The sequence below is a fragment of the Streptomyces odontomachicola genome (assembly GCF_039605595.1).
Taxonomy (GTDB): Bacteria; Actinomycetota; Actinomycetes; order Streptomycetales; family Streptomycetaceae; genus Streptomyces.
The window spans coordinates 338659-393158 of record NZ_JBCFOK010000006.1 but is presented as its reverse complement, the minus strand read 5'-3'; the positions used below and the strand labels follow the sequence as shown (position 1 = coordinate 393158).

Below are 54500 nucleotides of genomic sequence, written 5' to 3'. Positions count from 1 at the left end.
GCATGCCGCGCGCCCGGCTGCGGGTGCACTCGCCGAAGGCCCAGAAGGCGCAGGGCTCGGGCGACGTGGCCGACCGCCTGGTGCTCTTCGCCAAGATCTACGACGTGGCCCCCGACGGTTCGCAGAAGCTCACCCAGCGGCTGGTGGCGCCGGTGCGGGTGCCTGACGTGACCAAGCCGTTCACGGTGCGGATGCCCGGCATGGTGCACCGGTACGGGAAGGGGCACAGGCTGCGCTTCGTCATCGCGGCGAGCGACGGCGCGTACGGGGGCAACCGCGGGATCAAGCCGGTCACCGTCACCAGCTCGCCTGGCCACACCGGCTTCCTCGAAATGCCGGTGACGGGCGGGCGGTTGGGCTGAGCCGGGCCTGAATCCCCTGGGCGCACACACGGAGGCGCCCCGGCGGCCGCGTGGCCGCCTGGGCGCCTCACCCATGGAAGGTCTCGGGGCGCCTGCGTACCGTCACAGCTTCGGCAGGCCCGGGAGGTTCGCCTTGGGCAGACCGCCGCCCGCCATGACCGCGGCGTTGTAGTTGACCGTCGCGGCGAGGGTCTTCTTGACCTGGTCGGCGACCCGGGCCGCGCGCGGCGAGGCGGGCACCTTGGCGGACTTGACCGCCTTGCTCTCCTTCACCAGGCCCTTCACCGACTGGCGCAGCTTGGCGGCGGCCGTGCCCTGCACATCGGCGCGGTCCGCGGCCTTCGGCGCGGGCAGCGCGGAGTCGACGGCCTTCGCCAGCTTGTCCGCCTGCGCGGGCTTGAGCTGGCCCTTCGGCGCCTTGAGCACCGCGTCGACGAGCTTGCCGACCGGCTGGAGCACCTTGCCCGCCTGGACGACCTGCTTGCTCTGCGGCGTCAGCTTCTCGGCGCCCGGGAGCCGCTGGTCCGAGGGCTGGGCCGGGCGGTGCGCGGGACGGTGCTCGGGGCCGGGGTCGGCGCCGATCGCCGCTGCGGTGCCGACGGCGCCCAGCGCGAGCGCGGTGCCGACGGCGGTTGCGGTCAGGGTGCGGGGGGTTACGAGACGCATTGGACGTTCCCTTTCACGACTCTGTGCGACAACGGGGTGTCACCTTGCACTTACCTTGCGTAGCCCCCTCGCGCCCGGCAACTCGATCTTCCCCGCGGCCTCCCCGCACCCCCGCGCGGCCGTTCACCGACCGTGCCGCAGGGGCGCGAAGCCGCACGTGGCGGGCCCGTTACCCGTACGGAGCACAGCGCGCGGGCACGGAGCACAGCGCGCGGGACCCGGCGTACCGCGCCGCCTCCGGGCACGGGGGACCAGGCCGGGCGGCCCGCGCAGCCGTGGCCTACCGTCGAGGCCGTGAGGACGAGATGGCCGAACGGGGTGCTCGCCGGCGCGCGGACCGGTGGCGCGCTGCGCACCTTCTGGGCTCCGCTGGCGCCCTCGGCCGCCGTCCTGGTGGGCCTCACCGCCGTGGACCTGAGCACGGGCCGCAACTCCTTCGCGATCTCCGCGCTGCTGGTGCTCGTGGCGCCGCTGGCCTCGCTGCGCGGCACGCCGCTCGGGGTGGCGCTGATGGGCCTGCTCTCGATCCTCGCGCGGCTGTGGGTGGCCACCTACCAGGGCAGGGCCCTCGACGACCACGCCTTCCTCTACTCCAGCTTCACCTCCAGCTACATCGCGGTGACGCTGTTCGGCATGTACACCGCGCGGCTGCGCATGGCACGGGAGGCCGACATGCGCGCGGTCGCCTCGGTCGCGTTGACCGCTCAGCGGGCCGTGCTCCAGCCGCCGGGGCCGCGGGTGGGGGCGCTGCGGGTGGCGGTGCGGTACGCGAGCGCCGCGCGCGAGGCGCAGATCGGCGGCGACCTCTACGAGGTGCTCGACACCCCGTACGGGACCCGGGTCATCGTCGGCGACGTGCAGGGCAAGGGCCTTCCCGCGGTGCACACCACCGCCCGTGTGCTGGGCGCCTTCCGGGAGGCGGCGCAGTACGAGGACTCGCTGCGCGGCGTCGCGGCCAAGGTCGAGGCGTGCGTGCGCCGCGACGTGGAGCCGGGCGGCTTCACCACGGCCGTCTTCGCCGAGTTCCCCGCGGACGCCGGCACGGCCACGCTGCTGATGTGCGGGCACGAACCGCCGCTGGCCGCCGCGGCCGACGGCACCGTGCGCACCCTGGAGGCCCCCGACACCGGCGCTCCGCTGGGCCTCGCCGACCTGGCGGGCGGCATCCCCGGACCGTGGACCGAGACCTTCGCCGAGGGCGACCTGATGGTCCTGTGCACCGACGGCGTCACCGAGGCGCGGGCGTCCCGCGGCCGCGCCTTCTATCCGCTGGCCGAGCGGGTGCGGGAACTGGTGGACGGGGGCGGTCACTTCGGGGGCTGGGGCGGCTCCGGCGGCTCCGGCGGCTCGGGCAGCTCTGGCAGCTCTGGCAGCTCGAGCGGCTCGGGCAGCTCTGGCCGTCCCGGCGGTCGTGGCGGCCCTGGCCGTCCCGGCGGCCCTGGCCGTCCCGGCGGCCCTGGCGGCTCAGACGGTCCTGGCGGCTCAGACGGTCCTGGCGGTCCTGGCGGCTTCGACGGTGATCTGGAGGGGTTCGCCGAGCGGCTGTACGCGGATCTCCAGCGGTACGTGGGCGGGGCGCTCCAGGACGACGCGGTGCTGCTGCTCCTCGCGAGGGCGACGGCGCCGGTACCCGATGACTCGGAGACGCCGGGCACGGGGGCCACGCGGCAGGCCGCCGAACCTGGGGCGTAGAGCTGTCGAGCTAGGGGCGTGGGGCCGTCGCGCCTGGGGCGCAGGACTGTCGAGCCTGGAGCGCGGGGGCGCCGAGCTGGGGCGCAGGCCCCTGGGCATGGAGCCGCCGCGGCCCGCCTCACCGGCACGGATGCGTACCCGGCCGGTAGCGGTGACGCTGGAAGGGGGCGCGAAAGGAGACCAGCCCATGTCAGTGATGGACAAGCTCAAGAACATGCTCAAGGGCCACGAGGACCAGGCAAGCAAGGGCGTCGACAAGGCCGGGGACATGGTCGACGACAAGACCTCGGGCAAGTACAGCGACAAGATCGACAAGGCCCAGGACAAGATGAAGGGCCAGATGGGCGGCGACCGCGGTCAGGACGGCGGCGGCCAGGGCTGACCCCTCCCGCGTACGGCGCCCCGCACCCGAAGGTGGTGTGCGGGGCGCCGTGGCGGTCGTGTGGGGCGGTCATGCGTGCCTGTGGGACGGTCATGCGTGAGGCCGGCGCCGCGTACGGGCCGGTCCCGCGCTCAGACCCCCGCGGCGGCGAGCTGTTCGCGGGCCACCGCGAGTGCCGAACGCACCTCGCGCGTACCGGTGGAGACGCACAGCGTGTACGCGGCGTCCTCCAGCCTCCGGTGCGCGTGCGAACCGCCCTCCGCTTCGTGCAGCGCCCTCAACTCCTCGTACCGGTCGACGAGTTCGCGCAGGACCTCGGGACGGGCCTTGAGCATCGGGCGTCTCCTTCCACGGCCCCCATGTGCATGTGGTCTACACCTGCCATGCCTGGAGTACCCGGCCTGCCACCTGATCACTCCGTACGACGCGTCACGCGGGGCCGCGCAGGGGCTCCGCGGGGGTCGGTTCACGGCCTGGTTCACGGCTCCCTGGCGGGCCGGTTCAGGACTCCGTCGCAGGTCAACGGAGAGTGTCAGACCCTCGACCTACAGTGAGAAAAGTGGAGCCGGAGGGGCTCCGTCACGGGGACGCACCAGGAGTGCGCGAGGGATATCGGGGGGAAGCGGCATGGCACAACAACGAAGCGGGCGGAGTCGGCAGGATCGGCGTAGTCGGCAGGATCGACAGGCCCAACGGAGCTTCAGCGCACGGCAGTTGGCCACCTGGCTCGGGCTCGCTCCGCGACACGTGCGGCGCGCGGAGACGCGGGGACTGATCCCGCCACCGGACGTGGACGACGAGCGCTGGTCGGAGGCGGCAGCCAGGGAGCTGCCCGACCGCGTGCCGGAGATCCGCGCGGCGGTGTCCGACGCGGCGTACGAGGCGGCGTACGAGGCCGAGCACGGGGCGGCGCGGCAGCGGGACGCACGCGCTTCGGCGGGCGGTGACGATGCGCCGGGCGGCGGAGACGGGGCGGACGGCGAGCACGGACCGGACAGCGACGGCGATCCCACGAGCGTCCGTGCGCGGCGCGCGGCGAAGAAGCAGAGCTTCGGCCCCCATCAGCTCGCGCGCGAGCTGGGGTTGAAGACGTGGCAGGTGCGCAGGGCGGTGCTGCGCGGGCTCCTGCCACCGCCCGACACCGACACGGGCCGCTGGTCGCACGAGCGGGCAGAGGCCCTGCGCGCCGAGGCGGACGGGGTGCGCGAAGTGCTCGGCGACCACCCGGGGTTCGGTGCGGTGCGGGCCGCCGAGGCGCTCGCGCGGAGCACCGGTCTCGCGGTGGAGCGCGCCGACGTGGGCGCGCTGGTGGACGGCGGCCTGCTGGAGCCCGCCGACACGTACCGGGGCCATCCCCTCTATTCCGTGGACGCCCTGGAGGGAGTGCCCCGCGAGCGGATCGCCGAGGTCGTGGGCGAGCGGGAGCGCTGGTTCGCCGGGAGCGTCACGGCGAAGGAGGGCGCCGCGCTGCTGGGCTGGTCGCAGGGCAGTTTCGAAGTGACCGCCGAGCGGCGGGGCCTGGCCCCGGACCACCACGGCCGCTACGCCCGCGAGGCCGTCGCCGCGCTCGCGGAAGGGGGTACGGGGGTGCCGACGGAGGCTTCCTGAGCGCGGGGCCCGTTCGCGGAGAGAGGTGCAGGGGGCGACGGCGGTGGCTTCCTGAGCGCGGGGCCGCCAGGCCCACCACAGGGGTCGTGCGGGGCGGCGCGGGGATGGTCCCGCGCGGCCCGGGGCTGGTCCCGGGCGCCGGCGCTCCAGACAGCGGTGATAGGACGGGCTGACGGCATCCATTCGCCGGAGCTGTTACGAGGAAGGACCACCGCGCATGCCCTCAACCCACCTGGACATCCCCACACCCGACGGCACGGCCGACGCGTTCGCCGCGTGGCCCGAGGGCGGGGGCAGCCACCCGGGGGTGCTGTTCTACATGGACGTCATCGGCCTCCGCCCGGTGCTCCACGAGATGGTCACCACCCTCGCCTCGCACGGCTACTACGTCCTCGCGCCCAACGTCTTCTACCGCGAGGGCCGCGCACCCATCGTCGAGGTACCCGACATGAGCAGCGCCGAGGCCCGCGAGGCGTTCATGGGCCAGGTGCTGCCCATGCTCGGCCGCCACACGGTGGAGCACGTGGAGCGCGACGCGGGCGCCTACCTCGACTTCCTCACCGCCCAGCCCCAAGTCGCCCCCGGCCCCGTCGGCCTGACCGGCTACTGCATGGGCGGCGTCCTCGCCCTGCGCGCCGCCGCCCTGCGCCCCGAACAGGTCGCCGCGGCCGCCAGCTTCCACGCGGGCCGGGTGGTCACCGACGCGGCCGACAGCCCCCACCTGCTCGCCGACACAATCCGCGCCGAGCTCCACTTCGGCCACGCCGAACACGACGACTCCATGACACCCCAGGACGTGAAGACCCTGGAACAGACCCTCGACGCCGCGGGCGTGCCCTACACCAGCGAGGTCTACCCCGACACCATCCACGGCTTCACCATGGCCGACACCGCCGCCTACAACCCCGCGGCCCTGGACCGCCACTGGGACCGCCTGCTGTCTCTGTACGGCCGAACCCTCGGCGACAAGAGCTGACGCACGCACCGGCCGCACGGCCTGAGCCCGCACGCCGGTAAGGCTCCGGACGGGAGGGGGTGGGTTACATGAGACGCATATCCGCCCCCTTCCTCTGCGCAGGAACGCGCAGGCAGGAGCGGTGCCGCGCAGCAACCTTCCGAGATCATCTCCCAGTTGTCTCCCACTTGATCTTGACAGAGGGGACGTGAACGCCCCCTGGCACACGATCTTCTCCGCCCATGCGGGCACGGGATGAGCGAGCCGTTGGGGGTGAATCATGCCGGACGAGTTAAGGGAGATCACTCAGCCGCTGCTGCCGCCGCGCTTCCGTCCACAGGCGGCAGAACGGCGAACATCGACGATGAGGCGGGTTCGCCGCGGTCGCCTGGGTACTGATGTCGAACATGCACACCCCGGCTGGTCGCCGGCCCGACGCCCGCCGACATCTCGTCGGCTGTCGACGAGGTCGTCCAGGCCCGCGCGCGGGCAGACCGAAGCCGCATCGAGACCGCCCCGCCGAGCCGAGGGGCCCCTCACGTGGCCCTACTGTTCCCATCGCCGTTGTTCTGGCTGTTGTCCGTGACCATTGCCTCGACCACTACGGTCAGCACTTCGGCGCGACGCTCCTCGCTCAGGCCAGCGTCGGAGATCAGCCGTTCGGCCGCCAGGTACCGGGAGAGTTCCACCGGCTGTTCGAAGTAGGACTGCAGGTGTCCGGAGGTCACCTCGTGGGAGCGCACGAAGGTGCGGCTGATGAAGGCGGCCATCGCCGCGCCAACCGCTCCCAGGCCTCCGGCGACCACGCTCCCGGCCGTCGTGCTGGCCTGCAACGCAATAACCACGAAGGCGAGGAGGAAAACGAACCCCACGCCCATGGCGATCTGCGCATTGCGGAAGGCACGGGTGGCCTGACCCGTGGCGATGTCGTGGTAGTAGTCCAGCTTCCGGTGCGTCACGTTCCACAGTTCGGGGAACGTGGGCGGCGAAGCACCGTCAGGAACGCAGACACCTGTTGTGGTTCCGGCTTCACCGTCTCGCTGAACTGCATCCTCCGGCGGCGGCAGGGCGCCTATGTGGAGGTCACCGGACACGTGGTAGACGACGTCTCCGCGATGCTCGCGCAACGCACGTTCGTACTCTTGCTCCGCTTCGCGGGCGCGCTCCCGGCTCTCGTCAATCCGGCGTGCGTCATTGCGTGCGTTTCCCGCAAGCAGCAGCGCAGAGATCATGCACGCAACGGCAGCGGTGATCGATACCGGGATGGCAACGGCATAGGAGATATTCCCGTCCCGCGCCGCAACGAAAAGATTGACCGCGACGACGCTAGCTAGTCCGATGCCCAGCACAACGTCCCTGTGCTTCTTCAAAGAGAAGCGACTCATAGACCCGGGGTTGTGACTGGATGAGGCGCGCTCACCACGGTGCGGGGTATCGTCCATGACCGATGATCATGCCGAGCGGCGAGCGCCCCGTCCACCGGAACTTTCAACTCCCCTGCTTGGGCAGCCACGGGTCCAGCCTCGCCGCAGCGCGCCGCACGGAGATCAGATCGAAGAGCTGCACCCGCATCGCCCACCGGAGATCTTGCCTCCGATTTCCGAACTGCGCCTCGCGCCTGCGCCAAGAGGCCGTGCGCGAGCGACACCGCCCGACACGACGGGGCCCCCACCGCGTAAGGTGCGATGGCGGCCCCGGGTGCACGCGGCTACTCCTCGCCTGACGAGCGGGCAGCCGCCGCGAGCTCGATCCCGCGCACCCGGCGCAGCCACCTCGTCAGCACGAATAGCCCGCCACCGACGATCGCGCACGGCTCCGTACCGTCCGCCAACACACCGTGGAAGCCGCCATCCCGCGCGAAATAGATCACCAGGCCGCCCACCACGAATGTGATCAGCGTGTTCGTACGGGTCGTCGACGCCAACAGCCAATCCACCGGACGCCACAACGGCGCAGCAAGGTCACTTGCTCGCATCCTGAGCGCCGCGCACAGGAACCCCAGCACCAGCCGGAACCTTCGCAAGCGGGGGAGCCCCCGTCCGTCAGCGCCCGCGAGCAGCGACAACCACTCACGTTGCAGGTGCGGCCGACGTTGCCCTGCCAGACGTGCCAGCAGTACGGTGCTGCGTCTCCACCAGGGCAGATGACGAACCAGCATTTCGCACAGCTCATCTTGAGCCGGTATTGAGGTGCCGCGCCACACTTCCTCACCCTCGAGATTCAGGACGCAGCCTTCCTCCAAGGAAATGTTGATGCTGCATGCGGCTCCGTAGACTTCCTCAAGCTCTCTAAGCCTTTGTGACAGCGGAATAAGGCGAGTAGCGACACTTTGAACCGCATTAATGATCTCGTCTCCAGCAGGGGAGTCGGTCCGACTCACGCCGCACCCCCCGCAAAACCGAAGCGCCGCGCCCGCCTTGCCTGACGGATCTCGATGGTGGCCTTCGCGTCGGCGCGACCGGCGCCAGTCAACTCGTAGTAGCGGCGGGCGGGACGCCCGGGATGAGGCCCGACCTCGTCCCGGGCGGTGATCCAGCCGTGCTCCGTCAGCCGGTCCAGGATCGGGTACACGGTGCCGGAGCCGAGATCCGCGTCCTCGCAGATCTTCAACCCCCAGGCAGGGTCATCCTCGGTCGACGCCAACAGCACCTTGAGGACCTCAAGGGTGGGGCGTGTGAGGCGAATTGATGCCATGTCATGAGTGTGCACGACACCGACGCGTATGTCGAGAACGAGCATCGGTGGGCATGGCGAGGCCTCGTCGACTCCGGGTGGCGAGGCTCGGCCCCGAGCTGCTTCACGGTGAGATACACCGCCCGGTATGCGCCAGGTAGTTGGCAGTCAGCGTCGAGAGAACGCGGCACCGTGACTTCTGGCGCACGAACTCAGACCACCTTGGAGGCGCCTTATGGACGACCAGTCGAGTGCTGTCGCCGATGCACAGCAGTGGCTCAGTCAGCGGGCCGGGGACGCGTTCACTGAGGTACAGAGGGCCGACACGAAAGCGGCAGCGCTGTGTGGCGTCACCGGGGGACTGCTGGCGTTGGCGGTGACGGTGTTGGGGCACGCCAACGAGCGCGAGCGCCCTCTGGCGTTGGGGTTGGGGGTGGCGTGCACGCTGCTGATAGGCGCTGTGATTACCGCTTTAGGTGCGCTTCGTCCAGTGCTGCCACGCGCCGGTCTGCCAGCAGTGTTGGCCGCAGAAGCAGAGGGTGGGTCGCCTGAGCCGCGAGGCGCTCAGGCGTCATCGGTCGGCCTTCCGCCTGCCGGAGGTACCGCCCAGGCGCGGCGTTTGGAGGTGCTGGCCGCACTGGCAGCCCGGAAACTTCGGGCGGTGCGTCTCGCCGTGGACTTGATCCGTATTGCGCTAGTGGTGGCTGGATTCGCCTTGTTGAGCGTCTACCTGGGTCTTTAGGACCGTTTCCGAAGACATCCGTGCCACGTTGCCGGGAGGGGTCGTGTATCAGCCGCATGTGCAGGTGCTGGGCGACAGGCTGTGGTCACGCTTGAAGGAGCTGGCACCGTTACGGATTCGACCGGCGCGGAGCATGTTGTTGCGCGAGGGCGATCCAGGCACGCACGTCTTGCTGCTCGCTCAAGGCTCTGCCGTGGTCACGCTGACCTCAGGTGAAGGTGAGCGAATGCTGTTGGCCGTGCGCGGGGCGGGAGAGCTGCTGGGTGAGTTGGCAGTGCTGGATGCCAAGCCGCGTACTGCATCGGTCTTCGCCGCCGAGAGCTGTGGTCTCCATATCATTCCCGCTGCGGACTTCCTGGACTTCGTGGAGCAACACCAGTTGCTGGCACCGCTTTTGCGGCATGCGATCGCCCGTGTGCGGGAGGCGGACGCGGTCCGCCTGGAGCTGGCCACGGCTCCGGTGCCGGTCCGCTTGGCGTCGGCCCTCAGCCGCCTGTGTGCGGCCACCGCGCCCCCCTCCCGCACGGTGACGGTGCGTCTGACACAGGCAGAGCTGTCTCAGTTGATCGGCGCGTCCCGCAATGCGGTCGGATCCGCCCTCAAACCGTGGCGGGAGCGCGGCTGGCTGGAGACCACATCGGGCGGCGGACTGCGCATCCGCAACATCAGCGCCATCCAGTCACACGCCAGCAGCGCAGGGTGATGCAGGGCACGCCGCCGGTGCCCAGTACTGGGCACCGGCGGCGGCGAGATCCGCCCAGCATGGTGCACCTTCCTGACCCCATGCCGTTTGAGAGGCCGGTAGCCCATGGTGCTGGACGATTCTCCCCGCGGTTTCGATGTGCCGCCGGAGCAGGCTCTGTTGGTCCTCGACATGCAGGACTACAGCAAGATTCCCGAAGCGAAGATGGCGCCCGCACGTTCGGATGTGGACGACATCCTGGAGTGTGTGCTCTCCCATGCCGGGCTGGGGCTTCCGGAGGAGAGCGAGGGCGCCTACAAGGACACCGGAGACGGGGCGATCCTCGTGTTCGCGCCGCACGTTCTGCCCCGGCTGGTGGATCCGGTCCTGGCCGAGCTGAATGCGGCGCTGCGACGGTACGAGCGCCAGCGTCTGGTGGGCGCGCCGACGATCCGATTGCGGGCGAGCGTGCACGTGGGGCCGTTGACGCTGCCAGATCGGCGGGGCGATGCCATCAACGACGCCTGCAGGCTGATCAGCAGTCGGACCGTTTACCAAGGGCTGTGGGCAGCCGGTGTCAACGGCGCGTTCCTGGCGGCCGTGCTCTCAGAAACCGCCTATCGCCGCACCGTGGCCGCCGGACGCACACCGGAACTCGGCACCCACCATTTCCTGGCCACGCGCGCCCGCGTGGAGGGCAAACCGGACTTCGCCGAGCCGTGCTGGCTCCATGTGCCCGGCCTGCTGGCAGCAGGGCTGCGCTCCTTCCTGCCCGAAGAGAGCGAGGCGGATGAGCCGTCGCCCGCGCAGAAGGAGCCGCCGGGCGCGGGCGGTGGTGGGTCAGGCGGCGGTGTGCAGCAGAAGGCCAAGGCCAGCGGCAAAGGTCAGGTCTTGCAGGTCGGCGGCAACTACACCACCGGGGAGGGGAAGCGATGACGGACATACTCAACCCAGCGGCTGTGACGGGGCAGAAGGCCAGTGCCTCGGGGAACGCCAGCATCACGCAGGTGAGTGGCGACTATGAGAGGCACGAACACCGGTACGTGCGCGGCTGGGAGTACCTAGGCGGGGTCGGCGTCGACGAGCGCGAATGGGACTTGGCGGCCCACGCGTTCGTAGACGTCACCGATAGCTCGGGAAGCAGGGTGGTGGAGCGTGCCGTACGGCAGATGAGGGCACGGCCCGGCCACGGCGGCGTTTTGGTTCTGATCGGCGAGGCAAGCACGGGCCGCCGGGCCGCCGCTCTGCGCCTCCTGCACGAACTGGACGTCCCTCGGGAACGGGTTCGCTGGCTGGTGCCGGACTGGGAGCAGCCGCTGACCGAACGAGTGCCCCACACCGACGGGCACGGCTTCATTCTGGACCTCAACGACAGCACCACACTGCCCGAGACCTTCTACACGGGACTGTCCGACTACCGGCGGGTGGCCGAGTCCAGTGGTACCTACCTGGTCATGCTGGTCTCCCCCGGCAGGTGGAAGCCCGAAGGGCTGGTCACCGTCCCCGAAGTGACCCTGCGTCGCCCCCAAGCGCCGGAGATCGCCACCACCCACCTCCGGCACCTGGCACCCGCCCGGGAGGAATGGCTCACACAGCCCCCTCTCAATGGCCTGCTCCAGCCCACATCTCCACCTGCGGATGCCGCCAGACTGGCCCGGCTGGTCATCCGGGCCGGAGAGACAGACGACCGAGAAAAGATCAAGGCAGAGTTCACCGGCTGGCACGACTACCTGCAGGGCTGGTTCGAAAAGCATGCAGAAACAGCAGATCTACGCGAGCGCGCGCTGCTGATCGCCGCCGCCTTGCTGGAAGGAGTACCGGTCCACACCGTGCTGGAGGCCGCAGACAAGCTCTTCCAGCAAGTCGGCGGCAGCCTGCCGGTCGGCGGGCCACTCGCCGGCCGCGACCTGACCAAACGGCTGGAGGCCATTAAAGCCTCCTCAGCCGCGGCCGAAGCCATCTCCCTGGACAAGGACCGGCATGGCCTGTCCGAGGCAACCTTGAAGTATGTGTGGCTGCAACGGCCACAGTTGCGCAAAACGCTCTTGCAATGGGCCTCCGATCTCAGTGGCCCCGGCGGGATCGCGGTGAAACACCTGCACAGGATCGCCGCTTCGTTGGTACAGCTCTCCCTGCTGCCCGGGGGAAACATGGTGCAGACGGTCGCCATCGACTGGATCGGCACCGGTCGCACGACCCACCGGGACCTGGCGGTAGAGGTCCTTGAGGCCATGGCACTCCATCCGGTAACGGGCCCCGGCCTGCGCAAGAACCTGTATGACTGGGCGCATCAAAGCGGCACCAGCGAACAACTGGCCGCTGCCATCGCGCAGATCTCCGCCGGCCACCTGGGGCAGAAATTCCCGCGCATCGCTCTGACCCGGCTGCGGCTGCTGGCCTCCCGCCCGGACGGGCTGGCCCGAGACGCCATCGCGGAGGCGGTACGCGACCTGGCCGCCAACCATCTCGTGCGTCCCCTGGTGTTGGCGGAAGTCACGCAGTGGCTGGGTGCGAAGGAGGAGAGCACACGCCGGGCCGGAGCAGAAGCCTTCCTCGCCCTGACTGATCTCACCATGGGACCGCCGCCGCTCCTGACCGCGGCGCAAGACGCTGAGGACGAGGAGGCTGCGGAGGAGATTTGGCAGATGCTCGTACGCGGCTGGCGGGCGGCCCTGGCACAGCCGGATACCTGCAAAGCCGCCTGCGACCGGCTGGCTGCCTGGCTGGATTCCGCCGAACTACCCGACCAGCACGTCCTGCGCGTGGCCACTGAAGTACTACACCAGCGGCTCGCCGCATCGGGCCCCGCGGCAGTCCTGGTAGGCCACGACGTCGACAGTGAACTGGGGCGCACCCGGCGCGCGGAACTGGTCAGGCAACTCTTCACCCCCCACTCCTCCACTCCCGCAACGCCCCCGGACCCCTCTCCCGGACCGGCATCACAGCCCGCCCACGAGGAGGGGCCCACGCCGCAGTGAAGAAGCTGCGCCGACGCCGCACGGCACCCGGCTCGATGGATGCTGCTGCTCATCCGCTCACCCTTGAGGGTGAGCGGATGAGCAGCAGCCTGGGCAGCGCCTGCTTCGTGGTGTCCATCAGCGGCCAGTGGCGCTCCGTGGCCGAAGCGGCGTCCAGCCCTCCCGACCCCGCGGCCGTGGCGCGCGCCGACCTGCGCAGCCGCGCCGCTGCCCTCCTCAACCGCCATACCGTGCTGCGCCGTGCTGCTGCCCAAGACGCGCTCAACGCTGACCTGGGGCAATGGCTGCGTCCCGCCCCGGGCGTGGAGGCTGCCGGCCGTGCCACGCTCACCGTTTCGCGCCGCGACCGCCGCCTGGCGGAAGAACACGCGCGGCGGCTCCGCCAGCTCGACCTGGACCACGCGGCACAGCTGCACGAACTGCGACACCTGCAGCACATCCTCGCCGACGCAGACCTGCGTCAGGTGTGGTGGCTGTCTCAATTCCCCCACAGCCACGGCGAGCTGCAAGCCCTCACCAACGCCCTGAGCCACCTAGCCCGGCCAGGACAGGAGGGCGAAGACCACGTGGCCCTGCGGCAGTTCGCCGACCGACTCATCAGCGTCCTCGACGCCCCGGAACAACGCCAGCTCTTTCTCCGGGCCATCACCCAAACCTTCCAGGCCCTGGGCCACACCGAGCTCGCGCAGGCCACGTCCGACTGGCAAGAACGCCCCGAACGCGAGGACGCTCCATGAACCTCATCCCTGCCCATTTACGACGGCCGCGTGGCCGACGGCTCCTCTCTGGAGCCGTACAACTCGCCCTGTGGAGAGCGTTGCTTGCCCCGTTCACCAGCCTGCGGGCCGTGACCCTGCTGCTGCGCAACCGCCACGCCATGTCCTACGACACCGCCTGGCGCCAGACGCGGATGCTCATGCGGCCGGACGAGCTGGTCTACCGCCTGCACGGACACCGCCCTACCCGCGGCACGGCGCAACACGACGACGGTCCCAGCTAGAACAGGGGCTGAGCTGGCCATTGGCACGTCTCCGACGGTCGGGGTCTCTTCCTAAAATGGGCTCGTGCCCCCGGAGCGGTCCAGGAGCACGTTGAAGGTCAATTTCTGTCACTGCTGCTGTTTATGCGAGACGATCTGCGCCATATCGATAAACCACTGCCGCATGGAAACCCCCTTGGGGGGATACACTCCGAGTCCGAGCGAGAACGCCGCCGCCTCAAGCTCCTGTTCCGTACCGACGAGTTCCATGAGTTCGTGCACCTCATGCACGAACTCATGCCGAACCTGCGCCGACACTCCCGAGATGTAGTCATCCAGCGCCTCGCGACGGGACGAGTACTCGACGCTGAAGTCCTGGTGGAAATAGGCGGAAAGAAGGTGACTCAGCTCCGGGAATCGCCGACGCCACTCCCACACCGTCTCCGGGGGCGTTTCATCAGGGGCGCCACCAGATTCGGCGAAGTTCTCCAGGTGCGTCCGCACAAGCCCCAGGCATGCTTCTACGCTGACGCCTTCCGGCGGGTTGATGTGCGGCAGCGTGGCCACGTCGTCAGCGATCGACTCATCGAAGAGTCCGGCGCTGAGAAGGTCATCGATCTGGTTGATCGCCTCCTGTGCCCTGCTGGGCTCGTGCGCCACCTGGCGCATATACGCACGCAGTCCGAGCCCGGGAATGTCTCGGGTGTCATCGAACGCGTAGCCGGCGGATGCGTAGGACCGCAGGATGTCGCGGAGTTCGCTGAAGCGGTCGTTCACGGATTCCATGGGACCTTCTGGTGTTTCAGGGTGTCGGGTAGGAGGTGAGGATGCGGTAGCCCGCGTCGGCAGTTGGGTCTCGCTTAAGAATAACGAGACTGCTTTTCACCCACTCCGGCGGGTGTCCTCGCATGTACGCTTCGCGCGAGATGCTCAATCCGGTGTGTTCGTCGAAAGTCTTGTAGAGTTCAAGCTTAGACTTGCTCCCCTTCAACCATTGCGTAATTTCCTGGTTGTTTTCCGCCATGGTTTCGCTGATGTAGCGGTTGGCTGACGCTTCATCAAGGTAACGGGAGGACGAAGGGATGTCTGAATCGGCTCGCAGTCGATCCCGCAGTTCCCTGGAGGTCACCTCAACATGCTTTTCAAGGGTGTGGCCCGCGCTCTTGGGGTTTCCGTTGATCGGCTTGCCCTCATCACCACGCAGATCCGGACGGTGCTGTGGCAGAGGCCCCCTGCGCTTGTCCTTCGGCCAGGCCCGTGGCGAGTGCTTGAGTGGGTGGTCACTGTTGGCCTTGTTGACCTTCAGCAGCCAGCCGGGAGGCTCACCGCCGGGCGTGGCCAACCGCGGTCCCCCGGGCAGAGCCAGGCGGGGCCCGGTGAACTGGGGCATGCGCACGTCGTTGAGGACCGTGCGGATGCCACCGGCATCCTTGACGCTCTTATAGGCGCCGCCCCCGGCCCCGAAGACACCGCCGGTGATCGCCCCGTATTTCCCGGCTTCCTGGGCGTGGGCGAGGCTGAGGCCGTCCTGCTTGCCCGCGGCGATCTGCAGAGGCTGGGCGACGGCGAGGTCGACGGTGACGGATTCGATGCCGCCGAAGGCGATGCCGGTCAGGGTGGTGGCGGCGATGCGGGCCACGGTGGTGGAGACGGAGACGCCCAGGCTGCTGGCCATCTCGACCATGGCGGTGGTGGCGGACGCGGAGGCCGCGGCGCCGGCGCCGAAGGTGACGACGCTCAGCCCGATTCCGGCGGCGATGACCGCCGCGTCGATCGCCAGCTGGGTGTCGATGTCGTCCTTGACTTCTTCGATCTTGTTCGCGAACTCATCGAGCCCGTGGGCCATGTCGCGCGCGGCCTTCTCCAGGTCGTGCAGCCAGCCCTTGCCGCCGCCCTCGCCGTAGTAGCGGTTCCAGAAGATCTCGAAGGCGTCGATGGCCTGCCCGGTGTTGTGGTGGATGACCTCCCTCGCCTTGGGGTTGGCCGCCTGGGTGACGTCCCCGACCGCGTCGGCGAAGGTGCGCCAGGCGGTGGCGGCCTCGCGCAGCTTGTCCTCGTCGGCGTCGGGCCACCACATGCCCATCGTCTCGACGAGCCACTCCTTGGCCTCCTCGAAGGCCCCCATCAGCTCTTGCCCTGCCCCGGGTGGGAGCCCTTGCCCTCCACTCCCTGGCGGGTGAAGAGGGACTTGACGGCTTCGTCGTTGTCGATGTGCCCGTCGGCCATGTCCTTCATCGCCTCGTGCACGCTGGCCAGGCCCTCGACCAGGATTCCGGCGGCCTTCTCGATCTGCTGCTTGTGCGGGTTGTACTGGTGGGCGAACTTCTGTCCCTGCTCATCCCCGCCCCAGGGTGAGCCCAGCTCCGCCAGCTTCGTCTGCAGTTGGTGCAGCGCGGTCTGCAGGTGCTCCGACTGCTTGTGGAAGGTGGGCGCCGCCGCCTTCAGGTCCTCGGTCTTGATATCCAGTACTTCTTTGGGATTTCCCACCGTTCTCTCCCCCCTCGTACACATAGCTGCTGAGCACGCGCACGATACCCGGGGGACCACACCTCCATACCGTCGGCTCAGGCCGGGCAGAGGCTTTGAGCGTGGGAGGGGCTTTCATAAAGAGACGCACGCTTCGTCTGAACTGTGGGCGGCTGTTCTTGGGGTGGGCGAGGAGCTGTGTCCAGTCCCCTTCAGGGAGGGACGTCGCCTCGTCGAATACAGGCCGTGGCCTGCCTGGCCGACCGGAGTTGCTTGGCTGAGAGGGGCAGGGCGTCGAGGTCGAGCATCGGCTCACCCCGTCGTCCTGGTCGTCGTCGGCAGCGCGGGGGCAGTGCCTCGCCGAGCGCACCGAGCATCGACCGCACCTGCTCGGCACCCTCGCCGCCCTCGATGGGGGCGAGGCGTAGGGACTGCTGCACGGCGGTGCCGGTGGCGGCGATGATCTGCCGTTGATCGGTGAAGCGGGGGCGGGCGAGGTGGGTCTCGTGCCATTCGCCGTCGTGTTCAGCGAACTCGCCGTACGTGCACGCCTCTCAGAGCTGCACGCGCAGGCGCTCGGCGTCTTCGTGCAGGGTCTCGGCGAACTGGGCGCGGCGGGCGGCGAGGTCGATACGGCGCGTCTCGGTGGCAGCCACAACCTCGGGCCCGCGGTCGAACGTGAGCCCCTGCTCGGTAGCGAGATTGGAAAGGGGTGAGGGTGAGCGATTGATCTCGCGAGCGATCTCGTTACGGGCCTTGCCCTGCGCGTGCAGGCGGCGCACCGCGGCGCGGTCTTTGTCAGCGATGGGGCGCGCAATGGGGTGCCACCTCCTGCACGCGGGCATGCGAAACGCCCCGCCGCTCAGGGGTGGGCGACGGGGCGTTCAGTGACTGTTTCCGGGCACGCCGGAGGCGCGGGCGGATTAGATCACGAAACGATAACGGTGCGCAATCAGTAGCGCGGTGCGCCCGGCGGCGGGCCCTGCTGCACCCCGTAGGGGCCGCGCTGCTGCGGCAGGGTGTACGTGGGCGCGCCCTGCTCGGCCGGGACGGGCCCGGCGTAGCCGTCGTCGGGTACGCGGGTGATTGTGACGCGGCGGCGGCGCGCAGCGAGGTAGACCGGCGTCCACAGACCCACGGTGCAGATGATTAGCGTCCAGTGGAAGCCGATCAGCAACCACCCCATTTTGCGACGGGTCTTGATCTTGGGCATCGCCCAACTCCAGCGTTCATACGGGCATATGTCGCTTAGACTGTGGATCATGGCGCAGGGTTGTACGGGCTCTACGGAAGGGAGCAGGCGCCCTTCCGCGGCTGCACGACCCTCGTACAGCCGCGGTCGAGCTGGTACGCGTTCACCGGCCGGTAAGCAGGGGATGGCCAGGGGCGTTATGGTTGTGCGCAGTTCTTGGTGTATGAATCCCATACGCCGCTGTGCACGAGCCTCGTGCACAGCAAAGGGGCCGCAGCGCTGGAACGCTGCGACCCCTGTAAGTGCGTCAGCCAGGACGCGCAGGCCGCCTAGGCGGTCACTATGTGACGGAACTGGGCTCGGTTGGCGGCCTTCACAAGTGCCTCCACACGTCGAGCGCGAGACGCGCGACGGTGGCGACGAACGTGACGAACCCCCATGCCGGGCCCTTTTCCTTGCGATGCTTCCCGTGCTTGCCGCTCATGGGCGCCTCCGACTGCGATCGGTAACAGGTCGTCAAACGGCGGAGGTCACACACAACGTGACGCACGGCCACATCTGGAGCTGAGCTTACGGCGCGCTGTAGGGTCCGGCCCAATCGGACCGAACGTCCTGTGGGTAACTCTCTCTGTCACTCGCGTTCGCCTGCGCGGAAGGCCGGCGTCCGGTCGGCGGCGACTACATCCATACGTCGCGTCCGCCGCAGCGCCACTCGATCACATCGCCGTCGTCGAGGCGCATGTCGTCCTCGTCGAGTCCGGCCCGGCGCAGGAACTCGATCACGTCGCGCTCGCTGTGGGCGAGGCCAAGTATCTGGTCGTCGACGGTCACCCGCCGTCCGCCGGTCGAGCTCGGCAGGTGCACGATCACCCGTGGCGTCATGCCTCCACCGTGGGGCGAGGGCGCCGGAGTCGCATGCCGGGCACGGATGATGGAGGGGGTCCGTGGTTAACCACCTACTCATACGAGTAGGTACCGGGGAGGCACCTACGAAAGTTCGTAGGTGCCTCCCACCTGCTCGGATCGCATGCGGGGCTAATGGGGTACTCCACTAGCCCCGCTCCTGCGGGGATGGTCCGCTAACCTCGTGTCACGGAGCGGTGGGCTGCGCTGCGCTGATACTTGACAGTCGCGCCCGCGGTTCCGGTATCGCAAGAGGAAAGGGAGGGGCCGCAGTGCGGCAACACTGCGACCCCAGTCGTCCGCTTACGCGGTTGACATTCTCGGGGGGTCCTTAATGCTTGGGAAAGAAGATGTCGTGCAAAAATCGCGCGACAGCGACCAAGAACGTTAAGGGCCCCCACGGATTCGAACTCGAATGTTTGCTCGATGACATGTACTCACCTCCCCTCTGCTTGCAGAGGGTTGCGAATGTGGCTGGCTGCCACATTCAGGCGAGACGATACGAGCCTGTACTGATCGTCGTTATGGCCTTCTCGAAACCGCAGACAACTCCCCTGGGTGGCCGCGTGGGGTGTCCGCTTCGTAGCCCGGGGTGCAGTGGCGTCATACGACCTGGTCGGCCTGTCGGGCAGGCCGGTTCGGTGCGAGCGTCGCGGCCGTGATCTCGGGTGCGACGCCGGGCGGGTAGGCGCCGCTCAACCAGGCCGTGTCATACACGTTGCCGAGGAGGAGCAGCGCGTGCCGGATGACGGCAGAGGCATCGCTCCGGTGCGCATGATGAGGTCGGGGTCGTCGTGCACGCGCACGGATTCCGTCTTGCCGACGGTGGGCAGCGTTTCGAAGTGCTGGTCGGTAGCCTCGCGGTGCTCCTCGGGCACGTGGGCGAGGGCTGCAGCAGAGAAGGATGCATCCGAAAAGCACCATCTCCAGCACGCGTCGGAGACCCACCGCACCGTCCGTCGTCCCTGACTCTCGAGGTCCTTACCAACCGACTCCACGAGTGCTGGCCCCTGGCGCGGATTCCGCAGTCGCACGTTGGGTGAACCACTGCGCCGTGTCGTTGGCGCCCGACGGTCAACGCCTTTCGTCCGCCTACGGGCCCGGTTGCTGCTGAAGCTGACAGTCCACCCGTCGTTCAGCGACGAGCGGACTGGCCGCTGCCGGCGGATGGGAACAGGGACAGGCACTCGCGCCTGCCGGTAATCGCGATCAGTGGGGGATGCCTTCGCATGATGTCGCGGGCTCCCTGGCGCAGGAGTTCGGCGCACACGCGCGAGCCGAGGGTGCCGGGGGTCGTTATCGGCCTCGCCCCAGATGTGGGCGTGGGCGAACTTGGAGCCGTCGCGGGAGAAGACCATGCCGCGCAGGGAGAGTTGCCCGTCAGGTTCGGTGGTGCAGTAGCCAGCGATGGGGCTGTTGCAGTGGCCGCGCAGCCCGTGCAGCATCACCCGCTCGGCGGTCGCCTCGGTCTGGGTGCGCTCGTGGTTGAGCTGTTCCAGCAGACCCGCGAGCGCCGGGTCGTCGCGGCGGCATTCGAGGGCGAGGACGCCCGAGCCGACGGCGGGCAGGATCTCCTGCACGGTGAATTGGTGGACGATGCGCCCGGCCAGGCCCAGGCGCTCGAGCCCGGCACGGGCCACGATCATCGCGTCGGCCTGGAGGTCGCCCTTGCTGCCGTCCAGCTTCTCGATGCGGGAGCCGATGGCGCCGCGCACCCGGATGACATTCAGGTCCGGGCGCACCGCGAGCACTTGGGCCTTACGGCGCACCGAGGTGGTGGCCACCGCGGCGCCCGCTGCCAGATCGTCGAGCTTTGTGACCGGGGAGTCGGCGGGGACGAGGAGGACGTCGCGGACGTCGTCGCGGGGCAGCATCGCGGCGAAGACGAGTCCTTCGGGCATGGGCTGGTCGCCGGGTACGTCCTTGAGGCAGTGGATGGCCATGTCCACCTCGCCGCGCTGGAGTTGCTGGTCGATGGCCTTCACGAACAGGCCCTTGCCGCCGAGCTGCGCGAGGTCGCCCTGCCACTTGTCAGCTTCTGTGGTGATGGGCACGGCCTCGATGTGCAGCTCGGGTGCAAGCTTGAGCAGCAGGGTGGTGACGTACTCGGTCTGGGCGAGGGCCATTGGGGAGCTGCGGGTGCCGATGCGCAGGGTGCGGTCGGCGGGAAAGTCAGTCATCGCTGTGGAGCCTTTCGGTTTCCGAGTAGTGGGGCGGTCGGGGTCGGTGAGGGCGGGGGGCGAGGCGGGCGGCGATGCGGTGGTGCAGCAGGACCAGGGCGCGGCCTGGTGTCTCCCAGCGCCAGGCTTCCAGTTCCTCTTCCTGCAGCCGGATGCGGGTGTGGGGGCTCAGCACGGGCCCGGCGAAGACGAAGGCGAGCCGGGCGCGGCGGGCAGCCGTACGTGGGGCGATCCACTCCACCGCCAACAGCCGCCCCGCACACACTGGAGGCCCAGCTCCTCGCGCGCTTCGCGGCGCGCGGCCCGGCGCGGAGACTCGCCTTCTTCAACGAGCCCGCCGGGCAGATGCCACGACCGCAGTCGGTGCCGGGAGCGCACCAGCAGCAGCCGCCCGCCCGGGTCGGTGAGCAGCACCGAGGCGGTGGCAGGAATCCCCGCAGCAGACATACGGATGTCCTGCATCAGGGCGTGACGTGCGGGGAACCCCGGCGAGTGGCGGCGAGTTCGGTGTCGAGGTCGATGCGGGTGCAGTCGTGCAGGGCGCGCACGGCCTGGGCGGCACGCATCCAGGCGATGCCGGCCTCGCCGTAGGCGAGGGTCGCGGCATGGTCCGGGGTGGCAGTGTGGCCGGTGCGGCGGTAGACGAGTCCGTGCACCCCGTAAGGCTGCGGGTCACGCGCCCGCAGCGCGACGTATCCGGCGGCCAGGTGCGGGCACAGGCGGCGCGCGAGGTCGGCGCAGGGCAGGCACACCGGCGGGTGGGTGGCGGCAGTCTTCTCCGGCCAGCCGGGCCAGGGATGCGGGTCCCGGCCGAGCAGCCACAGCCAGCCGGCCTCGGTGCGGCTGGCGGGCTCGCCGCACACCTGGCACAGCAGCCTGTGCATGGCCCGGCGCTGCCGCAGCGGGTGCAGGCGGGCGAACTCGGGTCTTCCGGCGCGGTTGAGACCGCTGCGCTCCCACAGCACGCCGTGCTCGTCCCGGTCGTAGACGTCTTCGAGCAGGTAGGCGATGCCCAGCCCGCCGGGGGCCAAGACGACCTTGCCGAGGGGCTGTTCGGTGCGGTGCGCGGTGACGTAGGGCACGACGGTGGGGCGGGGCAGGGGATGAGACATGGTGGGCTCCGGGCAGGGTCAGCAGAAGGCGTCGGCGGGCAGGTGGCCGACGCGGGAGAGTACGGCGCCGAGCGCTGCGGGGTCGGTGAGCGTGCCGACACCGTCGGGCTTCTCCAGCCAGCCGCGGCCGTGCGCATAGTGGTCCGGGGAGGGGCAGACCAGCGGCCAGCCGACGGGGTGCACGATGATCCGCGCGGTGATGTCGGCGACGTGTTCCTCGGCGTCCAACGGCAGCAGCCACCAGGCGCGATCGGCCTCGGCATAGCCGAGCACCGGGCCCAGCTTCCCCGCCGGGGACAACCGCCCCATGGCCTGGATGCTGCGCAGCAGCGGCGCCTCGGCCACCAGCCAGTCGCTACCGGAGTAGATGCGGGCGAGCTCCCTCGTCGCCACCGCATCAGGGCGGCGCGAGGGTTGTCGGCGCAGGAAGCGAGCCACACGGTCCGTGCGGAGGACTCGCCGTTCACGAGACACCGCGTACGGGACGAGCCGCGTTCAGGGCGTTACGCAGCGCCTCCGCCTCCACCAGAGGCGGCCGGCCACACAGGCGAGGTCGGATGAGCCAGCGCACCGGCCACATGGCGCTCTCCAAGCTGCCGGGCAGGCCGAAGTAGCTGCCTGCGCCCAGAGGCTGGCTGTCGGGCTCCCGCCAGCGCCGGGCGGTTCCAAGGGGGTGAGGAAGTAGAAGCGGCGCGAGTACCGGGTCATCGCGATCGGCCCACACGAGCCGCCCGTGGCCTTCTGAAGGAGGGTGGCGACCTGCTCGCCGAGGTCGCCGTCGATGGCGACGGCGTCCCACCACTTCCCGGCCTCGACAGCCGCGTACTAACCTTCCGGGGGCAGCCACTCGGGCCGAACCCGCCCCGCGGTCCGGGGTGTTCGAGCGTCCATAAGCGGAACGTAGGTCGCGGTGTTTCTCGCGTCGCAGCGTGTTTCTCAGTGTTTCTCACCCGGCGAGTGCGGTTTCGCGATGTTGCTCATGCCAGGTCGAGCGAGGAGCGTGCCCGCACGATCAGGCGGTGCGCGTGGCGCCCGTAGACGGCCGAGGCGTTCAACGCGTCCCACACCTTGCGGTACAGGGCCACATCCTCAGGGGACTGACTCCGTACGGCCGCACCCTCGGCACCAAGAGCTGACACACGGGCGGACGCCACACGGACCGGGCGCCACGGACAAGCCCACACGGACGGGCCCTCGCGCCCGCTGCGAGGGCCCCGTGACCGCTCGTGCATCACACCCATGTGCCCCGTGGGCGGAAAGCCCATGTGCCGTCCAGGCATCACGCCCAACTGTGCCCGGGCACCACGCCCGGGCACCACGCCCGGGCACCACGGCCTAGGCACCGCGCAGGCCTCACGCCCACGCGCCGCACAGGCGCACCCCCTCCCCCAGCCCTCACCCCCAAGGCTCCACCACCGTGACACCCCCACGGCCCCCCGCCCCCGCCTCGCCCATCGCGGCGAGCGCCTCCGGGGTCTCGTCGAGCGTGATCGCGCCGGAGAGGAGGAGGTCGGGGCGGAGGACTCCGGAGCGGACGAGTTCGAGCATGCGGGGGTAGGCGTGGGCCGCCATGCCGTGGCTGCCGAGGAGCTCCAGTTCCAGTGCGACCGCCCGGTCCATGGGTACGGGCACGGGCCCCGTAAGGAGCCCCACCTGCACATGGCGCCCGCGCGGCCGCAGCCCCGCGACCGAGGCGGCGCAGGTGACGGGCGAGCCCAGTGCGTCGAGGGACAGGTGCGCCCCTCCCCCACTGGCCTCCCGTACGGCGGTGGCGGCGTCGGTGTCGGCGGCGTTCACGCAGACCGCGGCGCCCAGTTCGCGAGCGCGCTCCAGGGCCTGGGGCGACACGTCGACGGCGATCACCCGCGCACCGGCGGCCGCGGCGATCATGACGGCGGACAGCCCGACGCCGCCGCAGCCGTGCACGGCGACCCACTCGCCCGCCGCGACGCGCCCCTGGTCGGCGACCGCGCGGAAGGCGGTCGCGAAGCGGCAGCCGAGCGAGGCCGCGGTGGCGTAGTCCATGTCGTCGGGCAGCGCGACGAGGTTGACGTCCGCGTGCCGCAGCGCCACGTACTGCGCGAAAGAGCCCCAGTGCGTGAAGCCTGGCTGCTCCTGGCGCTCGCACACCTGCTGGTCGCCCGCCGTGCACGCCCGGCACCGGCCGCAGGCGCACACGAAGGGCACCGTCACGCGGTCCCCCGCCCGCCAGCCGGTCACCGCGGGGCCCACGGCCTCGATGCGGCCGGCCAGTTCATGGCCGGGTACGAGGGGCAGCTCCACCCCGTCGTCGTGCCCCTGCCAGGCGTGCCAGTCGCTGCGGCACAGCCCGGTGGCCTCGACCCGCACGAGCACGCCGTCCCGCGGCGGTTCCGGCTCGGGCACCTCCCGTACCTCCGGCACCCGGCCGAACTCCTCCACCACCACGGCACGCACCCGCGACCACTTCCTCACCTGCGGTTTTCCGGTTCTCCCGCGCGGGCGTACGTTTCCGGCCGCGGCACATGACGCACCGCGCACAGGCGCACCCGCACCCCCGCAGGCCATCATGTGCCGGGGTGCCGTCCACACATCGGGGTCCCGCATCGGGGCCCTGCACCGGGGCCCATGCATCGGGGCCCCGCAGCCGGATACCCGCGTGATTCCCGGGCCCGCGAGCGCGCCGGGCGACCGTCCTTCAAGGAGTGACCGCATGAGCACACGCGCACAGATCGGCGTCACGGGGCTGGCCGTCATGGGCCGCAACCTCGCGAGGAACTTCGCCAGGAACGGCTACGGCGTCGCGGTGCACAACCGCACGGCGGCCAGGACCCGGGAGCTGGTGGACGAGTTCGGGCAGGAGGGCACCTTCGTACCGGCCGAGTCGGCGGAGGAGATGGTCGCCGCGCTGGAGCGCCCGCGCCGCATCGTGATCATGGTGAAGGCGGGCGAGCCCACCGACGCGGTGATCGAGGAGTTCGCGCCGCTGCTGGAGGAGGGCGACATCCTCATCGACGGCGGCAACGCGCACTTCGAGGACACCCGCCGCCGCGAGAAGGCACTGCGCGAGCGCGGGCTGCACTTCGTCGGCACCGGCATCTCCGGCGGCGAGGAGGGCGCGCTGCACGGGCCGAGCATCATGCCCGGCGGCAGCGCGGAGGCGTACGAGGCGCTGCGCCCGCTGCTGGAGTCCGTCGCGGCGAAGGCCCCCGACGGCACGCCCTGCACCACGCACATCGGCCCGGACGGCGCGGGCCACTTCGTGAAGATGGTGCACAACGGCATCGAGTACGCCGACATGCAGCTCATCGGCGAGGCGTACCACCTGCTGCGGAACGCCGCGGGCTTCCCGCCGGACCGCATCGCGGAGATCTTCCGGCGCTGGAACGAGGGCCCGCTCGACTCGTATCTGATCGAGATCACCGCGCAGGTCCTCGCGCACACCGACGCGGCGACCGGCAAGCCCTTCGTGGACGTGGTGACCGACCAGGCCGAGCAGAAGGGCACCGGGCGCTGGACCGTGCAGACCGCGCTCGGCCTGGGCGTTCCCGTCTCCGGCATCGCCGAGGCGGTGTTCGCGCGCTCCCTCTCGGGCCACGCGGAGCTGCGCGAGGCGACGGCGGGGCTGGCCGGTCCCGAGACGCCGCCGCTGGAGGGCACGGACGCGGAGGAGTTCGCCGACCAGGTCCAACAGGCGCTCTACGCCTCGAAGATCGTATCGTACGCGCAGGGCTGGCACATGATCCAGGCCGCCAGCGAGGAGTACGGCTGGGACATCGCGCCCGGCGCCGTGGCCGCGGTCTGGCGCGCGGGCTGCATCATCCGCGCGGCCTTCCTGGACCGGGTGCGCAGCGCGTTCGCCGCCGATCCGCGGCTGCCCTCGCTGCTCGCGGACGAGGGCTTCGCGAAGGAGCTGGGCGAGGCGCAGAACGGCTGGCGGGGCGTGGTGGCGGCGGCCGCGCGGCGCGGCATCCCGGCGCCGGGGTTCTCCGCGGCGCTGGCGTACTACGACGCGCTGCGCAGCAGCCGGCTGCCCGCCGCGCTCACCCAGGCGCAGCGGGACTACTTCGGTGCGCACACCTACCGCCGCACCGACCGCGAGGGCGTCTTCCACACGCTCTGGTCGGGCGACCGCAGCGAGGTGCGGACCGACTGACACCGGCGCAAGCAGGGCAGGCAGGACACACACCCTCACGCACACGGCAGTTGAGGAGCACAGCACATGAGCACTCCCCCTCCCGATCCGGTTCCTCCGACGCCGACGCCGGAGCCGGGACCCGGCGGTCCGGGTCCCGGGCCGGTGCCGGGTCCCGTACCCGGACCCGGGCCCGACCCCGTACCGCCGTCCCCTCCGCGGCCGGGACCCGACCCGATGCCGCCCGCTCCTCCGCAGCCCGAGCCCGAGCCGCAGCCCCAGCCGGACCCGGCGCAGCCGTGAGCGGTACGGGGTGAGGCTGCCCCGTACGAAGGAGAGCCCCGGGCCGCGCGGGTCCGGGGCTCTCTCATGGGATGGCGGCGGGCGTCAGACGGCCGCGTCCTCCGCGGGCTGCGGCGTGCCGGACGCTCCGCGGCGCTTGGGCGTCCAGCCGCACAGGAACGGCAGCGCGAGCGCGACCAGCCCGGCCGCGACCCAGACGCCGGCGACGGCCCACACGGCGCCCGTCGCGATCATGACGGGCACGAAGGTGACGGTGACCGTCTCGACGGGCGCCACGGGGATGTAGGCGACCCCGAACTCCTCCAGCGTCCCGCTCTTGAGCTTCGGGTCGACCATGCGCAGCAGGGCGATGGCGGTGGCCGCGGCGCCGGTGGTCCAGCCCCAGGTGGTGACGGCCTTCTCGAACCAGTTCCCGTCGAAGGCGCGCGGCGCCACCCACAGGAACAGGAACAGGCACAGCGCCAGCCCCACGACGAACAGCAGCACCAGGGGCAGCCAGTACGAGGCGACCAGGCTCGGCACGATGGAGGCGATCCCGCAGGTGATCAGCACGTCGGTTGCGGTGCCGGAGAGCGACTTGAGGGACTGCCCGTCCACGTACCGCCAGGCCGGGGTGCGGGCGAGCCCGGCGCGCAGCACCAGGCCGAGGATGAAGGCCAGCGCGAAGACCGGGACCATCAGCGAGGGGAAGGCCCCGGTGATCAGCTCGGAGACGCCGTAGGCGGCAGCGGCCAGCGCGGCGACGACGCACACCTGGAGGCCGAGCGGTTCGATGGAGGCGGGCGAGGTGGTGGCGGAGCCGGTGGAGGCGCGCTCCTCCTCGTTGCGCACGAGGCCCGAGCGCAGGTCCTCGGGGAGGGTCTCGAAGCGGCCGAGGCCCTGGGTGTGGCCGCGCCGCGCGCCCCAGTTGTTGAGGATGATGCCGCCCACGACGCCGACCAGCATGCCCGCGGTGGCCGAGGTGAAGCCGAGCGAGGCGGCGCCCTCCCAGCCCGAGGACTCGAAGGCGCTGCCCAGCGCCGCGGCCGTGCCGAAGCCGCCGGCCCACCCGGCGAACAGCAGCGCGCCGAAGCCGTCCGGGACGCCCCACAGCGGCTGGAGCACGAGCAGCGCGAGCAGCATGCCGACGCCGACCTGGAGCGCGTACGCGGCGACGCTGTAGGAGCCGTACGTGCCCGCCGACTTGCCGAAGCCCTTGAGGCTCAGCCCGTCGGTCAGCGCGAGGCAGGCGAAGACCACGACGATCAGCACGGACGCGTACGTCTCCAACTGGTCGGAGAAGGGCAGCAGCCCCAGGCACTGCGGCCCGAGCAGCAGGCCCAGGAAGCCCGCGATGACGCTGGACGGCAGCATCAGCCGCTGCACGATCCGCACCCTGGCCCGGACCAGGGTGCCGACGACCAGCAGGACGGCTATGAGTCCGGCGTCGCTGAGCAGCGACCACGGCGTGTACGTCATGGAATCTCCGGGCTGTACTGGGGGTTTTACCTGTGGTTCTCGGTGCTTTACCTGCGCTTTAGGGGGACCGGAGATTTTTACCAGCGCGACGCCGGGAAACGGAAACCGGGGCTCCGAAGTCGCCGGACTGTGGGCGGTATTGCCCGATTGGGCAGGGAATTTCGCGAGGCGGACGCCGTGACCCACGCCACAGCGCATCCTGCCCCTCACCGACTCGGCGGCCCGCCCCTCACCGCTCCCGCAGACGGCGGACGTACACCTCGTCCGAGGGTGCCCCGCCCGCCTCCCTGAACCGTCCGAGCCGGGTCCACCGCGCCGCCCGCCACACCTCGCGGGCCACCACGTCGTCGTGCGGAACCCGTGCGACCGCCACGGCCGCCGCGGTCTCCGCGAGCAGCATGTCCAGCATCCGGAGGGCGAGACCCGCGCGCCGGTACTCGGGCAGCACCATGAGCTCGGCCACCTCGAACACCCTGCCCAGGGCCGTCAGCATCTCGAGCTCGTGCGGCAGCGGACCGGCGAACCCCTCCCACCACGCGCCCTCGCGGCAGGCCGGAACGCCGTAGCAGCACCCGGCCGGCTCCGCGTTCTGGGCGATGACCAGCGCGAATCCACTGGTCAGCAGATGGCGCTCCAGCCGCACGAGGAAGCCAGGGCGGTGGTCGAAGAGCGTCAGGCCGCGCGGCGAGTACGCCGCCAGGGACAGGTCGGCCAGCTCCTCCCGCCACTGATCCGCCTGCCAGCGGGTCATGCGGCGCAGGAAGACGGCGGACGGGGCCGCGAGGAGGGGCGCCGGCCCGGGAGTCGGGTCGGGAGCCGGGTCGGGTGCGGAGGTCGAGCCGGGTGCAGAGGTCATGACGGTCTCGTCTCGTGTCGCGTCGCGCCGGGAGCGGCACGGCCCGGGCCGTACGTACGGGCCGTACGTACGGGGAGGGCGCGGGAACCGGCGGGTGGCCCGGCCGGTCCTTCCCGTGCTCCGGCATGCCTCCCGGATCGGGACCGACCGTAGGCGCGCTGGGACACCCGGCCCATCCCAGAGTTCTGGGACGAGGTCTAGGTTCGTTTTATGAACGCGTGGTCGCGCACCCCGTCACCGCACAGCGCGCGCCCCGTGGCGGTACGCCGCCGCAGACTCCTGGACGCGTTCGGGCGCGGGACGGCCGTGCAGTCGGGACCGCCGGCCGCCAGGTCGCTGGAGCTCCTGGACACGGCGGCGCAGTGCCTGGTCAAGGCCGTGCCGGCGGATGTGTGGTGCGCCGTGCTGCTGGATCCGGCCACGTTCCTGGACACCGGGGGCCAGCACGAGCACGGCTTCCCGGCGCGGGTCATGCCCCGCCTCTTCGAGATCGAGCACGCCGAGCAGGCCGGAGCGGACAACATCCGCCGCATGGCCCGCCGCCGCGCCCCCGCCAGCCTCCTCAGCCACACCATGGCGGGGCACCTGGAGGAGAGCGTCTACTACCAGGACGTGCTGCGCCCCGAGGGCCTCACCGACGAGCTGCGCGTGCTGCTGCGCGACGGCCGCCGCACCTGGGGGCTGCTCGTGCTGTGCCGGGCGCCCGGCTCGCTCCCCTTCACGGCGGGGGACGCGAACCTCGCCGCCGCGCTCAGCGCCCCCGCCTCCCGCGCCATCCGCCACTCCTTCCTGCTCAGCGGCATCGACAGGGCGGACGTCCCGGAGGCGCCCGGCCTGATCGTGCTCGACGACGCCCACCGGCTGCGCCATGTCAGCCCCACGGCCGACTACTGGCTGGGCACCGTGCAGGAACGGCACGCCGCGTCCAGGCCACTCCCGCTCGCCGTGTACGCCATCGCGGCCCGCACCCGTGGCGCTGGCGCAGGGGAACAGGTCACCTCCCGGGTCAGGGGCAGCACGGGGCACTGGCTCACGTGCCGCGCCTGGCGGGCCGCGGAGCCGGGGGAAGAGGGACCGCTCACCTACGTCTCCATCGGCCCCAGCCATCCGGGCGAGCTGACCGCGATCGTGCTCGACGCGTACGGGCTGACCGCGCGCGAACGGGAGATCACCCAGCTCGTCCTGCTCGGCCGCTCCACGGCGGAGATCGCGAAGACGCTGCACATCACCGGCTACACGGTGCAGGACCACCTGCGGAAGGTCTTCGACAAGGCGGGCGTGCGCAGCCGCCGCGAGCTCACCGGCGACCTCTTCATGCGCCACTACCTCCCGTACCTGGCCGCGCCGCCGCTGAGCACCGACGGCCGGATGCGTGCGGAGAGGCCGGGCACGGTGGCCTAGCCGCCGTGCCCGGCCGAGAGGCGCCGGGAGCTACCGGCCGGGGCTACTGGCTCTTCGCCTGGAGCGACGCCAGATAGGCGTTGTAGGCGGCGAGTTCCTTGTCGCCGTCGCGGTCGGCCTGCCGGTCGCGGCGGCGCGCCTGCCGCTCGTCGGAGAGGTGCCACTGGAAGAGCAGCGCCACCAGCACCACGACCGAGGGGATCTCGCTGAACGCCCAGGCGATGCCGCCGGCGGCGTTCTGGTCGGCGAGCGCGTCCACCCCGAGGGAGGCCGGCGGGTTCGCGTACGTCTCGACCATGGGCTCGCTGCCCATCATCAGCGCGATGCCGAAGAACGCGTGGAAGGGCATGCCCGCGAACAGCTCCAGCATCCGCATCACATAGCCGGGCCGGTGCGGCCCCGGGTCCACGCCCATGATCGGCCAGAAGAAGACCAGTCCGACGGCGAGGAAGTGCACCATCATCGCGATGTGCCCGGTCCTGGACTCCATCAGGAAGTCGAAGAGCGGCGTGAAGTACAGCGCGTAGAGGCTGGCGATGAAGAGCGGGATGGTGAACGCCGGGTGCGAGATGATCTTCACGTACCGGCTGTGCAGCAGCGCCACCAGCAGCTCGCGCGGGCCCTTCCTGCCCCGGCCCGCGGAGGGCAGCGCGCGCAGCGTGAGCGTGATGGGCGCGCCGAGCAGCAGCAGGATCGGCGACAGCATGCTGATGATCATGTGCTGCACCATGTGCACGCTGAACAGCACCATGCCGTAGTCGTTCAGCTTGGTGCACATCACCAGCACGATGGTCAGCACGCCGACGACCCACGAAATCGTGCGCCCCACGGGCCACTTGTCGCCCCGGCGCCGCAGCCGCAGCACCGCCCAGCCGTACAGGACGAGGCCCAGCACGCAGCTCACGAGGAAGAACGTGTCCGCCGAGAACTGCAGCCCCCGGCCCAGCGTGAACGGCGGCAGATCCATGTTCATGCCGTGCATGCCATGCATGCCGCCCATGCCCTCGCCGCCGTGCCCGCCGTGATCCATCCCGTACTCTCCCGATTCGCACCGATCCGCCTGCACCAGACTAGAACCGCCCCCGCCGCGCGGAGCGGGCGGGGGCGGTCGTGTTCGCGGGTGCCTCAGGCGGGCTGGGTGGCGGCCGCGATGCGCTCCTGGCGCAGCGCCTCGTACCACTGGTCGTTGACCGGCGGCAGCGCGTTCACGTCCAGCGCCAGCTTGATGAGCATGTCGGCGATCAGCGGGTTCCTGGCGAGCACGGGGCCGTGCATGTAGGTGCCGAACACCGTGTCGTTCCAGGCGCCTTCGGTGCCGTCGCCCACGCCGTTGCCCTTGCCCAGGTGGGTGCGGGCCAGCGGGCGGGCCTGGGGTCCGACCTGGGTGACGCCCTGGTGGTTCTCGAAGCCGGTGAGCTGCGGGAGGCCCAGCTGCGGGTCGATGTCGGCCAGGACGTCGCCGACGCAGCGCTCCGCCTCGCCGCGCATGCTCACCACGTCGAGCAGCCCGAGGCCCTGCTCGCGCTCGCCGAGGTCGTTGATGAACTCGCGGCCCACGATCTGGTAGCCCGCGCACACCGAGAAGACGATCGCGCCGTTGTCCACGGCGCGGTTCAGCCCGCCGTCACGGCGCAGCCGCTCGGCCGCGAGCCGCTGCGGACGGTCCTCGCCGCCGCCGATCAGATAGATGTCGGCGGAGGTGGGGATCGCCTGGTCGGAGCGGATGTCGGCGCGCTCGACGGCCAGCCCGCGCTGCTGTGCGCGGCGCTGCACCACCAGCGCGTTGCCCTGGTCCCCGTAGGTGCTCAGCAGGTCGGGGTAGACCCACACCACGCGGAGGCTCGTGTCTGCCATGTCTCGAAACTCCTTTGGCGGGTGGTCAGTTGCCGACGGCGCGGCGCAGGTCCTGGAAGGCGGTGTAGTTGGCGATGGCCTCGATGCGTCCCGGCGGGCAGCCGCGCACCGCCTCCTCGGGCGTCTCGCACACCTGGAAGTCCACGCCCGCGACCTCCAACCGTACGGCGAGGTCGAGGCGGCGGTCGCCGAGCACCCGGATGGGGTGTCCCGCGAGACGCGAGTAGTCCACGTCCCACAGCCAGGAGGTGTCGGTGCCGTCGGCGCCCCGCGCGTTGACCGACAGGATCACGGGCGCGGGCGGCGGGTCGATCAGCGAGAACGTCTCCAGCCAGCCGGCCGGGTTCTTGGCGAGCAGCAGGCGCACGTCGCGGTTCTGGTACTGCACCACGTCGTAGCGTCCGGCGACTGCCTGCACCGAGTACATCCGCTCCAGCGCGGTCTGCGGGGGCACGCCGAAGGCGGCGGCGACGGCGGCCGACGTCGTCGCGTTGGCCTTGTTGGCGCGGCCCGGCAGCTGGAGGTGGATGGGCCAGGCGGAACCGTGCGGGTCCAGCACGTGGTCGCCGGAGAGCGCCCAGCTCGGCGTGGGACGGCGGAAGCCGCACTCACCGCAGAACCAGTCGTCGCCGGGCCGCTGCATCACACCGCCGCAGGCGGGGCAGGACCACGCGTCGTCCTTCCACTCCTGGCCCGCGGCGACCCACACCACGTTCGCCGAGGAGGAGGCGGCCCACACCACCAGCGGGTCGTCCGCGTTGGCGATGATCACGGCCTTCTGCCCGGCCAGGCCCTCGCGCCAGTGCTCGGCGAGCATGCGCGTCTCGGCGGCCCGGTCGAGCTGGTCGCGGGAGAGGTTGAGCAGCGCGATGGCCTTGGGCGTGGTGTCCCTGGCGACCGTGTGCAGGTACTTCTCGTCGACCTCGATCACGCCGTACCTGGCGGTCGAGCCGCCGGCCAGCGCCGAGGTGATGCCCGCGGGCATGTTGGCGCCCAGCGCGTTCGAGACGACCTCGCCCTGGGCGCGCAGCGCCTCGGCGATCAGCCGGGTCGTGGTGGTCTTGCCGTTGGTCGCCGAGACCAGCACGACGTCGAGGTGCTGAGCCACGCGTTGCAGCAGGTCGGGGTCGAGCCTGAGCGCGACCTTTCCTCCGATCACCGATCCGCTGCCGCGGCCCGCGGCCCGTGAGACCGCCGCCGCCGCCCTGCCCGCGGATACGGCGAACCTCGATCGCGGCGAGAGCGGCTCCGTGTTGCCTGCCATCGTCCTTGCTCCTCCTTGCCCCTCGGTCGTGGAGAAGCCTACCGATCCGCGGCGGTGCGCCCGTAACCGCGGCACCTTCGAAGATCACGCGTCCCCGTACGGCCCCGTATCCTGGCGCCCATGACGCGCTCCCCCATACCCGGTTCCACAGGCGGCGTACGAGGGATGCGCGTGTACGGGGATCCCGTGCTGCACACGGCGGCGCGCGAGGCCACCGCGGCCGACGGGCCGCTGGACGCGCTGGTGGAGGACCTGTTCGCCACGATGTACGCGCACTCGGGCGTGGGTCTCGCGGCGCCCCAGATCGGCGTGCCGCTCCGCGTGTTCGTCTACGACTGCCCGGATGACGAGGACGTGCGGCACCGCGGATATCTGATCAATCCGCGCCTCGCCCATACGGGCGGGATGCTGCTGCGCGAGCCCGAGGGCTGCCTGTCCCTGCCGGGCCTCGAAGCGGGCACGGTGCGCTGCGACGAGGCCACGGCCGAGGGCAGCGATCTTGAGGGCGCGCCCCTGCGCGTCTCCGGCACCGGCTTCTTCGCGCGCTGCCTCCAGCACGAGCTGGACCATCTCGACGGCACGGTCTACCCGGACCGCGTCTCAGGACTGCGCAGGCGCAGGGTGCTGCGCGCGGCGCGGCGTACGGAGTGGTGGGGCGCGGAGTCGTGGACCGCCGTCGCGGGGGCGGGCGCGGCGCGCTGAGCGTCGGCCGAGCGCGCCTCGTACCCCCTCCAGTCCCCTCAGAAGCGGGAGCCGCTCAGAACCCCGGCACGCCCACCCGGTCGCCCGCGGCCGCGAGCCTGCCCCACAGGAGGTCGGCCAGGTGCTGGACCAACTGGGCGCGGGGGCAGGGGCGTTCGCGCAGCCACCAGTCGCCGGCCGCGTGCATCATGCCGACTATCCCGTGGCCCCACACCCGCGCCAGCTCCTCGCCGCCGGGGCCCAGGTCCACGCGCTCGCCGATGACCTCGGCCAGCTCCTCGCCGAGGCGGCGCAGCAGCGGCGCCGAGTGCTGGCCCACGTCGAAGCTCTGCTCGCCGCCGTGCTCCTCGGCCGGATGCATCAGGAAGCGGTAGACCTGCGGCCTGGCCTCGATCGCCGCGAGGTAGGTGTCGAGGGTGGCCTCCACGCGCTCACGGCGCTCGGTCGGCGCGTCCAGCGCGGCGCGCAGCGAGGACAGCAGCCCGTCGGTGTGCCGCACGGCGAGGGCGCGGTAGAGGCCGCCCTTGTCGCCGAAGTGCCGGTAGAGGATCGGCTTGGTGATCCCGGCCTCCGCCGCGATGGCGTTCATCGAGGCCCCGGGGCCGTCTCTGAGCACCACGCGGTCGGCCGCCTCCAGCAGCTCTCTGCGCCGCTTCTCCGCCGCGCTCTGCTGCTCGTCCTGCGCGGGGCGCTGCCCCTCCTGCTGCGCCTCCTGCCGAGGAGGGCGCCCCTCCTGCTGAGGGGTGCCGGTCCGCGTACCGGCCGAGCCCGTACCCGCCGCACCCGCAGTGGTCGTCCCCATGGTGTTCTCCCCGCCCTGATCCGCCCGTGTTCTCGCGTTGCCCCCCGCGCAACGTAACACCTCGCGGCGCGCGTTCCGGCGGGCGGGAGGAACCGGGCGCAGGACGGCCGGGGAGTTGACATCCCTTACTGGCCAGTAACAGACTGCATTACCGAAGGTAACGTACCGAACGTGCTGAACGTGCTGTCAGGGAGAGCGGGTTGACGGGCCGACCGGCCCCGCCCCGCGCCCACCGGGAGGGAAGACGGACATGGCCGACTCCGCATTCGCGCTCGACCTCAACGACGACCAGAAGGAGGTGCGGGACTGGATACACGGCTTCGCCGCCGACGTGATCCGGCCCGCCGCCTCGGAGTGGGACGAGCGCGAGGAGACCCCCTGGCCGGTGATCCAGGAGGCGGCCAAGATCGGCCTGTACTCGCTGGACTTCTACGCGCAGCAGTACTTCGACCCCACCGGGCTCGGCATCGCGATGACGATGGAGGAGCTGTTCTGGGGCGACGCGGGCATCGCCCTGTCCATCGTGGGCACCGGGCTCGCGGCCGTCGGCGTGCTGGCCAACGGCACCGAGGAGCAGATCGGCACCTGGGTCCCGCAGATGTACGGCGACGCGAACGACGTGAAGGTCGCCGCCTTCTGCTCCTCCGAGCCCGACGCCGGCTCCGACGTCTCGGCCATGCGCACCCGCGCGGTGTACGACGAGGCCAAGGACGAGTGGGTGCTCAACGGCACCAAGACCTGGGCGACCAACGGCGGCATCGCCAACGTGCACGTGGTCGTCGCCGTGGTGGACCCGGAGCTCGGCTCCAAGGGCCACGCCTCCTTCATCATCCCGCCCAACACCCCCGGGCTCAGCCAGGGCCAGAAGTTCAAGAAGCACGGCATCCGCGCCTCGCACACCGCCGAGGTGGTGCTGGAGGACGTCCGCGTACCCGGTCACTGCCTGCTCGGCGGCAAGGAGAAGCTGGACGAGCGGCTGGCCCGCGCGCGCGAGCGCGCCAAGAAGGGCGGCGAGCGCGTGAAGAACGCGGCGATGGCCACCTTCGAGGCCTCCCGCCCCGCGGTCGGCGCACAGGCGGTCGGCATCGCGCGCGCCGCGTACGAGGTGGCGCTCGACTACGCCAAGACGCGGGTGCAGTTCGGCCGCCCGATCATCGACAACCAGGGCATCGCCTTCCAGATCGCCGACATGCGCACCCAGGTCGACGCGGCGCGGCTGCTGGTGTGGCGCGCCTCCTGGATGGCCGCGGCGGGCCGCCCCTTCGAGTCAGCCGAGGGCTCGATGTCCAAGCTGTACGCGGCCGAGACGGCGAAGAAGGTCACCGCCCAGGCCATGCAGATCCTCGGCGGCAACGGATACACCCGCGAGTACCCGGTGGAGCGCATGCACCGGGACGCGGCGATCTACTCCATCTTCGAGGGCACCAGCGAGATCCAGCGGCTGGTCATCTCCCGGACGGTGTCCGGCACGCCGATCCGCTGACACGCCGCTCGGACGGCACTCCGGGCCGCCGCACGCCGTCGCGGCGGCCCGGGCGCGCAGAACCGTGGCGCGAGGGCCGCGGCCGGGCCAGGATGAGGCTCTGGCCGCGGCCCTTTTTCGGGTGCGGCGTGGCGGGAGGGGTGGATATGTCCCGAGCGGTGAAGACCATGGCGGTGTGCACGGTCCTGGCACTCGTGGCGGCGACGGGCTACACGGTCTCGGTCGGCGGCAACGGCTGGATGTGGTTCGCCTGGGTCGTGCTGGGCCTGGCGACCGCGGCAGCGGCGGCCACCGGCGGCGAACGCGAGCGCTAGCCGGAGCGGGACCCGGGGGTCCCTCCGGAGCGGGACCCGGGGCGCGGCGTGCCCGGACAGCCCGGCGGGAGCTCAGCGCGGGCGGGGCACTCTCCGGTGCCCGGTGGCCGTCTTCTTCCGGTTGATCTCGGAGCTGCTCAGCGGCACGGCGGCCTCGCTCGCCCCCGTACGCCGTCTGCCCAGGGAGTTCAGGGAGTGCAGCGCGCTCAGGGCGCTCAGGGCGAGCGCCGCCCGCATGATCCGTACGGTGCGGCTGCCCAGCGGTCCCTCCTGCTCCTCCCCTTCCGCGTGCCGGTGGTGCTGGGACGGGAAGGGGAGCTGGTCCGCGGGGGCTATGTGCGGGCAGCCGGCTTCGAGCGGGGTGGTCATGGGGTGATCCCTTGAGGCAGGAAAGTCTTCTGCTTCCCATGAAACGGGATGGGACACCCCGGAGGCCAGTGCCGGAGGACCCCATCACCGTACGCGTGTTCCCCAACACGGCGCGCTACGGCGGCGGTTACCGGTGGTGCGCGTGCGGTCACCGTGCGGGCGCCGCGCGAGCAGGGTGTGCGGACAGGGCGCGCGGACGGGGCGTGCTCACCGGAAACGGCCCGGCGGCCCGGCGCACGCGCCGTGGGCCGCCGGGCCGCTCTGGCCGGTGGGCGAGCCGGGCCGGCCGGGGCCGGCCCCGGGGTCAGCGCTGGGCCGGGGCGTTCACCTTGCCGCCCAGCGCGCCGTCGCCTTCCTCCTTGCGCATCCACACGGTGCGCTGCGGATGCGGGATGTCCACGCCCGCGGCGTCCAGGCCCTCCTTCACGCGGCGGCGCAGCTCGCGGGTGACGGCCCACTGCTTGAGCGGCGCGGTCTTGACCGCGACGCGCACGACGAGGCCGTCCGGGTCGATCGACTGCACGCCCCAGACCGCCGGGTCCTCCAGCAGGTCCTTGCCGTACGTGGCGTCCTGGCGCAGGCTCTGGCCGGTCTCCTCCAGCACGCTGTAGACGGTGTCCAGGTTGGAGTCGTAGGCGACCGGCACGTCGAGGACCGCGCGGGCCCACTCCTGGCTGTCGTTGCGCACGCGCAGGATCTCGCCGTTGCGGATGTGCCACAGACCGCCGTTGAGGTCGCGGACCTGGGTCAGCCGCAGGCCGACGTGCTCCACCTCGCCGATGGCCTCGCCCAGGTCGACCGAGTCGCCGACGCCGTACTGGTCCTCGACCATGATCAGCATGCCGGAGAGGTAGTCGGCGACCAGGCTCTGCGCGCCGAAGCCGATGGCCAGACCGACCACGCCGGCGCTGGCGAGCAGCGGGCCGAGGGCGATGCCGACCTGGTCCAGGATCATCGCCAGCGCCATCACGGCGACGACGATGGTCACGATGCTGCTGAGCACCGAGCCGATGGTGCGGGCGCGCTGCTGGCGCCGCTCGTCCGCGCGCGAGCGGTCGCGCTGGAGCACGGCGGGGCCGCGCCCGGTGCGGCGGGGCGCGTCCTCCTCGCCGTTCGCCGGCTGGAGTATGCGCTTCACGACGCGCGTGATGGCGCGCTTGGCGATCGCCCGCACGATGACCGCGGCCACGACGATCACGAGGATGCGCACCGGGACCCCGATCAGGGTGCCGAGGTTGTCCTGCACCCAGCCGGGAACGGCGACGGCCTGCTGGGTGACGTCACTGCTCAGGAAGTACGACGCGGACGCGTCGGTCGGTGACACGGAGGTTCTCCACTCGCTCGCTGTGCTTACTACCGGCCGCGGAGAACCTAATTCCGCTTATGACGCAGGTCAAAAATGTGCGCGCTCCGCACATGCCCTGCGACCAGCGGTCAGTCCGCTGTGCGGTGGGTGAGGACGTTGATGACGCGGCCGCCCGGGTCGCGTACGAAGAATCTGCGCACTCCCCACTCCTCGTCCTGGAGCGGGTGCACGATCTCCGCGCCGCTCTCCCGCACGGCGGCGTAGACCGCGTCCACGTCGTCCACCTCGATGCTGAGGTCGGGGTTGACCGGCGCCGTTTTGTCCTCGGTCATCAGGCTCACCTGGGCCGCGGGGACCTCGGGCGAGGCGACCGTCGAGATCCAGCCGTGGTTCATGACCTCCTGGAAGCCCAGCAGCCCGTAGAAGTCGCGGCTCTCCCGCGCCGCCTCGGAGTCGGTCGTGAGGACGGGCATGACACGGCGTACGGCCATCGGAGCTCCCGGTCGGTGAGTGCGGTGAGTGCGGTGAGTGCGCGTGCGGGTCGGGACAGAGGACAGATACTGCCCCGGAATCCCCGCCACGCCCACCCCGCGTCCGTCCCGCGCTGCGCGGGCGCGGGGTCGGAGGTATTCGTTGACCATGGCTCTTGGGCGGGACGAGGACGGGGCGCGCCGTCCGCGGAGGAACCGGTTTCTGCTGCTGATGCCCCTGGGCCTGATCCTCGTCGTCCTGGTCGTGGACGTGAACTCGCCGTACGCGATCCACCTCGGCCCGTTCCTGGCCGCCGCCCCCGCGCTGACCGCGGCCTTCGCCGGGCCGCGTACGACCGGGGCGATGAGCGTCGTGGCGCTGGGCGCGCTCGTGGCCATAGCCCACCTGCACGGCGGGCTGTTCACCGCCAACCACCAGGCGCAGCTCCTCTCGCTGCTGCTGATCTCCGTGCTGGTGGTGGCCTTCACCGTGGCCCGCGACCGCCGCACCCGGGAGCTGCGCAGGGCGCGCTCGGTCGCCGAGGTCGCGCAGCAGGCCCTCATCCGCCCGCTCCCCCGCACCGCGGGACCGCTGCGTCTCGGCCAGCTCTACGTGGCGGCCGACACCGAGGCGCGGGTGGGCGGCGATCTGTACGGGGCGGTGCGGGGCGCGGACTCCACGCGGCTGATCGTCGGCGACGTACGGGGCAAGGGGCTGCCGGCGGTGAGCGACGCGGCGCTGCTGCTCGGCGCCTTCCGCGCGACCGCGGGGCGCTGGCGGCTGCCCGAGGTGGCCGCCCATCTGGAGGCCACGGCGCAGCAGGCTGCCACCCGCGAACGGGACCCGGAGGACGGCCTGGAGTCCTTCGCGACCGCACTGATCATGGAGATCGGCGACGCGGCGCCCGCGCTGCGGCTGGTCAACTGCGGCCATCCGCCGCCGCTCAGGCTGCGCGGGGGCGAGGTGACGCCGCTGGAGGGCACCCCGGCGCTGCCGCTGGGCCTGGACGGGCTCGCGCCGGGGGACCGTCCCGTGAGCGAATTCCCGCTGCGCGAAGGGGACCTGCTCGTGCTGTGCACCGACGGCATCCTGGAGGCCCGCGACAGCTCCGGCACCTTCTATCCGCTGGCCGAGCGCGTGGCCGCCTGGAGCGGCGAGGGCCCGCAGTCGCTCATCGAGCACCTGCACGCCGACCTGCTCGCCCACGTGGGAGGCCAACTCCCCGACGACGCGGCCCTGGTGGTGGTCGAGCGCGGCACGAACGGATCCGCCGGCGGGCGGGACGGCTCCCGGGAGGGCTGAGAGCGCCGGTGCACCGCGCGGCCCGGCGGGAAGGGAACGGCCACGGTTCCCCGAGGCGACTCGCGCGCTTACACTGACCGCTCCCCGATGCGGGGGATGACCTGGGTGGACGGTAGAGGCACGCCGTGCGGGGAACGCAGGTCGGTGTCGGGTTTGTCGGACAGGTGGTTCCTGGATGTTCTATTACGTGCTCAAGTATGTCGTGCTGGGGCCCCTGTTGCGGCTGCTGTTCCGGCCGCGCATCGAGGGCCTGGAGAACATCCCGGACGAGGGCGCCGCGATCGTCGCGGGCAATCACCTCTCCTTCTCCGACCACTTCCTGATGCCCGCGATGCTGCGCCGCAGGATCACCTTCCTGGCGAAGAAGGAGTACTTCACGGGCCCCGGGCTCAAGGGCCGCCTCACCGCCGCGTTCTTCCGCAGCGCCGGGCAGATCCCGGTGGACCGCTCGGGCAAGGGCGCGGCACAGGCCGCGATCGACGAGGGCCTGGGCGTGCTCCGCAAGGGCGAGTTGCTGGGCATCTACCCGGAGGGCACCCGCTCGCACGACGGCCGGCTCTACAAGGGCCGGGTCGGCGTCGCCGCGATGGCGCTCCAGGGCGGGGTCCCGGTGATCCCGTGCGCGATGGTCGGCACCTTCGAGATCCAGCCGCCGGGGCGGAAGCTGCCGCGCCTGGGGCGGGTCACCATCAGGTTCGGCAAGCCGCTGGAGTTCTCCCGGTACGCGGCCATCTCCCAGGAGCGCGCCGCGCTGCGCGCCGTCACCGACGAGATCATGCACGAGATCCTCCAGCTCTCCGGGCAGGAGTACGTGGACCTGTACGCGCCCGACGCCAAGGCGCGGCAGGAGGCCGAGGCAGCGGCGGCGGGCGAGGGCAGGCGCGGGCTCCGCGACCGGCTGCCGGGGCTCGGGGCCGCGGCCAAGGAGCAGGCGCAGGCGCACAAGGACCGGCCGTCCGGGGAGCAGTCGCCCGGGGAGCAGTCGCCCGAGGACCAAGGCCCCAAGAGCCAGGACGCCAAGGGCCACGGCCCCAAGAACCGCTGAGCACGAGGTCGTTGCCGCTTCACCCAGCGTGCGCCCCTCGCGCGCGCCGGTGTACGCCGACAGCGGCCGGCCGCCGTCACAAGCCGCTCCGCCGGAGGCGAAAAGCCGGTGCGGCGCATCGCGGCGGACCGTAGCGTTCCCGGCATGACGGAGGGATCACGCGCTGTCGTACTCGGCGCGACCGGACAGATCGGGCGGGCCGCCGTACGGGCGCTCGCGGAGGACGGCTGGGAGGTCGTGGCCGCCTCGCGCAGCGGCGGCCGGGACGCGGAGTGGCCGGACGGCGTGCGGGTCAGGATGGTCGACCGCGAGCAGGACGGCGCGCTCGCCGACGCGGTCGGCGAGGGCTGCGGCATGCTGCTGGACTGCACAGCCATGTCACCGCGCCACGCACGCCAGGTGACGGACCTGGCGGGCCGCGTCGGCTCGGCTGTGGTGCTCTCCAGCGGCGCCGTATACGAGGACGAGCGGGGCCGCAGCTTCGCCACCCAGAGCCGGCCCGACGGCTTCCCCGCCTATCCGGTGCCGGTCGCCGAGACCCAGCGCACCGTCGCCCCGGGCGAGGCGGACTACGGCGCCCGCAAGGCCGCGCTGGAGCAGGAGTTGCTCGCGATCGGGGACAAGCTGCCGGTCACGGTGCTGCGCGCCGCGGCCGTGCACGGCAGGCACTGCCGCACACCGCGCGAGCTCCACTTCGTGAAGCGGTGGCTGGACGGCCGCAGGGTGCGGGTCCTCGCGTACGGAGGCGCCAGCAGGTTCCACCCCGTACACGTCTCCAACGTGGCCGAGTTGGTGCGGCTCGCGGCGCGCAGGCCCGGCTCCCGTGCGCTGAACGCCGCCGACCCCGGCGCGCCCACCGTCGCGGAGATCGCCGAGGCGATGGACCGCGCGCTGGGCTGGGAGGCCGAGACCGTGACCCTGGAGGGGCCGCCGCCCGAGGGGCGGCCGATGCTGGGCAGGACGCCGTGGTCGCTGCCGCATCCGCTGGTGATGGACATGGCGGCGGCGGAGCGGGAGTTGGGATACCGCGCGGTCACCACGTACGAGGACTCGCTGCCGGAGACCGCCGAGTGGCTGGCCGGGCGGCTGCGCGACCGCGACTGGCGGGACGCCTTCCCTGAGATGGCCGCCGCGTACGACCCGACGGGCGACCTCTTCGACTACGCGGCCGAGGACGCGTGGCTCGCCGAGCGGGGCGGCAAGGCGGAGTAACCGCCCGGAAGGAACAGGACCCCAGCGGGAACAGGACCGGGGCGGCCCCAATGTGCGTGGGGCCGCCCCGGGTTGCTGCTGTGCGCTTGTGCGGCGGTGCTTACGGGCGCGCCATGCCCGCCCGGTCCTGCGGCTGCGCGGGGCCGGTCAGCGTCTCGGCGACGTCGGAGACCGCGCGGTCGGCCGTGGCCGGTGCCAGCTTCGGCTCCGGCGTGGCGTGCGGCGGGCAGGTCACGTCCTTGCGGTCGACGCTGCCCTTGAGCAGGTAGGCGTCGATGCGCTGGTTCAGGCAGGGGTTCTTCACGTTGGTGATGCCGTGCGAACCGGCGTCCCGCTCGGTGATCATCCGCGAGCCCTTGAACCGCTTGTGGAGCTCGACGGCGCCCGCGTACGGGGTCGCCGCGTCGCGCTCGGACTGGGCGATCAGCACCGTCGGCAGGCCCTTGCCCGTGCGGACCTCGACCGGGGTCCGCTGCTTCTCCGGCCAGGTGGCGCAGGGCAGGTTCATCCAGGCGTTGGACCAGGTCAGGAAGGGGTACTTCTTGTGCAGCCTGGTGTTGTCACGGTCCCAACGCGACCAGCTCGTGGGCCACTTGGCATCGTTGCACTCGACGGCGGTGTAGACGGCGTTGCCGTTCTCCGCCGTCTTGTTGCCCGCCTTGTCGGACATGTCCGGTCCTGCGGCCTTGACCAGCGTGTCCTCGTCGCCCTTGAGGTAGGCGGCCCAGACGCCGGCGACCTCGGCCCACATCTCGTCGTAGTACGGCGCGTTCTGGAAGAAGCCGGTGAGCTCGGCCGGGCCGACGACGCCGCCGACGGGCTTCTTCTTGGCGGTCGCGCGCAGCTTCTCCCACTGCTGCTGGACCTTCGCCGGGGTGTCCCCGATGTGGTAGGTCGCGTCGTGCTTGGCGACCCACTCCTTCCAGTCGCTCCAGCGGGTCTCGAAGGCCACGTCCTGCTCAAGGTTGGCCTTGTACCAGATGTTGTCCCGCGCGGGGTTCACCACGCTGTCCACGACCATGCGGCGCACGTGCCCCGGGAAGAGGGTGCCGTAGACGGCGCCGAGATACGTGCCGTAGGAGACCCCGAGGTAGTTGAGCTTCTTGTCGCCCAGCGCCGCGCGGATCACGTCCAGGTCGCGGGCCGTGTTCGGGGTGGTCATGTGCGGGAGCAGGGCGCCGGTGCGCTCCTTGCAGCCGTCCGCGTACTCCTTGGCGAGCTTGCGCTGCGCCAGCTTGTCGGCCTCGTCGTCGGGCACCGGGTCGGCCTTCGGCGCCTTCACGAACTCCTGCGGGTCCTGGCAGGAGATGGGCGCGGAGTGGCCGACGCCGCGCGGGTCGAAGCCGACGAAGTCGTACGCCTTCGAAGTCTTCGTCCACAGCGGGTTGTTGCTCGTCACACGGGCCGGGAAGCGCATGCCCGAGCCGCCGGGGCCGCCCGGGTTGTAGACGAGCGAACCCTGCCGCTCGTCCTTGCTCCCGGTGCTCTTCGCACGGTCGACGGCGAGCTTGATGGTGCGGCCGTGCGGCTTGGAGTAGTCCATGGGGACCGTCACATAGCCGCACTGGATGGGCTTCTTCAGCCCCCAGTCGGCCGGACAGTCCTGCCAGTCGATTCCGTGCTTCGCGGCGCGCGCCGCGGCGATGCGGACCCCGAGGTCCTCCGCCTGGCTGCTGTTCGCCGCCGCGCGGGTGCTGGTGCCGTGCCGGTCCTGGCCGCCTCCTGCGCCGGTCGTGTCGGCGAGAGCGGGTGCGGCGAGGACCCCGGCTATGAGGGCTCCCGACGCGAGGGCCGCGGCCGAACCGGCCGCTGTCTTCCGTCTGTTCACGGTGAATCCCCCTGAGAGGTGGCGCCGCTGGTGGCGGCGCGTTCCGGTGGCCACCCGGTGACCACGGGGTGATCAACCGGTTGTCAGGTGGATCCTGTCTCCTCGCGGGCCGCGAGGGACAGACCGCACAGGTGTTCTTTACGGATTGTTTCCCGAACGAGACGAACACGCACCCCGCACCGAATCTCCCTCTTCCGCTCACACCCGCGCGGTCACGGCGCGGAAGCCCCCAGGAAACGGTCCAAAACCGTCCGAACGCGCAACGCGTCCTCCGCGACGGCCGTCACCAGCACCGCGGGCCCGGCGAGCGGAGTGACCGCGGCCGTTCCGCCCTCCAGCACCCGCGCGGCGGGCGGCCCGTCCTTCTCGAACTCCGGGTCCACGATGAGCAGTTGCCCCACCGCGCGCCGCCCGGCGAGCACCGCGGGCCCGTCCCAGCCCGGCGCGCCCTCCCCGTACGCCAGCTCCTGGTCCAGGAGGGGCCGGCCCTCGCGGTGCACGGTCAGGCGGGTGCGCAGCCGTCCCGGGGCCTCGCCGGTGCGGCCGAGCACCTGCTCGTCGCGCAGGACCAGCCGCGCCGTGCGGGCGATCCTGACGCGTACGGACTGGCGCAGGTCGCTGCCCGCCGCCGAGATCACGGGCTCGGGCAGCCAGTGCGCCTCGGCGCCCTCGCCCACGGTGAGGTCGGTCTCGTACGAGGCCGAGTCGCCGCCGCGTCCGGGCAGCGCGATGGTCGCCGCGCTGCCGTCCATGCGCAGCCGCGCGCCGTCCTCCACCCGCGCCACGATGGAGAGTTGGTCGCCGTTGAGGGGCGCGCTCATGGCGCCGACGAGGGTCACCCGGGCCCAGGAGCCGTGCGCGCGGGTGCGGCGGAGCGCGAGCGGTCCTTCGCCGCTGCGCAGCGGGAGCCGGGTGCCGCCGCGCCCGTCCGGTACGGCGGTGAGCCGCGCGGTGGCCCGTACGCCGTAGCCGGGGCTGTGCGGGGCGCCGACCGCCTCGCCTGTGCGCGCGGCGGGCACCGCGTACGCGCTCTCCCACAGGGGCGGGGCGCCCGCGCGGCTCTCGCCGGCGGGCGCCTCGGCGTGCTCGGCCGTCATGCGGCTGCGGGGGCGCGGGACGCCCAGTCGGCGAGCTGCTCGCGCACCCAGTCGGCGACCGGGCCGACGCCCTCCGAGCGCAGCGACTGGAAGGCGACGGGGAGTTCGCCGCGCGCGGCCTTGGCGTCCCTGGCCATGCCGTCCAGGTCGGAGCCGACGTACGGGGCGAGGTCGGTCTTGTTGACCACGAGCAGGTCGGCGGTGGTGACGCCGGGCCCGCCCTTGCGCGGGATGTCGTCGCCGCCCGCGACGTCGATGACGAAGATCTGCGCGTCCACCAGGCCCTTGGAGAAGGTCGCGGTGAGGTTGTCGCCGCCGGACTCGACCAGGACCAGGTCGAGCGGTCCTACCTCGTCCTCCAGATCCTCGATGGCCTCCAGGTTGGCCGAGATGTCGTCGCGGATCGCGGTGTGCGGGCAGGCGCCGGTCTCCACCGCGGTGATCCGCTCGGGCGGCAGCACGGCCTCCTTGAGCAGGTAGGCGGCGTCCTCCCGCGTGTAGATGTCGTTGGTGACGACGGCGAGGCGGAAGCGGTCCCGCAGCTCCCGGCACAGCGCCGCGACGGTCGCGGTCTTGCCGGAGCCGACCGGGCCGCCGAGGCCGATGCGCAGCGCGCGGCGGGTGCCGTCGGGGCGTACGGGGTCGGCGGCGTGGGTGTGGCGCTGCGGGAAGGTCTCTCCGTGGTCGAGGTGCATGCCGTACTCCAGTCGAAGCGGTCCGCCGGAACGGACGGTGGGGGTCGGAGGCTCAGGACGCGAACAGGCGCACGGGCCAGGTCGCGTGGTCCTCCGCCGTGATGTCGAGCAGGGGCGCCGAGGCGGCGGGCAGCGCGTCCAGGTCGCCGGCCAGTGCGGCCGCCGCGGCGCGCTGCGCCACCTCGTCGAGGTCGGATGTGAGGTGCGCGAGCACGCCGGTCGCGTCGAACGGGTCGAGGCTCAGCAGCCGCACGGCGGCGGTCGCGGGCCCCGAGACGCTCTCGTAGGCGGAGGCGTACGCGGCGTCCAGCGGGTCGAGCCCGGCGGCACGCGCCGCGAGGCCGAGCACCACGGGCTGGTGCGCGCCGCGCGGGAAGGCCGCGGCGCACGCGTCCAGTTCGGGCGAGGGCCAGGTGGCGCGGGCCGCGCGCATCATCTGGCGGCCCAGCTTGCGCGCGGTGCGCCGCAGTTCGGGCGAGGGCGTGCGGGCGTCGGCCGCCGCGTCGAGGTCGCGCGGATCGTGCTGTCCGGTGCAGGCGGCGGCCGCCAGCGCGGCGCCGACCAGCCCCACGGTGTGCAGCCGCCCCCGGCAGAACTCGGCGAGCGAGGCGGCTCCGGTGATCCGGCCCGCCTTCACGGCCGCCTCGGCCCCGGCGGAGTGCGCGTGCCCTCCGGCGGGGAAGCGCCCGTCGGCGAGCACCAGCAGTGCGGCTCGGGTCATGGGCTCCTCGCGCTCTTCTCGGGGGTGGTGCCGCCGTGGCGGCGGGTGTGCCCCGGGGCCGGGAGGGGGGCAAGCGGCCCCGGGGCGGTCCGCGTCCGGCGCGCGCGGCGCCGGAACAGAGGGCGCGGCTAGAACAGGAAGTACCGCTGCGCCATGGGCAGTTCGGCGGCGGGAGCGGGCTCGACCGTCTCGCCGTCGATGGTGACGGTGAAGGTGTCGGGCTCGACCTTCACGTCCGGCATCGCGTCGTTCTGCCGCATGTCGAGCTTGGTCACCCCGCGGGTGTCCTTGATCGCGGCGAACCGCTTGCCGAGCCCCAGCCGCTCTTCCAGGCCGTCCTCCAGCGCCGTGCTGGTGACGAAGTTGAAGGAGTTGTGCGCGGGGGCCGTGCCCGTGGCGCCGAACATGGGCCGCGGTAGGACGGGCTGCGGGGTGGGGATCGACGCGTTGGCGTCGCCCACCTGCGCGTACGCGATCTGCCCGCCCTTGATCACGACCTGCGGCTTGATGCCGAAGAACGCCGGGTCCCACAGCACCAGGTCGGCCAGCTTGCCCGGTTCGACGGAGCCGATGTCGCCGTCCATGCCCTGCGCGACGGCCGGGTTGATCGTGTACTTGGCCACGTACCGCCGTGCCCGCAGGTTGTCCGCGCGGCCGTCGCCCGCCAGCGCCCCGTACCGCTTCTTCATCACGTGCGCGGTCTGCCAGGTGCGCAGCACGACCTCGCCGACCCGGCCCATGGCCTGCGAGTCGGAGGAGATGATCGAGATCGCGCCCAGGTCGTGCAGCACGTCCTCGGCGGCGATGGTGGAGGGCCGGATGCGGGACTCGGCGAAGGCCAGGTCCTCGGGGACCGCCGGGTTGAGGTGGTGGCAGACCATCAGCATGTCGAGGTGTTCCTCGATCGTGTTGACGGTGTGCGGCCGGGTCGGATTGGTGGACGAGGGCAGCACGTTGGGCTGCCCGACCACGGTGATGATGTCCGGCGCGTGCCCGCCGCCCGCACCCTCGGTGTGGTACGAGTGAATGCCGCGCCCCGCGATGGCCGCGAGCGTGTCGCCGACGAACCCGGCCTCGTTCAGCGTGTCGGTGTGGATGGCGGTCTGGGCCCCGGTCTCGTCGCACACGCTCAGCGCCGCGTCGATCACCGCGGGCGTCGCGCCCCAGTCCTCGTGGATCTTGAAGCCGACGGCCCCGCCGCGGAGCTGGCTGTACATGCCGTCCCGCGACATGGTGTTGCCCTTGCCGAGCAGGCCGATGTTCACGGGCATGTTCTCCATGCCGGCGAAGGTGCGCGCCATGTGCCAGGGGCCCGGGGTGACGGTGGTGGCCTTGGAGCCCTCGGCCGGACCCGTACCGCCGCCGACCAGGGTGGTGATGCCCGAGGCCAGCGCCTCGTCCACCATCTGCGGGCAGATGAAGTGCACGTGCGCGTCGATGGCGCCCGCGGTCACGATCTTGCCGTTGCCCGCGATGATCTCGGTCTCGGGGCCGATGACGAGGTCGGGGTGCACCCCGTCCATGGTGTCCGGGTTGCCGGCCTTGCCGAGCGCGGTGATCCGCCCGTCCCGTATCCCGAGATCGCCCTTGACCACGCCCCAGTGGTCCAGGACCAGGACGCCGGTGATCACGGTGTCGGCCGCGCCCTCGGCGCGGGTGGTGCGGGCCTGGCCCATGGACTCGCGGATGACCTTGCCGCCGCCGAAAACGGCCTCGTCACCAGAGCGTCCGGGTCCGCCCGAGCGGTCCTCCTCGATCTCCACGACCAGTGCGGTGTCGGCGAGCCTGATCCGGTCGCCGGCTGTCGGGCCGAACAGGTCGGCGTATGCGGCACGGGACAGCTCAGTCATCGAGGGCTCCTGCGATCTCGCCGCGGAATCCGGCGACGTAGCGCTTGCCGCGGAACGGTACGAGGGTGACGTCGACGGGAATGCCGGGCTCGAAGCGCACGGCGGTGCCGGCGGCGACGGCGAGCCGCTTGCCGCGCGCGGCCTCCCTGTCGAAGTCGAGGCCGGGGTTGGCCTCGGCGAAGTGGTAGTGGGAGCCGACCTGCACGGGGCGGTCGGCGGAGTTGAGAACGGTGAGCCTGGTGGTCTCGGCGCCTTCGTTGAGGCGGACCGGATCGTCGGCGAAGAGGATTTCTCCTGGCGTCATCGGCGGCGCTCCTGGGGACGGCGTGGCGGAGGGGCGGGCGGATTTCCGCGCCCTCTGTCGGACTCCGCCGCACGCGGCGTGGGGGACCGCGTGGGCACGGTGGGCTTCCGCGTACGCACGGGGACGTCCGCATGCGTGCGGTCGTACGGCGGGTACGCGCGGTGGCCGCGGGCTACGAGGGCTCGCGCTGGGGGAGGAAGCCGGGGGTCACGCGATCGGCTCGTGCACGGTCACGAGCTTGGTGCCGTCCGGGAAGGTCGCCTCGACCTGCACGTCGTGGATCATCTCCGGTACGCCGTCCATCACCTCGTCGCGCCCGAGCACGGCGCGGCCGCTCTCCATGAGCTCCGCGACGCTGCGCCCGTCTCTGGCGCCCTCGAGGACGTGCGTGGTGATGAGGGCGATCGCCTCGGGGTGGTTGAGCTTCACGCCGCGTTCGCGGCGCTTCTGCGCCACGTCGGCTGCGACGTGGATGAGCAGCCGTTCCTGCTCATGCGGTGTCAGTTGCATGGTCTCCCACTTCACGGTCGTCGCGCCGGGGCGGGAACGCCCGGTCACTTACGGCGACGCACACGCGAAATAGGTGTATCACACACTGGAATCACGGGCGCCTCCCAGGGCCCGCGACGCTAGTGAGACGCCGTTTCGCCTGCGTTAACGCACGTTTGTCGACGTGTATCCGGGACGGAGGTGCGCACCGGCGGCCCAACCCCTCCTGGAATGACGCGGATTCCCGCTCCGGACGGGGCGCCGCGCGGGGCCCGGTGAGGCCCGGTCACGGCGGCAAGAAGCTACGGCGCGCCCGCGCCCCGGGGAACCTCTCCCCGCAAGAACAGGGAGGATCTTTGCGCATCCATGGCCGTCGGTATACGGAAACGTGCGGGCCCGCAGAAGCGGGGGCCACGCGGGGGTGAGGACGGCTGACCTCGCATTGACCCGCGGGGTCGCGTGGCCTCGTGCTCCTGCGGTCTCGCGGTCCTGCGGCCTCACGCCCCTGTGGCCTCGCGGTCCTGCGGCTTCGCGGTCCTGTGGCCGCGCGGTCCCGTGGCCCCGCGCTCCTGTGACCTCGCGGTCCCGCGGCTTCGCGGTCCTGCAGTCCCGTGGCCCCGCGCTCCTGCGGCCTCGCCGATCCTGCGGCCCTGCGGCTCCGCGACTCTGCGTCCGCACGACGGCGCCCGGCACCCGTTGGCCGGTGGACGCACTGGCCGCGCGGCCCCGCGCGGAGGACCCTGGGAGTACAAGCGTCACCCGAGGGCCGGGCTCCGGGGTGAGCGCGGGGCCCGGCGCTCCCGCCACAGGAGTTGAGCGCCATGCAGACCCCCACGCGGCCCGGCTCGCGGGCCAAGGAGTGGACGGTGCGCATCCAGGTCACCGAGGACGGGGACGACACCTGGGCCCGCGCCGTACTGACCACCGACAACGGCACCGAGGTCATCGGCACCGGAGTGGCCCGGCGCAACCCGGTCGACCGCCCCGTCCCCGAGATCGGCGACGAACTGGCCACCAGCCGCGCCCTGGAACACCTCTCCCACCGCCTCCACGACGTGGCCTCCAGCGACATCGCGCACCTGGCGGGACCGGCGCGCTGAACGGGGAGGGCACCGCCGACGAGCAGAATCGGGCTCGGGAGCGCGCTCAGATCTCACACCGCGCCCCCGCTCCCCTCAACTCCCCCCGCCGGCCCCCCTCTTCCCCTCTCCTCCGCCGCTCCTGTCGTGGGCCGCGATGCCGAATCTGCCGTGTTCACCCGGAGCGGACGTGAGGTCGTGGACCGTGGAGACGGTGCTGATCGTCCCGTTCTGGTCGCGGGCGTCCTCGGCTTCGAGTCGTTCCAGGTCAGCGGCCGACACCAGGGCCACCAAGGGCTTGCCGTGGCGGGTGACGGTCACGCGCTCGCCGCCGTAGACCACGCGGTTGATCAGCTCGGCCAGCTCCGCACGTGCTTGCGTCACAGGGATCTCGTACGCCATGCTCCCCAGCGTACCGTCTGTACATTTTGTACATTCTCGGAGGGAGAGACGGCGTGCCCAGTAATCGCTATGTGCTGCCGGAGTTCCAGGAGCGCACCAGCTCCGGCAACCGCACCCTCGATCCGTACGCGAAGCTGCTGGAGGAGCGGATCGTCTTCCTGGGGACCCCGATCGACGACACCTCGGCCAACGACGTGATCGCGCAGCTCATCCACCTGGAGGGCGCGGCGCCCGACCAGGCGGTCTCGCTGTACATCAACTCGCCCGGCGGCTCGGTCACTTCGATGACCGCCATCTACGACACGATGCAGTTCATCTCCTGCGAGGTGGAGACCACCTGCCTCGGCCAGGCGGCGTCCGCCGCCTCGGTGCTGCTCGCCGCCGGCGCCCCCGGCAGGCGGATGGCCCTGCCCGGCGCGCGGATCCTCCTGCACCAGCCCGCGCTGAGCGAGCCGGTCCAGGGGCAGGCGGCGGACCTGGAGATCCAGGCGCGCGAGATGCAGCGCACCCGTGAACTGCTGGAGGAGCTGTACGCGCGCCACACCGGCCGCACCCCCGCCCAGGTGCACGCCGACCTGGAGCGGGACACCATCCTGACCGCGGAACAGGCCGTCGGGTACGGGATCGTCGACCGGCTCACCGAGAGCCGCAAGGCGCCCCGTACCCCCGCGCGGCTCGGCTGAGGCGGCGCGGGGGATGCCGGGGCCGCCGCCCGAACTCCCTGAGCTGCCCGCGCTGACGCGGGCCGAGGGCGAGTTCGTCGACCGCTACCTGGAGGTGCTGGACCAGCTCGGCCGCATCAACCCGGCGCGCTCCACGGGAACTTACGGCGCGCTGCGTGCCGCCCAGGCGCTCGCCTCCAGCGCGTGCGCGCTGCGGGACGCGCTGGCGCTGATGCACGAGCGGGGCGAGAGCGAGGTGCACGGGGCCACCCTCGTACGGGCGCTGAGGGTGCTGGACGGTGAGCGCAGGGCCGCGCGGGTGGGGCTGCCGCCGGCGCGGGAGTAAGGGGGCCGCGAACGCGCGTACAGGCGCGGCGGGTTGGCTCCGTACGCCACCCGCGCAAGCCGACGCCCCCAGGTCGCCGGCCCCCTCAAGCAGGAGGCGCCCCTCACGTCACCGGCAGCGGCTGCCACGGAAGCGTGATCCAGACCGTCTTGCCGCCGTCCACGGTCGGGGTGACGGTCATGGTGCCGCCCGCCTCGGCCGTGAGGCAGCGGACGATCATCATGCCGCGCCCGTTGTCCTGCTGGACCGCGGCGGGGAGCCTGCGCGGCATCCGCGGATGGCGGTCGCTGACGCCGAGGCACAGCTCCTCGCCGCGCGTCAGCCGCACCTCGACGGTGAACTCCGGGGACTCGCCCCGGGTGTGCTGCACCGCGTTGGTGGCCAGCTCGGAGACGATCAGCCGGACGGCCTCGACCGCTTCGCCCCCCGCGGGCACTCCCCACTCGGCGAGCATGTCGGTCACATATCTGCGTGCCGTGGTGACCGAGCCGGGTGAGCTCGGAAGAGTGATGGCTGCTTCCTGGTCGTCTGCCATGGCGGCGCTGTCCCTTTCCCACCGGGCCGGTGGCTCCGCCGGTGCGGATGGTGCGACGGGGCTTACTCGGACGGCCGCCGGGCTGCGGCGCCCGCTGCAGAGGCTGCTCCGCGCCAGAGTGCCATCGCGCTGGCCGCGATGCGGCCGATCCCCCAGGATGTGCATATATCTGTCGCCCGAAGAAGTGAACTCTGCTGCGGCAGACCGTATTTGGGCGGCACCCCCGTTCCGTGCGCCTGCTCCCGCCCCGGAGCCACGCGGGCGGCCGCACGCGCGGGGTGCGCCGGGCGGGGCCCGGTGGGAATCCGGCGGGGATCTTGTGGGAATCCGGGCGGGAGAGGAGTACGGGCATGCACCACGCCCCTGCGGTCCGGCGCAGGAAACTGGGCGCCGAGCTGCGAAGACTGCGCGGCGACGCCGGCCTCACCAGCGGCGAGGCGGCACGCAGGGTGGGCTGGCACCAGTCGAAGGTGAGCCGCATCGAGACCGGGCGCAGCGGCGTGAAGCCGGCCGATCTGACCCTGCTGCTGGACGTGTACGGGGTGCACGACCTCGGGCTGCGCGCACTGCTCGCGGCGCTGTCCGGCGCTGACGCGCCCGCACCGGCGCCCGATGCACGGGAGGCGCGCAACGGCGGACGGGGGCGCGGCTGGTGGTACTCCTACCGCGACCTCCTGCCGCCCGCCTACCGGGACTTCATCGCCCTGGAGACGCAGGCCGTACGGGCCCGCACGCTGGAGACCTCGGTGGTGCCCGGCCTGCTGCAGACCCCGGCGTACGCGCGCGAGGTGACCCGCGCCGCGCTCGGCGGACGCGTGCCGCGGGAGCGCGTGGAGTCGCTGGTGGAGGTGCGCATCGCGCGGCAGGGCGTGCTGTGCGCCGCGCCGCCGCTGGAGCTCGACGTGGTGCTGGACGAGGCGGTGCTGCGCAGGGAGGTCGGCGGTCCCGAGGTGATGGCGGAGCAGCTGCGGCGGCTGGCCGTGGCCGGGACCCAACCGCATGTGCGCCTCCAGGTGTTGCCCTTTGCCAGCGGAGTGCACATCGGAGTCACAGGGCCTTTCGTAATTTTCTCGTTTCCGCGCATCGCTGACTTGGATGTGGTTGTTCTCGACCACCTGACGAGTAGCCTCTACGTCGAGGGGCAGGACGAACTCCGTGCCTACAGCGCGGCGTTCGACACCCTGCGGGCACACGCCTTGTCGTACGAGGACTCTCTCGCGTTCATCGCCGGGATCGGCGGGGACGCGTGAGGACACGTGAGGAGAGGCCGAGCATGCCGGCAGCACTGCCACAGCACGGAGGCTGGATCCGCAGCAGCCACAGCACCGTGAACAGCTGCGTCGAGATCAGGCCTGAGCACGCGCATCTGTCGGTGCGCGACTCCAAGGACCCGGAAGGCCCGCGCCTGCGGTTCACCTCAGCCGCGTGGACCACGTTCCTGGGCTCCGTACGAGGTGCCGTACGGGATTCCGTACGAGGTCGAGAGCGCGGGTGACCGCGCGCGCCAACAGGGCCCCGGCACACACCACTTCACGGCGCGCAGCCCACCACCGTGCGCACAGCCCGGTCCAGATCCGCGTCCGAGAGGTCGCCGCGGGCGGTCAGGCGCAGGCGTGAGATGCCGTCGGGCACCGAGGGCGGGCGGAAGCAGCCCACCTGGAGCCCGGCGGCGCGGCAGTCGTCCGCCCAGCGCACGGCGTCCTCGGGACCCGGCGCGCGCACCGAGACCACGGCGGCGTCGGGACGGGTGACATCCAGTCCGGCGGCGTCGAGGCGCCGGTGCAGCGCGGCGGCGACGGCGCGGGTGCGCTCGGCGCGATCCGGTTCGCGGCGCAGGAGGCGCAGGGCCGCGAGTGCGGCGCCGGTCGCGGCCGGCGCGAGGCCGGTGTCGAAGATGAGTGTGCGCGCGGTGTTGACCAGGTGCTCGATCACCGCGGCCGTGCCGAGGACGGCGCCGCCCTGGCTGCCGAGCGACTTGGAGAGTGTGGCGGTCACGACCGTGCCGGGCGTTCCGGCCAGGCCCGCGGCGTGCACCGCGCCGCGGCCGCCCTCCCCCAGTACGCCGAGGCCGTGCGCGTCGTCGACGATGAGCCCGGCGCCGTACTCCGTACACGCGTCGGCGAGTTGGGGCAGCGGCGCGGCGTCGCCGTCCACCGAGAACACCGAGTCGGTGACCGCGACGGCGTGCCCCTCATGGCCGTCGAGCGCCTTGCGCACGGCGGCGGGGTCGGCGTGCGGGACCACGGCGGTCTCCGCGCGCGAGAGGCGGCAGCCGTCGATGAGCGAGGCGTGGTTGGAGGCGTCCGAGACGATCAGGCCGCCGCGGCAGGTCAGCGCGGTCATCGCGGCGAGGTTGGCCGCGTAGCCGGAGGAGAGCACCAGGGCCGCCTCGAAGCCGCAGAAATCGGCCAGTTCGGCCTCGAGTTCGGCATGCAGCCCGGTGGAGCCCGTGACCAGCCGCGATCCCGTCGAACCCGCTCCCCAGCGGCGCGCGGCGGCGGCCGCGCCCTCGGTGACCTCGGGGTGCCGGGCGAGGCCCAGGTAGTCGTTGCAGGCGAGGTCGAGGAGCGGGGATGCGGCGGCGCGGGGGCGCAGCCGCCGCACCAGCCCGGCGCGTTCGCGCGCCGCGCGGGCCTCGGGAAGCCAGCCGAAGGGGGCGGGCGC

General features: G+C 71.6%; 59 protein-coding genes and 1 pseudogene (2 of these 60 only partly in view). 24 read left to right on the top strand and 36 right to left on the bottom strand.

Going from position 1 to position 54500, the window contains the following annotated elements; translation table 11 throughout:
* On the top strand, positions 1 to 362 hold the end of the coding sequence (locus ABEE00_RS14200) for a CocE/NonD family hydrolase (RefSeq protein ID WP_345745787.1). The gene continues 1459 nt to the left of window position 1, outside the view; the window shows 362 of its 1821 coding nt (coding positions 1460-1821); the start codon falls outside the window, past its left edge; its stop codon occupies positions 360 to 362.
* A gap of 102 nt (positions 363 to 464) precedes the next feature.
* Here ABEE00_RS14200 and ABEE00_RS14195 read toward each other — a convergent pair whose 3' ends face one another.
* Positions 465 to 1028 (bottom strand): hypothetical protein, encoded by a 564-nt coding sequence (locus ABEE00_RS14195; RefSeq protein ID WP_345745786.1) that lies wholly within the window; start codon positions 1026 to 1028, stop codon positions 465 to 467.
* A gap of 294 nt (positions 1029 to 1322) precedes the next feature.
* On the opposite strand from ABEE00_RS14195, the gene ABEE00_RS14190 reads away from it, so the two are divergent.
* Positions 1323 to 2720 (top strand): PP2C family protein-serine/threonine phosphatase, encoded by a 1398-nt coding sequence (locus tag ABEE00_RS14190; RefSeq protein ID WP_345745785.1) that lies wholly within the window; start codon positions 1323 to 1325, stop codon positions 2718 to 2720.
* 187 nt (positions 2721 to 2907) lie between these two features.
* Positions 2908 to 3102, top strand: coding sequence for an antitoxin (locus tag ABEE00_RS14185; protein ID WP_345745784.1), 195 nt, complete (start codon positions 2908 to 2910; stop codon positions 3100 to 3102).
* A gap of 131 nt (positions 3103 to 3233) precedes the next feature.
* Here ABEE00_RS14185 and ABEE00_RS14180 read toward each other — a convergent pair whose 3' ends face one another.
* On the bottom strand, positions 3234 to 3437 hold the full coding sequence (locus ABEE00_RS14180) for a DUF5133 domain-containing protein (protein ID WP_345745783.1): 204 nt from the start codon (positions 3435 to 3437) through the stop codon (positions 3234 to 3236).
* 379 nt (positions 3438 to 3816) lie between these two features.
* On the opposite strand from ABEE00_RS14180, the gene ABEE00_RS14175 reads away from it, so the two are divergent.
* Positions 3817 to 4710 (top strand): hypothetical protein, encoded by an 894-nt coding sequence (locus tag ABEE00_RS14175; protein ID WP_345745782.1) that lies wholly within the window; start codon positions 3817 to 3819, stop codon positions 4708 to 4710.
* A gap of 217 nt (positions 4711 to 4927) precedes the next feature.
* Positions 4928 to 5686: a dienelactone hydrolase family protein gene (locus tag ABEE00_RS14170; protein ID WP_345745781.1), complete on the top strand. Its 759-nt coding sequence runs from the start codon at positions 4928 to 4930 to the stop codon at positions 5684 to 5686.
* A gap of 515 nt (positions 5687 to 6201) precedes the next feature.
* Here the strand turns inward: ABEE00_RS14170 and ABEE00_RS14165 are convergent.
* The 3 genes from ABEE00_RS14165 to ABEE00_RS14155 all read right to left on the bottom strand — a co-directional run bounded on the left by ABEE00_RS14165 (position 6202) and on the right by ABEE00_RS14155 (position 8359).
* Positions 6202 to 7107 (bottom strand): hypothetical protein, encoded by a 906-nt coding sequence (locus tag ABEE00_RS14165; RefSeq protein WP_345745780.1) that lies wholly within the window; start codon positions 7105 to 7107, stop codon positions 6202 to 6204.
* Between the two features lie 266 nt (positions 7108 to 7373).
* On the bottom strand, positions 7374 to 8045 hold the full coding sequence (locus ABEE00_RS14160; RefSeq protein ID WP_345745779.1) for a hypothetical protein: 672 nt from the start codon (positions 8043 to 8045) through the stop codon (positions 7374 to 7376).
* On the bottom strand, positions 8042 to 8359 hold the full coding sequence (locus ABEE00_RS14155; protein WP_345745778.1) for a PadR family transcriptional regulator: 318 nt from the start codon (positions 8357 to 8359) through the stop codon (positions 8042 to 8044). Before ABEE00_RS14155 ends, ABEE00_RS14160 begins: the two co-directional genes overlap by 4 nt.
* A 214-nt stretch (positions 8360 to 8573) precedes the next feature.
* On the opposite strand from ABEE00_RS14155, the gene ABEE00_RS35810 reads away from it, so the two are divergent.
* The 6 genes from ABEE00_RS35810 to ABEE00_RS14130 all read left to right on the top strand — a co-directional run bounded on the left by ABEE00_RS35810 (position 8574) and on the right by ABEE00_RS14130 (position 13740).
* On the top strand, positions 8574 to 9080 hold the full coding sequence (locus ABEE00_RS35810; protein ID WP_474775250.1) for a Pycsar system effector family protein: 507 nt from the start codon (positions 8574 to 8576) through the stop codon (positions 9078 to 9080).
* A gap of 43 nt (positions 9081 to 9123) precedes the next feature.
* On the top strand, positions 9124 to 9783 hold the full coding sequence (locus tag ABEE00_RS14150) for a Crp/Fnr family transcriptional regulator (RefSeq protein WP_345745777.1): 660 nt from the start codon (positions 9124 to 9126) through the stop codon (positions 9781 to 9783).
* A 105-nt stretch (positions 9784 to 9888) separates the two neighbouring features.
* Positions 9889 to 10698: a hypothetical protein gene (locus tag ABEE00_RS14145; RefSeq protein WP_345745776.1), complete on the top strand. Its 810-nt coding sequence runs from the start codon at positions 9889 to 9891 to the stop codon at positions 10696 to 10698.
* Positions 10695 to 12740: a hypothetical protein gene (locus ABEE00_RS14140; RefSeq protein ID WP_345745775.1), complete on the top strand. Its 2046-nt coding sequence runs from the start codon at positions 10695 to 10697 to the stop codon at positions 12738 to 12740. The genes ABEE00_RS14145 and ABEE00_RS14140 overlap by 4 nt, the downstream gene beginning before the upstream one ends.
* Complete coding sequence (locus tag ABEE00_RS14135) at positions 12737 to 13477, top strand: hypothetical protein (protein ID WP_345745774.1); 741 nt, start codon at positions 12737 to 12739, stop codon at positions 13475 to 13477. The genes ABEE00_RS14140 and ABEE00_RS14135 overlap by 4 nt, the downstream gene beginning before the upstream one ends.
* A gap of 110 nt (positions 13478 to 13587) precedes the next feature.
* A complete protein-coding gene (locus tag ABEE00_RS14130; RefSeq protein WP_345745773.1) occupies positions 13588 to 13740 on the top strand; it encodes a hypothetical protein in 153 nt (50 codons plus the stop codon).
* A 108-nt stretch (positions 13741 to 13848) separates the two neighbouring features.
* Here the strand turns inward: ABEE00_RS14130 and ABEE00_RS14125 are convergent, their stop codons facing one another.
* The 12 genes from ABEE00_RS14125 to ABEE00_RS14070 all read right to left on the bottom strand — a co-directional run bounded on the left by ABEE00_RS14125 (position 13849) and on the right by ABEE00_RS14070 (position 24008).
* Positions 13849 to 14505 (bottom strand): contact-dependent growth inhibition system immunity protein, encoded by a 657-nt coding sequence (locus tag ABEE00_RS14125; protein WP_345745772.1) that lies wholly within the window; start codon positions 14503 to 14505, stop codon positions 13849 to 13851.
* Positions 14506 to 14521: 16 nt separating this feature from the next.
* Positions 14522 to 15844, bottom strand: a complete 1323-nt coding sequence (locus ABEE00_RS14120; protein ID WP_345745771.1) for an RNase A-like domain-containing protein — start codon at positions 15842 to 15844, stop codon at positions 14522 to 14524.
* The gene (locus ABEE00_RS14115) at positions 15844 to 16206 is read right to left on the bottom strand and encodes a WXG100 family type VII secretion target (RefSeq protein ID WP_345745770.1); all 363 of its coding nucleotides are present in this window, start codon (positions 16204 to 16206) and stop codon (positions 15844 to 15846) included. Before ABEE00_RS14115 ends, ABEE00_RS14120 begins: the two co-directional genes overlap by 1 nt.
* Before the next feature lie 191 nt (positions 16207 to 16397).
* Entirely contained in the window at positions 16398 to 16625 is a 228-nt protein-coding gene (locus ABEE00_RS14110; protein ID WP_345745769.1) for a hypothetical protein, read from the bottom strand.
* 114 nt (positions 16626 to 16739) lie between these two features.
* Positions 16740 to 16967 carry a hypothetical protein gene (locus tag ABEE00_RS14105; protein WP_345745768.1) on the bottom strand — a complete coding sequence of 76 codons (228 nt, stop codon included), beginning with the start codon at positions 16965 to 16967 and terminating at the stop codon, positions 16740 to 16742.
* 170 nt (positions 16968 to 17137) lie between these two features.
* The gene (locus tag ABEE00_RS14100; protein ID WP_345745767.1) at positions 17138 to 17398 is read right to left on the bottom strand and encodes a hypothetical protein; all 261 of its coding nucleotides are present in this window, start codon (positions 17396 to 17398) and stop codon (positions 17138 to 17140) included.
* A 657-nt stretch (positions 17399 to 18055) separates the two neighbouring features.
* The gene (locus ABEE00_RS14095; protein WP_345745766.1) at positions 18056 to 18259 is read right to left on the bottom strand and encodes a hypothetical protein; all 204 of its coding nucleotides are present in this window, start codon (positions 18257 to 18259) and stop codon (positions 18056 to 18058) included.
* Positions 18260 to 18975: 716 nt separating this feature from the next.
* Complete coding sequence (gene hemC, locus ABEE00_RS14090) at positions 18976 to 20460, bottom strand: hydroxymethylbilane synthase (protein ID WP_345745765.1); 1485 nt, start codon at positions 20458 to 20460, stop codon at positions 18976 to 18978.
* A 168-nt stretch (positions 20461 to 20628) separates the two neighbouring features.
* Entirely contained in the window at positions 20629 to 20907 is a 279-nt protein-coding gene (locus tag ABEE00_RS14085) for an NUDIX domain-containing protein (RefSeq protein ID WP_345745764.1), read from the bottom strand.
* 14 nt (positions 20908 to 20921) lie between these two features.
* Positions 20922 to 21572 (bottom strand): hypothetical protein, encoded by a 651-nt coding sequence (locus ABEE00_RS14080; RefSeq protein ID WP_345745763.1) that lies wholly within the window; start codon positions 21570 to 21572, stop codon positions 20922 to 20924.
* Positions 21573 to 21590: 18 nt separating this feature from the next.
* Positions 21591 to 21965 (bottom strand): hypothetical protein, encoded by a 375-nt coding sequence (locus tag ABEE00_RS14075; RefSeq protein WP_345745762.1) that lies wholly within the window; start codon positions 21963 to 21965, stop codon positions 21591 to 21593.
* Positions 21966 to 22967: 1002 nt separating this feature from the next.
* On the bottom strand, positions 22968 to 24008 hold the full coding sequence (locus tag ABEE00_RS14070; RefSeq protein ID WP_345745761.1) for a zinc-dependent alcohol dehydrogenase family protein: 1041 nt from the start codon (positions 24006 to 24008) through the stop codon (positions 22968 to 22970).
* A gap of 256 nt (positions 24009 to 24264) precedes the next feature.
* On the opposite strand from ABEE00_RS14070, the gene gndA reads away from it, so the two are divergent.
* Entirely contained in the window at positions 24265 to 25707 is a 1443-nt protein-coding gene (gene gndA / locus ABEE00_RS14065; protein WP_345745760.1) for an NADP-dependent phosphogluconate dehydrogenase, read from the top strand.
* A 366-nt stretch (positions 25708 to 26073) separates the two neighbouring features.
* On the opposite strand, the gene ABEE00_RS14060 is transcribed toward gndA, so the two are convergent.
* Positions 26074 to 27447: a sodium/glutamate symporter gene (locus ABEE00_RS14060; protein ID WP_345745759.1), complete on the bottom strand. Its 1374-nt coding sequence runs from the start codon at positions 27445 to 27447 to the stop codon at positions 26074 to 26076.
* 229 nt (positions 27448 to 27676) lie between these two features.
* Positions 27677 to 28303, bottom strand: coding sequence for a hypothetical protein (locus ABEE00_RS14055; RefSeq protein WP_345745758.1), 627 nt, complete (start codon positions 28301 to 28303; stop codon positions 27677 to 27679).
* 210 nt (positions 28304 to 28513) lie between these two features.
* On the opposite strand from ABEE00_RS14055, the gene ABEE00_RS14050 reads away from it, so the two are divergent.
* Entirely contained in the window at positions 28514 to 29704 is a 1191-nt protein-coding gene (locus ABEE00_RS14050; protein WP_345745757.1) for a helix-turn-helix transcriptional regulator, read from the top strand.
* A 43-nt stretch (positions 29705 to 29747) separates the two neighbouring features.
* Here the strand turns inward: ABEE00_RS14050 and ABEE00_RS14045 are convergent, their stop codons facing one another.
* The 3 genes from ABEE00_RS14045 to ABEE00_RS14035 all read right to left on the bottom strand — a co-directional run bounded on the left by ABEE00_RS14045 (position 29748) and on the right by ABEE00_RS14035 (position 32822).
* A complete protein-coding gene (locus ABEE00_RS14045) occupies positions 29748 to 30734 on the bottom strand; it encodes a cytochrome c oxidase assembly protein (protein WP_345745756.1) in 987 nt (328 codons plus the stop codon).
* Positions 30735 to 30829: 95 nt separating this feature from the next.
* On the bottom strand, positions 30830 to 31558 hold the full coding sequence (locus ABEE00_RS14040; protein WP_345745755.1) for a type 1 glutamine amidotransferase: 729 nt from the start codon (positions 31556 to 31558) through the stop codon (positions 30830 to 30832).
* 25 nt (positions 31559 to 31583) lie between these two features.
* A complete protein-coding gene (locus ABEE00_RS14035) occupies positions 31584 to 32822 on the bottom strand; it encodes a MurT ligase domain-containing protein (RefSeq protein ID WP_345745754.1) in 1239 nt (412 codons plus the stop codon).
* Between the two features lie 120 nt (positions 32823 to 32942).
* Between ABEE00_RS14035 and def the strand changes: the two genes are divergently transcribed.
* A complete protein-coding gene (def, locus tag ABEE00_RS14030; protein WP_345745753.1) occupies positions 32943 to 33524 on the top strand; it encodes a peptide deformylase in 582 nt (193 codons plus the stop codon).
* Between the two features lie 55 nt (positions 33525 to 33579).
* Here the strand turns inward: def and ABEE00_RS14025 are convergent, their stop codons facing one another.
* On the bottom strand, positions 33580 to 34326 hold the full coding sequence (locus ABEE00_RS14025; RefSeq protein ID WP_345745752.1) for a TetR/AcrR family transcriptional regulator: 747 nt from the start codon (positions 34324 to 34326) through the stop codon (positions 33580 to 33582).
* Positions 34327 to 34576: 250 nt separating this feature from the next.
* On the opposite strand from ABEE00_RS14025, the gene ABEE00_RS14020 reads away from it, so the two are divergent.
* Together ABEE00_RS14020 and ABEE00_RS14015 are read left to right on the top strand one after the other, a co-directional pair.
* Entirely contained in the window at positions 34577 to 35809 is a 1233-nt protein-coding gene (locus ABEE00_RS14020; RefSeq protein ID WP_345745751.1) for an acyl-CoA dehydrogenase family protein, read from the top strand.
* Between the two features lie 146 nt (positions 35810 to 35955).
* Positions 35956 to 36123 carry a hypothetical protein gene (locus ABEE00_RS14015; RefSeq protein ID WP_345745750.1) on the top strand — a complete coding sequence of 56 codons (168 nt, stop codon included), beginning with the start codon at positions 35956 to 35958 and terminating at the stop codon, positions 36121 to 36123.
* Between the two features lie 72 nt (positions 36124 to 36195).
* On the opposite strand, the gene ABEE00_RS14010 is transcribed toward ABEE00_RS14015, so the two are convergent.
* From ABEE00_RS14010 to ABEE00_RS14000, 3 genes are all read right to left on the bottom strand, one after another.
* Positions 36196 to 36492 carry a hypothetical protein gene (locus ABEE00_RS14010; protein ID WP_345745749.1) on the bottom strand — a complete coding sequence of 99 codons (297 nt, stop codon included), beginning with the start codon at positions 36490 to 36492 and terminating at the stop codon, positions 36196 to 36198.
* Positions 36493 to 36796: 304 nt separating this feature from the next.
* Positions 36797 to 37816 (bottom strand): mechanosensitive ion channel family protein, encoded by a 1020-nt coding sequence (locus ABEE00_RS14005; RefSeq protein WP_345745748.1) that lies wholly within the window; start codon positions 37814 to 37816, stop codon positions 36797 to 36799.
* Positions 37817 to 37926: 110 nt separating this feature from the next.
* Complete coding sequence (locus tag ABEE00_RS14000) at positions 37927 to 38289, bottom strand: VOC family protein (protein ID WP_345745747.1); 363 nt, start codon at positions 38287 to 38289, stop codon at positions 37927 to 37929.
* Positions 38290 to 38437: 148 nt separating this feature from the next.
* Between ABEE00_RS14000 and ABEE00_RS13995 the strand changes: the two genes are divergently transcribed.
* The 3 genes and pseudogenes from ABEE00_RS13995 to ABEE00_RS13985 all read left to right on the top strand — a co-directional run bounded on the left by ABEE00_RS13995 (position 38438) and on the right by ABEE00_RS13985 (position 41828).
* Positions 38438 to 39571 carry a PP2C family protein-serine/threonine phosphatase gene (locus tag ABEE00_RS13995; protein ID WP_345745746.1) on the top strand — a complete coding sequence of 378 codons (1134 nt, stop codon included), beginning with the start codon at positions 38438 to 38440 and terminating at the stop codon, positions 39569 to 39571.
* Positions 39572 to 39746: 175 nt separating this feature from the next.
* Positions 39747 to 40445 (top strand): annotated as a pseudogene (locus tag ABEE00_RS13990) (lysophospholipid acyltransferase family protein); the annotation flags it as partial.
* A gap of 315 nt (positions 40446 to 40760) precedes the next feature.
* On the top strand, positions 40761 to 41828 hold the full coding sequence (locus ABEE00_RS13985; RefSeq protein ID WP_345745745.1) for an NAD-dependent epimerase/dehydratase family protein: 1068 nt from the start codon (positions 40761 to 40763) through the stop codon (positions 41826 to 41828).
* Between the two features lie 100 nt (positions 41829 to 41928).
* Here ABEE00_RS13985 and ABEE00_RS13980 read toward each other — a convergent pair whose 3' ends face one another.
* From ABEE00_RS13980 to ABEE00_RS13950, 7 genes are all read right to left on the bottom strand, one after another.
* Positions 41929 to 43656, bottom strand: coding sequence for an alpha/beta hydrolase (locus ABEE00_RS13980; protein ID WP_345745744.1), 1728 nt, complete (start codon positions 43654 to 43656; stop codon positions 41929 to 41931).
* 212 nt (positions 43657 to 43868) lie between these two features.
* Positions 43869 to 44753 carry an urease accessory protein UreD gene (locus ABEE00_RS13975; protein ID WP_345745743.1) on the bottom strand — a complete coding sequence of 295 codons (885 nt, stop codon included), beginning with the start codon at positions 44751 to 44753 and terminating at the stop codon, positions 43869 to 43871.
* Positions 44750 to 45448, bottom strand: a complete 699-nt coding sequence (ureG, locus tag ABEE00_RS13970; RefSeq protein WP_345745742.1) for an urease accessory protein UreG — start codon at positions 45446 to 45448, stop codon at positions 44750 to 44752. Before ureG ends, ABEE00_RS13975 begins: the two co-directional genes overlap by 4 nt.
* 52 nt (positions 45449 to 45500) lie before the next feature.
* Positions 45501 to 46169, bottom strand: coding sequence for an urease accessory protein UreF (locus ABEE00_RS13965; RefSeq protein WP_451918570.1), 669 nt, complete (start codon positions 46167 to 46169; stop codon positions 45501 to 45503).
* A 128-nt stretch (positions 46170 to 46297) separates the two neighbouring features.
* Complete coding sequence (locus ABEE00_RS13960; RefSeq protein WP_345745741.1) at positions 46298 to 48019, bottom strand: urease subunit alpha; 1722 nt, start codon at positions 48017 to 48019, stop codon at positions 46298 to 46300.
* Entirely contained in the window at positions 48012 to 48323 is a 312-nt protein-coding gene (locus tag ABEE00_RS13955) for an urease subunit beta (protein ID WP_345745740.1), read from the bottom strand. Before ABEE00_RS13955 ends, ABEE00_RS13960 begins: the two co-directional genes overlap by 8 nt.
* A 207-nt stretch (positions 48324 to 48530) precedes the next feature.
* A complete protein-coding gene (locus ABEE00_RS13950) occupies positions 48531 to 48833 on the bottom strand; it encodes an urease subunit gamma (protein WP_345745739.1) in 303 nt (100 codons plus the stop codon).
* An 800-nt stretch (positions 48834 to 49633) separates the two neighbouring features.
* Here ABEE00_RS13950 and ABEE00_RS13945 point away from each other — a divergent pair.
* Positions 49634 to 49912, top strand: coding sequence for a DUF1876 domain-containing protein (locus tag ABEE00_RS13945; protein ID WP_345745738.1), 279 nt, complete (start codon positions 49634 to 49636; stop codon positions 49910 to 49912).
* Between the two features lie 75 nt (positions 49913 to 49987).
* Here the strand turns inward: ABEE00_RS13945 and ABEE00_RS13940 are convergent, their stop codons facing one another.
* Positions 49988 to 50293 (bottom strand): type II toxin-antitoxin system Phd/YefM family antitoxin, encoded by a 306-nt coding sequence (locus ABEE00_RS13940; RefSeq protein ID WP_345745737.1) that lies wholly within the window; start codon positions 50291 to 50293, stop codon positions 49988 to 49990.
* A 53-nt stretch (positions 50294 to 50346) separates the two neighbouring features.
* Here ABEE00_RS13940 and ABEE00_RS13935 point away from each other — a divergent pair, with 53 nt between their 5' ends.
* Together ABEE00_RS13935 and ABEE00_RS13930 are read left to right on the top strand one after the other, a co-directional pair.
* Entirely contained in the window at positions 50347 to 50976 is a 630-nt protein-coding gene (locus ABEE00_RS13935) for an ATP-dependent Clp protease proteolytic subunit (protein ID WP_345745736.1), read from the top strand.
* Positions 50977 to 50989: 13 nt separating this feature from the next.
* Positions 50990 to 51301, top strand: a complete 312-nt coding sequence (locus ABEE00_RS13930; protein WP_345745735.1) for a hypothetical protein — start codon at positions 50990 to 50992, stop codon at positions 51299 to 51301.
* Between the two features lie 103 nt (positions 51302 to 51404).
* Here the strand turns inward: ABEE00_RS13930 and ABEE00_RS13925 are convergent, their stop codons facing one another.
* A complete protein-coding gene (locus ABEE00_RS13925; RefSeq protein WP_345745734.1) occupies positions 51405 to 51836 on the bottom strand; it encodes an ATP-binding protein in 432 nt (143 codons plus the stop codon).
* 350 nt (positions 51837 to 52186) lie between these two features.
* On the opposite strand from ABEE00_RS13925, the gene ABEE00_RS13920 reads away from it, so the two are divergent.
* On the top strand, positions 52187 to 53086 hold the full coding sequence (locus ABEE00_RS13920; RefSeq protein WP_345745733.1) for a helix-turn-helix domain-containing protein: 900 nt from the start codon (positions 52187 to 52189) through the stop codon (positions 53084 to 53086).
* A 23-nt stretch (positions 53087 to 53109) separates the two neighbouring features.
* A complete protein-coding gene (locus tag ABEE00_RS13915; protein WP_345745732.1) occupies positions 53110 to 53331 on the top strand; it encodes a DUF397 domain-containing protein in 222 nt (73 codons plus the stop codon).
* Between the two features lie 35 nt (positions 53332 to 53366).
* Here ABEE00_RS13915 and ABEE00_RS13910 read toward each other — a convergent pair whose 3' ends face one another.
* Positions 53367 to 54500, bottom strand: the 3' portion of a protein-coding gene (locus ABEE00_RS13910) for an 8-amino-7-oxononanoate synthase (protein ID WP_345745731.1). Its footprint extends 48 nt past the window's final position; the window shows 1134 of its 1182 coding nt (coding positions 49-1182); its start codon lies beyond the right edge, outside the window; its stop codon occupies positions 53367 to 53369.

Coding starts and splice junctions, on each gene's coding strand:
- ABEE00_RS14195 (WP_345745786.1), bottom strand. CDS start 1,028: ATGCGTCTCGTAACCCCCCGCACCCTGACCGCAACCGCCGTCGGCACC.
- ABEE00_RS14185 (WP_345745784.1), top strand. CDS start 2,908: ATGTCAGTGATGGACAAGCTCAAGAACATGCTCAAGGGCCACGAGGAC.
- ABEE00_RS14180 (WP_345745783.1), bottom strand. CDS start 3,437: ATGCTCAAGGCCCGTCCCGAGGTCCTGCGCGAACTCGTCGACCGGTAC.
- ABEE00_RS14170 (WP_345745781.1), top strand. CDS start 4,928: ATGCCCTCAACCCACCTGGACATCCCCACACCCGACGGCACGGCCGAC.
- ABEE00_RS14165 (WP_345745780.1), bottom strand. CDS start 7,107: ATGGACGATACCCCGCACCGTGGTGAGCGCGCCTCATCCAGTCACAAC.
- ABEE00_RS14155 (WP_345745778.1), bottom strand. CDS start 8,359: ATGGCATCAATTCGCCTCACACGCCCCACCCTTGAGGTCCTCAAGGTG.
- ABEE00_RS35810 (WP_474775250.1), top strand. CDS start 8,574: ATGGACGACCAGTCGAGTGCTGTCGCCGATGCACAGCAGTGGCTCAGT.
- ABEE00_RS14145 (WP_345745776.1), top strand. CDS start 9,889: ATGGTGCTGGACGATTCTCCCCGCGGTTTCGATGTGCCGCCGGAGCAG.
- ABEE00_RS14140 (WP_345745775.1), top strand. CDS start 10,695: ATGACGGACATACTCAACCCAGCGGCTGTGACGGGGCAGAAGGCCAGT.
- ABEE00_RS14125 (WP_345745772.1), bottom strand. CDS start 14,505: ATGGAATCCGTGAACGACCGCTTCAGCGAACTCCGCGACATCCTGCGG.
- ABEE00_RS14120 (WP_345745771.1), bottom strand. CDS start 15,844: ATGGGGGCCTTCGAGGAGGCCAAGGAGTGGCTCGTCGAGACGATGGGC.
- ABEE00_RS14100 (WP_345745767.1), bottom strand. CDS start 17,398: ATGCCCAAGATCAAGACCCGTCGCAAAATGGGGTGGTTGCTGATCGGC.
- ABEE00_RS14095 (WP_345745766.1), bottom strand. CDS start 18,259: ATGACGCCACGGGTGATCGTGCACCTGCCGAGCTCGACCGGCGGACGG.
- hemC (WP_345745765.1), bottom strand. CDS start 20,460: ATGACTGACTTTCCCGCCGACCGCACCCTGCGCATCGGCACCCGCAGC.
- ABEE00_RS14085 (WP_345745764.1), bottom strand. CDS start 20,907: ATGTCTGCTGCGGGGATTCCTGCCACCGCCTCGGTGCTGCTCACCGAC.
- ABEE00_RS14080 (WP_345745763.1), bottom strand. CDS start 21,572: ATGTCTCATCCCCTGCCCCGCCCCACCGTCGTGCCCTACGTCACCGCG.
- gndA (WP_345745760.1), top strand. CDS start 24,265: ATGAGCACACGCGCACAGATCGGCGTCACGGGGCTGGCCGTCATGGGC.
- ABEE00_RS14060 (WP_345745759.1), bottom strand. CDS start 27,447: ATGACGTACACGCCGTGGTCGCTGCTCAGCGACGCCGGACTCATAGCC.
- ABEE00_RS14055 (WP_345745758.1), bottom strand. CDS start 28,303: ATGACCTCTGCACCCGGCTCGACCTCCGCACCCGACCCGGCTCCCGAC.
- ABEE00_RS14050 (WP_345745757.1), top strand. CDS start 28,514: ATGAACGCGTGGTCGCGCACCCCGTCACCGCACAGCGCGCGCCCCGTG.
- ABEE00_RS14045 (WP_345745756.1), bottom strand. CDS start 30,734: ATGGATCACGGCGGGCACGGCGGCGAGGGCATGGGCGGCATGCATGGC.
- ABEE00_RS14040 (WP_345745755.1), bottom strand. CDS start 31,558: ATGGCAGACACGAGCCTCCGCGTGGTGTGGGTCTACCCCGACCTGCTG.
- ABEE00_RS14035 (WP_345745754.1), bottom strand. CDS start 32,822: ATGGCAGGCAACACGGAGCCGCTCTCGCCGCGATCGAGGTTCGCCGTA.
- def (WP_345745753.1), top strand. CDS start 32,943: ATGACGCGCTCCCCCATACCCGGTTCCACAGGCGGCGTACGAGGGATG.
- ABEE00_RS14025 (WP_345745752.1), bottom strand. CDS start 34,326: ATGGGGACGACCACTGCGGGTGCGGCGGGTACGGGCTCGGCCGGTACG.
- ABEE00_RS14020 (WP_345745751.1), top strand. CDS start 34,577: ATGGCCGACTCCGCATTCGCGCTCGACCTCAACGACGACCAGAAGGAG.
- ABEE00_RS14015 (WP_345745750.1), top strand. CDS start 35,956: ATGTCCCGAGCGGTGAAGACCATGGCGGTGTGCACGGTCCTGGCACTC.
- ABEE00_RS14010 (WP_345745749.1), bottom strand. CDS start 36,492: ATGACCACCCCGCTCGAAGCCGGCTGCCCGCACATAGCCCCCGCGGAC.
- ABEE00_RS14000 (WP_345745747.1), bottom strand. CDS start 38,289: ATGGCCGTACGCCGTGTCATGCCCGTCCTCACGACCGACTCCGAGGCG.
- ABEE00_RS13995 (WP_345745746.1), top strand. CDS start 38,438: ATGGCTCTTGGGCGGGACGAGGACGGGGCGCGCCGTCCGCGGAGGAAC.
- ABEE00_RS13985 (WP_345745745.1), top strand. CDS start 40,761: ATGACGGAGGGATCACGCGCTGTCGTACTCGGCGCGACCGGACAGATC.
- ABEE00_RS13975 (WP_345745743.1), bottom strand. CDS start 44,753: ATGACGGCCGAGCACGCCGAGGCGCCCGCCGGCGAGAGCCGCGCGGGC.
- ureG (WP_345745742.1), bottom strand. CDS start 45,448: ATGCACCTCGACCACGGAGAGACCTTCCCGCAGCGCCACACCCACGCC.
- ABEE00_RS13965 (WP_451918570.1), bottom strand. CDS start 46,169: ATGACCCGAGCCGCACTGCTGGTGCTCGCCGACGGGCGCTTCCCCGCC.
- ABEE00_RS13960 (WP_345745741.1), bottom strand. CDS start 48,019: ATGACTGAGCTGTCCCGTGCCGCATACGCCGACCTGTTCGGCCCGACA.
- ABEE00_RS13955 (WP_345745740.1), bottom strand. CDS start 48,323: ATGACGCCAGGAGAAATCCTCTTCGCCGACGATCCGGTCCGCCTCAAC.
- ABEE00_RS13950 (WP_345745739.1), bottom strand. CDS start 48,833: ATGCAACTGACACCGCATGAGCAGGAACGGCTGCTCATCCACGTCGCA.
- ABEE00_RS13945 (WP_345745738.1), top strand. CDS start 49,634: ATGCAGACCCCCACGCGGCCCGGCTCGCGGGCCAAGGAGTGGACGGTG.
- ABEE00_RS13940 (WP_345745737.1), bottom strand. CDS start 50,293: ATGGCGTACGAGATCCCTGTGACGCAAGCACGTGCGGAGCTGGCCGAG.
- ABEE00_RS13930 (WP_345745735.1), top strand. CDS start 50,990: ATGCCGGGGCCGCCGCCCGAACTCCCTGAGCTGCCCGCGCTGACGCGG.
- ABEE00_RS13925 (WP_345745734.1), bottom strand. CDS start 51,836: ATGGCAGACGACCAGGAAGCAGCCATCACTCTTCCGAGCTCACCCGGC.
- ABEE00_RS13920 (WP_345745733.1), top strand. CDS start 52,187: ATGCACCACGCCCCTGCGGTCCGGCGCAGGAAACTGGGCGCCGAGCTG.
- ABEE00_RS13915 (WP_345745732.1), top strand. CDS start 53,110: ATGCCGGCAGCACTGCCACAGCACGGAGGCTGGATCCGCAGCAGCCAC.